General features: G+C 69.4%; 60 protein-coding genes (2 of these 60 only partly in view). 24 read left to right on the forward strand and 36 right to left on the reverse strand.

The window, feature by feature from the left end; translation table 11 throughout:
* Positions 1-103, reverse strand: the beginning of a protein-coding gene (locus MFF58_RS03935; protein WP_238285495.1) for an alpha-amylase family protein. Its footprint begins 1,565 nt before the window's first position; the window shows 103 of its 1,668 coding nt (coding positions 1-103); it begins with the start codon at positions 101-103; the stop codon falls past the left edge of the window.
* 158 nt (positions 104-261) lie between these two features.
* Between MFF58_RS03935 and MFF58_RS03940 the strand changes: the two genes are divergently transcribed.
* Positions 262-3,285: a penicillin-binding protein 1A gene (locus MFF58_RS03940; protein WP_238285497.1), complete on the forward strand. Its 3,024-nt coding sequence runs from the start codon at positions 262-264 to the stop codon at positions 3,283-3,285.
* 40 nt (positions 3,286-3,325) lie between these two features.
* Complete coding sequence (locus tag MFF58_RS03945; RefSeq protein WP_373323269.1) at positions 3,326-4,378, forward strand: hypothetical protein; 1,053 nt, start codon at positions 3,326-3,328, stop codon at positions 4,376-4,378.
* Positions 4,379-4,393: 15 nt separating this feature from the next.
* On the opposite strand, the gene MFF58_RS03950 is transcribed toward MFF58_RS03945, so the two are convergent.
* Entirely contained in the window at positions 4,394-4,609 is a 216-nt protein-coding gene (locus MFF58_RS03950; protein ID WP_238285500.1) for a hypothetical protein, read from the reverse strand.
* Positions 4,610-4,879: 270 nt separating this feature from the next.
* Here MFF58_RS03950 and MFF58_RS03955 point away from each other — a divergent pair, with 270 nt between their 5' ends.
* Positions 4,880-5,128, forward strand: coding sequence for a hypothetical protein (locus MFF58_RS03955; protein WP_238285502.1), 249 nt, complete (start codon positions 4,880-4,882; stop codon positions 5,126-5,128).
* 187 nt (positions 5,129-5,315) lie between these two features.
* Entirely contained in the window at positions 5,316-5,954 is a 639-nt protein-coding gene (locus MFF58_RS03960) for a hypothetical protein (RefSeq protein WP_238285504.1), read from the forward strand.
* Positions 5,955-5,966: 12 nt separating this feature from the next.
* Here MFF58_RS03960 and MFF58_RS03965 read toward each other — a convergent pair whose 3' ends face one another.
* Positions 5,967-6,545, reverse strand: coding sequence for a polysaccharide biosynthesis/export family protein (locus tag MFF58_RS03965; protein WP_238285705.1), 579 nt, complete (start codon positions 6,543-6,545; stop codon positions 5,967-5,969).
* Positions 6,546-6,733: 188 nt separating this feature from the next.
* Between MFF58_RS03965 and MFF58_RS03970 the strand changes: the two genes are divergently transcribed.
* On the forward strand, positions 6,734-8,956 hold the full coding sequence (locus MFF58_RS03970) for a GumC family protein (RefSeq protein ID WP_238285506.1): 2,223 nt from the start codon (positions 6,734-6,736) through the stop codon (positions 8,954-8,956).
* Positions 8,957-8,960: 4 nt separating this feature from the next.
* On the opposite strand, the gene MFF58_RS03975 is transcribed toward MFF58_RS03970, so the two are convergent.
* The gene (locus MFF58_RS03975; RefSeq protein WP_238285507.1) at positions 8,961-10,145 is read right to left on the reverse strand and encodes a GNAT family N-acetyltransferase; all 1,185 of its coding nucleotides are present in this window, start codon (positions 10,143-10,145) and stop codon (positions 8,961-8,963) included.
* A 248-nt stretch (positions 10,146-10,393) separates the two neighbouring features.
* Here MFF58_RS03975 and MFF58_RS03980 point away from each other — a divergent pair, with 248 nt between their 5' ends.
* A complete protein-coding gene (locus tag MFF58_RS03980) occupies positions 10,394-11,455 on the forward strand; it encodes a polysaccharide deacetylase family protein (RefSeq protein ID WP_238285508.1) in 1,062 nt (353 codons plus the stop codon).
* Between the two features lie 4 nt (positions 11,456-11,459).
* On the opposite strand, the gene MFF58_RS03985 is transcribed toward MFF58_RS03980, so the two are convergent.
* Entirely contained in the window at positions 11,460-11,798 is a 339-nt protein-coding gene (locus MFF58_RS03985; RefSeq protein WP_238285706.1) for a hypothetical protein, read from the reverse strand.
* A gap of 84 nt (positions 11,799-11,882) precedes the next feature.
* Positions 11,883-12,089, reverse strand: a complete 207-nt coding sequence (locus MFF58_RS03990; RefSeq protein ID WP_238285510.1) for a DUF2842 domain-containing protein — start codon at positions 12,087-12,089, stop codon at positions 11,883-11,885.
* Between the two features lie 165 nt (positions 12,090-12,254).
* Between MFF58_RS03990 and MFF58_RS03995 the strand changes: the two genes are divergently transcribed.
* The 4 genes from MFF58_RS03995 (at position 12,255) to MFF58_RS04010 (ending at position 17,182) form a co-directional block, all read left to right on the forward strand.
* Complete coding sequence (locus MFF58_RS03995; protein ID WP_238285707.1) at positions 12,255-13,355, forward strand: COX15/CtaA family protein; 1,101 nt, start codon at positions 12,255-12,257, stop codon at positions 13,353-13,355.
* A 149-nt stretch (positions 13,356-13,504) separates the two neighbouring features.
* Positions 13,505-14,188, forward strand: a complete 684-nt coding sequence (gene trhA / locus MFF58_RS04000; RefSeq protein ID WP_238285511.1) for a PAQR family membrane homeostasis protein TrhA — start codon at positions 13,505-13,507, stop codon at positions 14,186-14,188.
* A gap of 131 nt (positions 14,189-14,319) precedes the next feature.
* Positions 14,320-15,519 (forward strand): glycosyltransferase family 4 protein, encoded by a 1,200-nt coding sequence (locus MFF58_RS04005; protein WP_238285512.1) that lies wholly within the window; start codon positions 14,320-14,322, stop codon positions 15,517-15,519.
* A 142-nt stretch (positions 15,520-15,661) separates the two neighbouring features.
* Complete coding sequence (locus tag MFF58_RS04010) at positions 15,662-17,182, forward strand: undecaprenyl-phosphate glucose phosphotransferase (RefSeq protein ID WP_238285514.1); 1,521 nt, start codon at positions 15,662-15,664, stop codon at positions 17,180-17,182.
* 41 nt (positions 17,183-17,223) lie between these two features.
* Here the strand turns inward: MFF58_RS04010 and MFF58_RS04015 are convergent, their stop codons facing one another.
* The 9 genes from MFF58_RS04015 to pedA1 all read right to left on the reverse strand — a co-directional run bounded on the left by MFF58_RS04015 (position 17,224) and on the right by pedA1 (position 25,965).
* Positions 17,224-17,577: a hypothetical protein gene (locus MFF58_RS04015; RefSeq protein ID WP_238285516.1), complete on the reverse strand. Its 354-nt coding sequence runs from the start codon at positions 17,575-17,577 to the stop codon at positions 17,224-17,226.
* Positions 17,578-17,783: 206 nt separating this feature from the next.
* The gene (locus tag MFF58_RS04020) at positions 17,784-20,354 is read right to left on the reverse strand and encodes a TonB-dependent receptor (protein ID WP_238285517.1); all 2,571 of its coding nucleotides are present in this window, start codon (positions 20,352-20,354) and stop codon (positions 17,784-17,786) included.
* A gap of 259 nt (positions 20,355-20,613) precedes the next feature.
* Positions 20,614-21,243 carry a hypothetical protein gene (locus MFF58_RS04025; protein WP_238285518.1) on the reverse strand — a complete coding sequence of 210 codons (630 nt, stop codon included), beginning with the start codon at positions 21,241-21,243 and terminating at the stop codon, positions 20,614-20,616.
* Positions 21,244-21,256: 13 nt separating this feature from the next.
* A complete protein-coding gene (pedC, locus tag MFF58_RS04030) occupies positions 21,257-22,111 on the reverse strand; it encodes a lanthanide ABC transporter permease protein PedC (protein ID WP_238285519.1) in 855 nt (284 codons plus the stop codon).
* On the reverse strand, positions 22,108-22,857 hold the full coding sequence (pedB, locus tag MFF58_RS04035; protein ID WP_238285520.1) for a lanthanide ABC transporter ATP-binding protein PedB/LutE: 750 nt from the start codon (positions 22,855-22,857) through the stop codon (positions 22,108-22,110). The genes pedC and pedB overlap by 4 nt, the downstream gene beginning before the upstream one ends.
* Positions 22,854-23,096, reverse strand: a complete 243-nt coding sequence (locus tag MFF58_RS04040) for a hypothetical protein (RefSeq protein WP_238285521.1) — start codon at positions 23,094-23,096, stop codon at positions 22,854-22,856. The genes pedB and MFF58_RS04040 overlap by 4 nt, the downstream gene beginning before the upstream one ends.
* Complete coding sequence (locus MFF58_RS04045; RefSeq protein ID WP_238285522.1) at positions 23,096-23,527, reverse strand: cupredoxin domain-containing protein; 432 nt, start codon at positions 23,525-23,527, stop codon at positions 23,096-23,098. The genes MFF58_RS04040 and MFF58_RS04045 overlap by 1 nt, the downstream gene beginning before the upstream one ends.
* Before the next feature lie 73 nt (positions 23,528-23,600).
* Positions 23,601-24,584: a YVTN family beta-propeller repeat protein gene (locus MFF58_RS04050; protein ID WP_238285523.1), complete on the reverse strand. Its 984-nt coding sequence runs from the start codon at positions 24,582-24,584 to the stop codon at positions 23,601-23,603.
* A gap of 121 nt (positions 24,585-24,705) precedes the next feature.
* Positions 24,706-25,965 carry a lanthanide ABC transporter ABC transporter substrate-binding protein PedA1 gene (pedA1, locus tag MFF58_RS04055; RefSeq protein ID WP_238285524.1) on the reverse strand — a complete coding sequence of 420 codons (1,260 nt, stop codon included), beginning with the start codon at positions 25,963-25,965 and terminating at the stop codon, positions 24,706-24,708.
* 204 nt (positions 25,966-26,169) lie between these two features.
* On the opposite strand from pedA1, the gene MFF58_RS04060 reads away from it, so the two are divergent.
* From MFF58_RS04060 to MFF58_RS04090, 7 genes are read left to right on the forward strand one after another with little or no spacing between them, the layout of a single operon-like run.
* Positions 26,170-26,697 (forward strand): DUF3280 domain-containing protein, encoded by a 528-nt coding sequence (locus MFF58_RS04060; RefSeq protein WP_238285525.1) that lies wholly within the window; start codon positions 26,170-26,172, stop codon positions 26,695-26,697.
* 27 nt (positions 26,698-26,724) lie between these two features.
* On the forward strand, positions 26,725-27,426 hold the full coding sequence (locus MFF58_RS04065; protein WP_238285526.1) for a (5-formylfuran-3-yl)methyl phosphate synthase: 702 nt from the start codon (positions 26,725-26,727) through the stop codon (positions 27,424-27,426).
* On the forward strand, positions 27,423-27,998 hold the full coding sequence (locus tag MFF58_RS04070; protein WP_238285527.1) for an amino acid kinase family protein: 576 nt from the start codon (positions 27,423-27,425) through the stop codon (positions 27,996-27,998). Before MFF58_RS04065 ends, MFF58_RS04070 begins: the two co-directional genes overlap by 4 nt.
* Complete coding sequence (locus tag MFF58_RS04075; RefSeq protein WP_238285528.1) at positions 27,995-29,557, forward strand: DUF6513 domain-containing protein; 1,563 nt, start codon at positions 27,995-27,997, stop codon at positions 29,555-29,557. Before MFF58_RS04070 ends, MFF58_RS04075 begins: the two co-directional genes overlap by 4 nt.
* Before the next feature lie 4 nt (positions 29,558-29,561).
* Positions 29,562-30,152 (forward strand): DUF447 domain-containing protein, encoded by a 591-nt coding sequence (locus MFF58_RS04080; protein WP_238285529.1) that lies wholly within the window; start codon positions 29,562-29,564, stop codon positions 30,150-30,152.
* A 21-nt stretch (positions 30,153-30,173) separates the two neighbouring features.
* Positions 30,174-30,707 (forward strand): SRPBCC family protein, encoded by a 534-nt coding sequence (locus tag MFF58_RS04085; protein ID WP_238285530.1) that lies wholly within the window; start codon positions 30,174-30,176, stop codon positions 30,705-30,707.
* Complete coding sequence (locus MFF58_RS04090; RefSeq protein ID WP_238285532.1) at positions 30,704-31,660, forward strand: YncE family protein; 957 nt, start codon at positions 30,704-30,706, stop codon at positions 31,658-31,660. The genes MFF58_RS04085 and MFF58_RS04090 overlap by 4 nt, the downstream gene beginning before the upstream one ends.
* Positions 31,661-31,890: 230 nt before the next feature.
* Here MFF58_RS04090 and MFF58_RS04095 read toward each other — a convergent pair whose 3' ends face one another.
* The 8 genes from MFF58_RS04095 to MFF58_RS04130 form a co-directional block, all read right to left on the reverse strand.
* Entirely contained in the window at positions 31,891-32,091 is a 201-nt protein-coding gene (locus tag MFF58_RS04095) for a hypothetical protein (RefSeq protein WP_238285533.1), read from the reverse strand.
* A gap of 86 nt (positions 32,092-32,177) precedes the next feature.
* The gene (locus MFF58_RS04100) at positions 32,178-33,341 is read right to left on the reverse strand and encodes an alpha/beta fold hydrolase (protein WP_238285534.1); all 1,164 of its coding nucleotides are present in this window, start codon (positions 33,339-33,341) and stop codon (positions 32,178-32,180) included.
* Between the two features lie 150 nt (positions 33,342-33,491).
* The gene (locus tag MFF58_RS04105; protein WP_238285535.1) at positions 33,492-33,692 is read right to left on the reverse strand and encodes a hypothetical protein; all 201 of its coding nucleotides are present in this window, start codon (positions 33,690-33,692) and stop codon (positions 33,492-33,494) included.
* Positions 33,693-33,771: 79 nt separating this feature from the next.
* Positions 33,772-34,227, reverse strand: coding sequence for a response regulator (locus MFF58_RS04110; RefSeq protein ID WP_238285536.1), 456 nt, complete (start codon positions 34,225-34,227; stop codon positions 33,772-33,774).
* Between the two features lie 190 nt (positions 34,228-34,417).
* Complete coding sequence (locus MFF58_RS04115) at positions 34,418-35,290, reverse strand: dienelactone hydrolase family protein (protein ID WP_238285537.1); 873 nt, start codon at positions 35,288-35,290, stop codon at positions 34,418-34,420.
* A 90-nt stretch (positions 35,291-35,380) separates the two neighbouring features.
* The gene (locus MFF58_RS04120) at positions 35,381-35,785 is read right to left on the reverse strand and encodes a hypothetical protein (protein WP_238285538.1); all 405 of its coding nucleotides are present in this window, start codon (positions 35,783-35,785) and stop codon (positions 35,381-35,383) included.
* A 120-nt stretch (positions 35,786-35,905) separates the two neighbouring features.
* On the reverse strand, positions 35,906-36,397 hold the full coding sequence (locus MFF58_RS04125) for a DUF192 domain-containing protein (protein ID WP_238285540.1): 492 nt from the start codon (positions 36,395-36,397) through the stop codon (positions 35,906-35,908).
* A gap of 158 nt (positions 36,398-36,555) precedes the next feature.
* The gene (locus tag MFF58_RS04130; RefSeq protein WP_238285541.1) at positions 36,556-37,161 is read right to left on the reverse strand and encodes a cold-shock protein; all 606 of its coding nucleotides are present in this window, start codon (positions 37,159-37,161) and stop codon (positions 36,556-36,558) included.
* 349 nt (positions 37,162-37,510) lie between these two features.
* Between MFF58_RS04130 and MFF58_RS04135 the strand changes: the two genes are divergently transcribed.
* Entirely contained in the window at positions 37,511-38,524 is a 1,014-nt protein-coding gene (locus tag MFF58_RS04135) for an acetyltransferase domain-containing protein (protein WP_238285542.1), read from the forward strand.
* A 12-nt stretch (positions 38,525-38,536) separates the two neighbouring features.
* Here the strand turns inward: MFF58_RS04135 and efp are convergent, their stop codons facing one another.
* Complete coding sequence (efp, locus tag MFF58_RS04140) at positions 38,537-39,160, reverse strand: elongation factor P (protein WP_238285708.1); 624 nt, start codon at positions 39,158-39,160, stop codon at positions 38,537-38,539.
* Between the two features lie 206 nt (positions 39,161-39,366).
* On the opposite strand from efp, the gene epmA reads away from it, so the two are divergent.
* From epmA to MFF58_RS04165, 5 genes are all read left to right on the forward strand, one after another.
* Complete coding sequence (gene epmA / locus MFF58_RS04145; RefSeq protein ID WP_238285544.1) at positions 39,367-40,422, forward strand: EF-P lysine aminoacylase EpmA; 1,056 nt, start codon at positions 39,367-39,369, stop codon at positions 40,420-40,422.
* Positions 40,419-41,474: a lysine-2,3-aminomutase-like protein gene (locus MFF58_RS04150; protein WP_238285545.1), complete on the forward strand. Its 1,056-nt coding sequence runs from the start codon at positions 40,419-40,421 to the stop codon at positions 41,472-41,474. Before epmA ends, MFF58_RS04150 begins: the two co-directional genes overlap by 4 nt.
* A gap of 4 nt (positions 41,475-41,478) precedes the next feature.
* Positions 41,479-42,090, forward strand: coding sequence for a glutathione S-transferase family protein (locus tag MFF58_RS04155; protein ID WP_238285546.1), 612 nt, complete (start codon positions 41,479-41,481; stop codon positions 42,088-42,090).
* 100 nt (positions 42,091-42,190) lie between these two features.
* Entirely contained in the window at positions 42,191-42,838 is a 648-nt protein-coding gene (locus MFF58_RS04160; RefSeq protein WP_238285547.1) for an RraA family protein, read from the forward strand.
* Between the two features lie 6 nt (positions 42,839-42,844).
* Positions 42,845-43,672, forward strand: a complete 828-nt coding sequence (locus MFF58_RS04165; protein ID WP_238285548.1) for a YdcF family protein — start codon at positions 42,845-42,847, stop codon at positions 43,670-43,672.
* Here MFF58_RS04165 and MFF58_RS04170 read toward each other — a convergent pair.
* From MFF58_RS04170 to MFF58_RS04205, 8 genes are all read right to left on the reverse strand, one after another.
* The gene (locus MFF58_RS04170; protein WP_238285549.1) at positions 43,609-43,917 is read right to left on the reverse strand and encodes a DUF3253 domain-containing protein; all 309 of its coding nucleotides are present in this window, start codon (positions 43,915-43,917) and stop codon (positions 43,609-43,611) included. The genes MFF58_RS04165 and MFF58_RS04170 overlap by 64 nt on opposite strands.
* Positions 43,914-44,675: a DUF599 domain-containing protein gene (locus MFF58_RS04175; protein ID WP_238285550.1), complete on the reverse strand. Its 762-nt coding sequence runs from the start codon at positions 44,673-44,675 to the stop codon at positions 43,914-43,916. The genes MFF58_RS04170 and MFF58_RS04175 overlap by 4 nt, the downstream gene beginning before the upstream one ends.
* A gap of 93 nt (positions 44,676-44,768) precedes the next feature.
* Positions 44,769-45,053 (reverse strand): acylphosphatase, encoded by a 285-nt coding sequence (locus MFF58_RS04180; protein ID WP_238285551.1) that lies wholly within the window; start codon positions 45,051-45,053, stop codon positions 44,769-44,771.
* Between the two features lie 53 nt (positions 45,054-45,106).
* Positions 45,107-45,955, reverse strand: a complete 849-nt coding sequence (locus MFF58_RS04185; RefSeq protein ID WP_238285553.1) for a formate/nitrite transporter family protein — start codon at positions 45,953-45,955, stop codon at positions 45,107-45,109.
* Between the two features lie 157 nt (positions 45,956-46,112).
* A complete protein-coding gene (locus tag MFF58_RS04190) occupies positions 46,113-46,544 on the reverse strand; it encodes a gamma-glutamylcyclotransferase family protein (RefSeq protein WP_238285554.1) in 432 nt (143 codons plus the stop codon).
* Positions 46,545-47,009: 465 nt separating this feature from the next.
* Positions 47,010-49,013 carry an acetyl-CoA carboxylase biotin carboxylase subunit gene (locus tag MFF58_RS04195; RefSeq protein ID WP_238285556.1) on the reverse strand — a complete coding sequence of 668 codons (2,004 nt, stop codon included), beginning with the start codon at positions 49,011-49,013 and terminating at the stop codon, positions 47,010-47,012.
* Positions 49,014-49,113: 100 nt separating this feature from the next.
* Positions 49,114-49,554, reverse strand: a complete 441-nt coding sequence (locus MFF58_RS04200; RefSeq protein ID WP_238285557.1) for a hypothetical protein — start codon at positions 49,552-49,554, stop codon at positions 49,114-49,116.
* Between the two features lie 162 nt (positions 49,555-49,716).
* A complete protein-coding gene (locus MFF58_RS04205; protein ID WP_238285558.1) occupies positions 49,717-50,295 on the reverse strand; it encodes a L,D-transpeptidase in 579 nt (192 codons plus the stop codon).
* A gap of 182 nt (positions 50,296-50,477) precedes the next feature.
* On the opposite strand from MFF58_RS04205, the gene MFF58_RS04210 reads away from it, so the two are divergent.
* Positions 50,478-51,407, forward strand: a complete 930-nt coding sequence (locus MFF58_RS04210) for a histone deacetylase family protein (protein ID WP_238285559.1) — start codon at positions 50,478-50,480, stop codon at positions 51,405-51,407.
* 10 nt (positions 51,408-51,417) lie between these two features.
* On the opposite strand, the gene ribB is transcribed toward MFF58_RS04210, so the two are convergent.
* From ribB to MFF58_RS04230, 4 genes are all read right to left on the reverse strand, one after another.
* A complete protein-coding gene (gene ribB, locus MFF58_RS04215) occupies positions 51,418-52,494 on the reverse strand; it encodes a 3,4-dihydroxy-2-butanone-4-phosphate synthase (RefSeq protein ID WP_238285560.1) in 1,077 nt (358 codons plus the stop codon).
* Between the two features lie 34 nt (positions 52,495-52,528).
* Positions 52,529-53,629, reverse strand: coding sequence for a chorismate synthase (gene aroC, locus MFF58_RS04220; protein WP_238285561.1), 1,101 nt, complete (start codon positions 53,627-53,629; stop codon positions 52,529-52,531).
* A 200-nt stretch (positions 53,630-53,829) separates the two neighbouring features.
* Complete coding sequence (locus MFF58_RS04225; RefSeq protein ID WP_238285562.1) at positions 53,830-54,444, reverse strand: DUF3578 domain-containing protein; 615 nt, start codon at positions 54,442-54,444, stop codon at positions 53,830-53,832.
* Positions 54,441-54,445 carry the end of an anhydro-N-acetylmuramic acid kinase gene (locus MFF58_RS04230; protein WP_238285563.1) on the reverse strand. The gene runs 1,129 nt beyond the window's last position, so 5 of the gene's 1,134 nt are visible here — the last part of the coding sequence; its start codon lies off the right edge, out of view; its stop codon occupies positions 54,441-54,443. The genes MFF58_RS04225 and MFF58_RS04230 overlap by 4 nt, the downstream gene beginning before the upstream one ends.

The following is a 54,445-nucleotide window of genomic DNA, read 5'->3' on the forward strand; positions in this document are numbered from 1 at the left end:
CAAGTCCGGAAAAGTCGCCGATGCCGTCGCCGTTGGCGTCCATGAAGGTGCCGACCGACAAGCAGTAGATGATGGCGTTCTTGTACCACAGGTCGTTGATCATACGGGCCCCCCGGCGTCGTCGTGAAGCACGAACGTCGATGCGGCCGAAAGCGTTGCCGTGACCCGTCCTCCTTAAATCAGCCGCGTTGTCCACGCCCTGTTCAGCCGCGTGCCCGGATTCTGCCTGGCCGCCCCGTCGCGTCCCCGAACCCGGCCCGCATGAACGCCATTCTGATCAAGCTGTTCGCGACCGCCCTCACGCTGAGCCAGGTCACGACCCGGCCGGACGCGGTCCGGACCCGGTTCGACCCCGCCACGGACGGACCGGAGGTCGTGCGCCTGCTGCGCGACGGCTGCGCCCACATGCGCAAGAGCTTCGACATCGAGGACATCAACCTCGATGAGCTGATCTCGACCGCCATGGAGGATCCGTCGACCGTGGCCGGTCCCGCCGCGCCGAAGATCCTGCACGGGCTCGATATCAACGAGCTCAACACGAGCTACAAGCAATTCTGCAAGGGCGAGAACCCGGCAAATTCACCGTTCGACGCGCGAGCGGTGATCGAATTTTATGACAACGCCACCAAGGACCTTCCCAGCGCCGAGGCGCTGCGCGACAAGGCCCTCCCCGGCCTGACCCGCATCCTCGACGGAGCCGGCAAGCCCTTCGCCGAGGCGTCCGAGCCGAACGGACGCCGCATCGTCGTGCCGATCACCGCGGTCCCGACGCTGGTTCAGAAGGCCTTCATCGCCGCCGAGGACAAGCGGTTCGAGAGCCACCACGGCATCGACGAGCGCGGCGTGATCCGCGCCTTCATCGGCAACCTCGCCTCGCCGGGCCGGCCCGCGGGTGGCTCGACCATCACCCAGCAGGTGGTGAAGAACCTCTCGGTGGGCGACGACGTCACCTACGAGCGCAAGATCCGCGAGATGATCGTGGCCTCGCGGCTCGAGCGCATCCTCACGAAGCCGCAGATCCTGGGCCTCTACCTCAACGGCATCTATCTCGGCCGCGGCGCCTACGGCATCGAGATGGCGGCGCAGAGCTATTTCGGGAAGCCGGTGAGCCAGCTCACCCTGCCGGAAGCCGCCCTGCTCGCCGGAATGCCCAAGGGGCCGAATTTCTACAGTCCCGACAGGTACCCGGACCGCGCCCGGGAACGGCGCGCCTACGTGCTGGCACGCCTTAAGGACGAGGGCACCATCACGGAAGCCGAGATGAACACCGCCATCAAGGCGGATCTCGGCCTGAAGCCGATCGAGATCGCGAGGCGCGATTCCGGCTTCTACGTGGTGGACTTCCTGAACCGCGAGGCACGCACCTTCGCGGGCGTGGATTCGCTCACCGCGGGCTCGCTGACAGTGCGCTCCACGATCAATGCCGGTCTGCAGCGCGCCGTCGAAGAGGCGCTCCAGGACGGGCTGGCGAATTACGAGCGTTCGACCGGGCGGCAGACCTTCGCGGGTCCCGAACTGAACCTCGCCGACAGTGTCCGCCGCATCCAGGCGGCGACGCCCGCGCCCGAAGCCTCCGCGCAGGCCGCTCCCGGCGTGACCGGGGCGCGGGCGGACGCGATCAAGCCGGATGCCAGGAGCCTCAAGGCCGGGAAGGCCGCGGCGCCGGCGCCGGCCCACAAACCCGCTTGGCTGCTCGCGCTGGAGAGCGCACGTCCGGTGCTCTACGACGTGCGCTGGCCCCTGGCTGTGGTGCTGGAGACCGTCCGCGCGGGGATCAAGGTCGGGCTGGCGGACGGCCGTACGGCCAGCCTCGACGCCGGCGTCGCCCGCGGAAAGCTCCAGCCCTACGACCTGGTGCGGGTGAAGCTCACCGCCGGCAAGGGCGGCCCACGCGCGCAGATCCGCGTCCGGCCAACCGTCCAGGGCGCGGCCCTCGTGCTGGAAAACCAGACCGGCCGGATCCTGGCCATGACCGGTGGCTTCTCGTATCCACTCAGCCAGCTCAACCGCGTCACCCAGACGGTGCGCCAGCCGGGCTCGACCCTGAAACCCCTCACCTACCTGGCTGCGCTCAATGCCGGGCTCCAGCCGAACACCCTGGTGATGGACTCGCCCGTCACCCTCCAGCCGATCAACGGCACGGGCGAATCCTGGTCGCCGAAGAACTACGAGGGCGGCGGCTCCGGTCCCACGACCCTGCGGCGCGGACTCGAATTCTCGAAGAACCTCGTCACGGCCCGCCTGCTTCAGGGCGGTATCGCCCCAAAAGCGCCGGCGAGCCTCAAGCGGGTCTGCGACATCGCCCTGGAAGCGCAGATCTACGCCGAGTGCGAGCCCTATTATCCCTTCGTGCTCGGCGCCCAACCCGTGCGGATGCTCGACCTGGCGGGCTTCTACGCGGCGGTCGCCAACGAGGGCGCACGGCCCGCGCCCTACGCCCTGGAATCGGTGGAGCGGGACGGAAAGTCGCTCTACACGCACGCGGCCCGCGAGCCGACGCGCATCGGTTCGGCGGACCGGATCGCCTTCTACCAGCTCAAGACCATGCTGCAGGGCGTCACCCAGCACGGGACCGCGGCGGCCTTGTCGAAGGTGTCGCCCTACGTGGCCGGCAAGACCGGGACGTCGGAGAACGAGAACGACGCGTGGTTCGCAGGCCTCACCAACGAGATCAGCGTCGTGGTCTGGGTCGGATACGACAACGCCGACGGCAGCCGGAAGACGCTGGGCCGGGGCCAGACCGGCGGACACGTCTCGGTCCCGATCGCCGCGGCGATCCTGCAGGCGGCCTGGGCGAACGGGGTCCCGAAGACCGCCCTGCGAGGCCCCTCCTCTGAGGCGCGGCCGTTCATCGCCGACCTGCCCGTCGATCCGCGCAGCGGCGTGCGGGTCGCCGGTGGCGGCTTTCTCGAACATTTCCGGACCAGCGGCGACGGCCGCATGGCCGACACGCAGTACCGCCTCGTCCCGCGCGAGACGCTCTACGCCATGCGGCCCGACGCCGAGGACGGCGACCTGGCCGGAGCCGATGACGGCGCCAGCGTTGCCGGAGACTACAACGGCAACATGACCGGCGAGCGCCCGCGTCCTGACTTCCTCGATCCGTTCGGTGAGCGGCCTGCCCCGCGCAGCCGCCGTGCGCAGGGCGATCTGGATCCGGAGGTACAGGATTCCTACCGGCCCTGGCCGGGCCAGGGGGCCCGCTCGCCCTTCGGGGACGAAGGGGTACGTCGGCCCCGCCGCCGCGATCCGGACTACCTGTTCGGCGAAGATCCCGGCTTCTGATCGCCCTATCGATCACCCGTTCCGAAAGATGAGACGCCCGTTGCGACCGCAGTTTCCTGCCGCCCTCGCCCTCGCCCTGACGGCCGCCACGCCGCTCGCCGCGCAGACGCCCGCCGCCAACACGACGCCGCCCCCCGGTTCGGAGCGGATCAAGGAAGTCCCATCCATCACGGCCGTCGATCCGGCGACGATCAAGCCCGGCCAGATCCTGTTCACGGATCACCGCGACAACCCGTCCGCGCCCGAGAACAGCCTGATCCCGTACCTCGACTGGCAGAAGGTGCGGCCCGCCGAGGCCGCGGTGCTGGCGCCCTACCCCGGCTACAAGGAGCCCGACTACACGGTCACGGTGAATGGCGTGACGAAGCCCCGCCACGAGACCCTGAAGATCTACGTGGCCGAGGGCCGGTTCGTGGTGGCCCGCCCGCCGGAATCGATCGATCTGTCCGCCTATGCCAATCTCGGCTTCATCCAGAAGATGGACCCCGCGATCAAGCACCGGGCCGTCGCCATGGTCGACGTGACCCCCAACAAGGATCCGGCCGCCGCTTTCGCGAAGCGACCCGACCGCCCCTGGTGTGAGGGCGCGGGCGCCTGCATCGAGTCCCGCTACGACCTGGAGGGCAAGCTGCCCCTGGGCGTGAAGCTCGCCAACAAACTCGAGGACGGCTCGTCCAAGAAGATCGCCGAATACGTCTCCTTCCAGAGCGAATTGCGGGTGCTCGGGCCCGACCAGGGCGCGCCGCTGCAGGCGCTCACGAAGGTCGAGGCGCCGGTCGCCGGCGGACTCGAGCAGACGATCTTCTGGGTCAATCAGATTCTGCGGTTCGGCAAGTTCCTGGCCGTGTTCCAACCCCTGCCGAACGATCCGGCCAAGACGGTCGTCACGACCTACATGGTCCTGGCGATCAAGGGCGACGTTCTCGACCGCAAGGCCGAGTACGCCCGCGTTCCGGTCCTGAAGAACCTGCTGCCCGCGCAGGTCCTGATGGGCAATTCGAGCTTCAACACCGGCACTTCGATCAGCGCCGGCCTTCCCGTCTATGCCCGCAATCGGATCACCACCTTCGCGGATGCGGTCGCGAAACGCTGAGCCGACTTCGGCCGCCTACATCCCGCGGTTGCCGATCGTCGGCAGGGTCGGCTGGGTGTAGGCGCGGTTCACGTCGCGGCGGGTCTGCGTGCCGTTGGTGTTGCCGGAGGCCCGGTAGTTGTCGAGGTTGAAGGTTTCGGCGAGGCCGCTGCGCGAGCCGGGGCCGTCGCTCGTACAGGCGCACAGGCCGCCGAGCGACAGCGCGGACAGGGCGAGGAGGGTTAAGCGCATGTCGAATCCTGATGGGTGCCGAATCGGCCGGTGAATTGGTATCGACCGGCGCGACATCGAGCGAAGGGGCTATCGCGGCATGGTCAGCGCCAGGAAGGATCCGTCAAGGTCGGTGGCGGCGGGTAAACCTGTTCTGCCGTCTCCGATGCGCGGCGGCCACGGAAAATCCACCACGCCTCGGCTTTGCGCAGGATATCGGCCGGCAATCGTGTTGAGCGGAGCCGCCGCCCCCTGGCGGATCCGGGGCCTTTCGGGTGACACTCCCTGTCGATGACCAACGTGTTGCCTTTCCGACCACGCCCCGCCGTCACGCGCCTCGCCCGTTGCGAGGTCGTGACCGTGGCGGGTGACCTCCTCGCCCTGCTGGAGCAACTGGAGGATGTAAGCGCCCGCGCCGCCGCGATGGGCCGGCCCGCCCTCGAGGTGGAGCGCACGGTGCAGCACCTGCTGGACGCCGTGAGCGCCGTGGAACGCGCCCTCGACTGCATCGGCGAGGGTGAGCAGTCCGCCCCGGGCTGATCGAAGCACCGACTGCCGATCTGCGGCCGGTTTTGCACAATCTATCCGGCGACTAATTCGTCGAATACCGCACTTTCATCGCGTTGACTCGTAGTCTCACCGTAGAGTGACACTATCCCGGAACCCACGCGCTCGCGCTGCCGTTTAAGCTGGGATGCTCGCGTCGGGCGTCGTTTCGGAGGACGACATGAGGCTTCGCACGAGCGGCACGCTGGCGATCATCGCCGGTGCGCTTCTGGTCGGAACGGCCGTGCGCACAGAGGCCGCCGAGGTGGGCTTCCTCGAGATGCTGTTCGGCGCCAAGCCAGCGGCGCAACAGTCTCCGGCGGCGGCGCCTTCCGCCTCACCGGGATTGCCCAACTACGCCTACGGGCGCCGGTCGACGCCGCGGCTCGGCGCGGCCCGCCGACGCTTCCAGACCCGCTACGCGGCGCTGCCGCTCAAGATCCGGGCGAAGGAGCCGGAAGTCAGTCCCCGGCAGATCCCGATCGACATGAGAGCGGGTGCCACTGCGGCGTTGCTGAAGGACGAGACGTTGCGCCCGGGCGACATCGTCGTCCTGCATTCCGGGGCCAAGGTCTTCACCGGCGATCCCGAGAAGCGCCATGCGTTGCGCGATTTCGAGCCGGTCCAGAACTCGCGGATGGTCAGCAAGGACACCCGCAGGGTGCTGGCCGGATTGTTCACGCCGGTCGGCAGCATGCCCGCCCAGGAAGCACGCCGGATGATGGCCCGCGCCAGCAAGGCCGCGGAGCCGGTGGCTACGCCGATTCCCGCGCAGAAGACCGCGATGCGGATCATCAACCCGTGGCAGAGCGGACAGTGAACGCCGGGCCGCTCAGAAGAAGCGCTCCTTGATGACGATCGTGTCGCCCGGGCGGACCGAGTAGGTCATCGGCACGATGCCGGAGACGAGGTTGCCGCCCGTGTCTCGGGTGAGGACCGCGTAATCGCGTGCCGCCCGGGGTCCGAACCCGGCGGCGATCGCCACAGCCGTCTCCACCGTCATGCCGTTCACGAAGGGATACTGGCCCGAGGTGGTGACTTCGCCCAGGATGTAGAACGGCCGATACGCGTCGACCTCCACCGTCACGTGCGGCTCACGGACGAACCCGGAAGCGAGCTTGGCCTCCACCGACCGGGCGGCCTGACCCGTCGTCTGCCCACCGACCTGGACGGTGCCGATCAGCGGCATCGCGATCCGGCCCGCGCCGTCGACCGCGTAGATGTTCGAGAGGTTGTCCTGACCGAATACGATGACGCGGAGCTTATCGCCGGCGGCGAGCGTATAGCGCGCGGCGATCGACCCGGTGCCGGTGGCGTCGAGCTCTCCGGTTCGGAAGGTCGGGCGCAGGCACCCGCCGAGAGCCAGGGTCGAGCCGAGTGTGAAGAGAAGAGCGCGCCGGTTCATCACCATCGCCGTCATGGATGCGGTTGCCGCATCGATTAGGCCGTTAAGGTTAACAAAACTTGATGATCGCTCCGGCCGCAGGCGGTTCTGGCAGCTAGTGTCTCCTTTAACTCTTGAGCAACCTTAACATCCACTAATGGGCGGCGGGCGCCAGTAACGGCTGCCCGGTCTGACTTCGCCGCCAGAGCGTCCGCATGTCCCGTATCCGTCAACGCTCGACCCACGCCGAGCCCGCGTCGCAGCCGCAGGCCGAAGAGGGTCTCGGCCTCGCCCAGGTGCCGCGTGTTCTGCGCCGGTCGATCGGCTGGATCGTCGGGCCGACCCTGATGGTGGCGCTGGGCGCCAGCGTGTTCGTCAACGTGGTGAGCCCGCGCTACACCGGCGAGGCGAAGCTGATCCTGGAGAGCCGGGACGCGGCATTCGCCCGCACCACGCAGGAGCGCGCCGACCAGCAGGTGCCGATCGACGAGCAGGCGGTGGCGAGCCAAGTGCAGGTCGTCATGTCCCGCGATCTGGCACGCGAGGCGATCCGCCGGCTGAAGCTCGTCGGCAATTCGGAATTCGATCCCGGCGCGGGTAGCATCGGCCCGGTGCAGCGCGTGATGATGATGCTCGGCATCGGCGCCAACCCCCTCGACCGTCCGGCCGAGGATCGGGTGCTCGACGCCTATTTCGATCACCTGCTCGTCTTCCCGGCCGGCAAGTCCCGCATCCTGACCATCGAGTTCCGCTCGAAGGACGCGAAGCTCGCCGCCGAGGGTGCCAACACCATCGCGCAGCTCTACATCGCGTCGCTCGAAGCCGATAAGGTCGACACGGCGCGCTACGCGTCCACGTGGCTCGGCGGGAACATCGACGGCCTGCGCAAGCGCGTCGCCGAAGCGGAGGCCAAGGTCGAGGCGTTCCGGGCGAAGAACGGCCTCATCGGCAGCGCCGGGGCGACGGGCCGGCCCCTGAACGGGCAACAGCTCGGCGAATTGTCGAGCCAGCTCTCCGCCGCCCGGATCCTCAAGGCAGATCTCACCGGCAAGGTGAAGGCCATCAAGGACCTCATCAAGGACGGGCGCGCCTTCGAGATTCCGGACGTCGCCAACAACGAGGTGATCCGGCGCATCGTCGAGAACCGCATCGCGGTCCGGGCCCAGCTAGCCCTGGAATCGCGCACGCTGTTGCCGGCCCATCCCCGGATCAAGGAGCTGAATGCTCAGCTCGAAGATCTCGACGCGCAGATCAAGGCCTCGGCCGAGCGCGTCGTGCGGACCATGGACAACGATTCGAAGATCGCCGGGGCGCGCGTCGAGAGCCTTCAGGCCGCCGTCGACGGTCAGCAGGACGTCGTGGTGAAGGGCAATGCCAGCGAGGTGCAGCTCCGGGCGCTGGAGCGCGAGGCGAAGGTTCAGCGCGAGCAGCTCGAATCCTACCTGTCCCGCTACCGCGAGGCGGCCGCGCGCGACGGCGAAGCCGCGACACCGGCGGATGCGCGGGTCGTCTCCCGCGCGGTCACGCCGGAGGTACCCTCGTTCCCGAAGAAGCTGCCGATCGTCGGCTTCGCGACGCTGTTGACGCTCATGCTCGCGGCCGGCGCGGTGATCGCCCGCGCCCTGCTCGCCGAAGGCGCCCGGATCGGAGCCGGACGGGGCGGTGCCTTCGACCCGGCGGACGATCGCCAGCGGCGCGAGCCGATCATGGAGCGGCCGGTCTTCGCATTCCCGGAAGCGATGCCGCCGGCCCGCTGGTCCGAGCCGGTCGCGGCGGCTGCCGTGCAGCCCCATCCGGCGGTGGCAGCGGACGCCGCCGGTTCGTTCGACCTCGCCCCGTTGGTTGAGCGGATCGTCGCGGCCCCGCGCGGCGACGCCGCGCCCGCCGGCCGCCGCGTGCTGATCGTGGAGACTGAAGATTCCCTCGCCGCTCCGGCGCTGCCCGACGCCCTCACCCGCGCCCTCGGCCGCCAGGGCAGCCTCGTCGCCGTCGACCTGAACGCGCCGGCCTCGCACGAGCCGGAGGTGGGATTCACCGACCTCGTCGCCGGCGACGCCGCGTTCCTCGACGCGATCCAGCCCGACCGGGACAGCAACCTGCACCGCATCGCCGCCGGCCTGCAGGCCGCCGCCGTGCTGTTCGATGAGCCGGATGCCCTGGCCCTGACCTTCGAGGCCATGGCGGAGGCCTACGACTGGGTCGTGTGCCGCATCCATGCCGTCCCGGGCGCCGTCGACCTCCTCGACCTCGTCGCCGGCGAGATGGATTGCGTGGTCATCGCGTCGAACGCCGCGGCCGAAGACCCGGCGCTCGCCGACCTCTACGCCATCGCCAGCGATGCGGGGGCCGGCCAGATCCTCGTGGCGCAGGACCGTCCCGTGACGGCGGCGGACGTCGCGGGCGACAAAGCCGCGGAGCTGCGCCTCAACGCGGCCTAGGACATCACGGACGGCGCAGCTTCCGCAGCCGCTGGAGGGCGGCGTAGAGGCGCGGATCCCTCTTGATGCGCCGCTTGGCGCGGGTGAAGCCCCGGCGGAGCGCCCCGTAGGCGCGGCCCGGCGGGCTCACTGGCACGAGGGTCTCCACCAAGCCGATGGTCTCGTCGCAGATGCTGGCCTTGTAGCGCGCCTCGCCGACACCGAGGTCGAAGCCCTTCCGGCACCGCGCGGTCTGGTCGTGGACGAGATGCTGCAAAAGGAGGTCGCCGGGGCTGAACCGGGAAACCTCCGGATCGGCATCGAAGGCGGTCATCATCCCGCTGAAACGGCGCTCGCTCACGGCCCCGCCGAAGGTCGCGAGAACGCGCCCGCTCTCGGCGAGGCAGAGCGCGTACATCTCGACCGCGGGATCTGGACCGGCGGTCGCCGCCCCCAGGAAGGCGCGGATGGTCGGTTCGGCATAGGGATCGGCGATGCCCATGCCGGCGAAGCGGGCCGCCTTCTGGGCGTAGAACGCCCCTAGGAACCGCGCGGCCTCCTCGGCCGACTCTGCACGCCGGAAGACGAGCGCGCCCTTCGCCTCGACGAGGCGCTTCTCCTTCGAGCGCAGCTTCTTGCGGGCATCCGCGCTGAAGACCCGGCGTACCGTCGCGTCCGGGTCCGGCCCGAGCATCAGCCCGTAGCCATCGCTGGCCTCCGGCTCGCCGGTCGCCGCCAGGGGATTGGCCGCGCCGTCCCACATCCGCGGCTGATGCGGGAGGGCGTAGAGGTCGATGCCGGCCGAACGACCGGCGCGGATCAGGGCCGCCAGGATCGCACCGTGTGGGATCGCCGCCGCGTCGCGGGTGGCGAAGAGGGGCATGTGGTAGTTCGCGTGGGTGTCGCCCACAGTCCGGGCGATCCGGAGCCCGTACGTCCGCTGCACGATCAGCGGCAGCAGGAGACGCGCCCGACCGTCCTGGTCCCGCAGGATCACCACGCAGGCCCGGTCGAAGTCACCGGTCGCGCGCAGATAGGCCATCACCCAGTCGAAACGCTGGTACGGCGTCTGGAGGCTCGCCGGATCCGCCTCGATCCGGCGCCAGACCGCCTCGGCCGCCGCCATTCCGGGAAGGACCTCGGCGACCAGCGCGCCGCTCGCTCGCGCGTCGATCATGCCCGTTCCCGATATCTGCGCGCCGACCGCCATGGTCCTGGACTCCTCCGGATCGCACGCGATCCACCGTCGAGGCCGCAACTTGGAGGTCGGCGACTGAACAGCCCGTGACCTCAACCGTCTTCGGCGCGGCACCACCGCGGCAAACCCCCGGGAAAGCTCCGGGTTGGCTAACATATCCTTCCGGAATTCCTGCCGCCGTCCGGCGCCCTTCGAGTTTCTTTAACCCGCCGCGCGCAGGCTGCGCCGATCCGGGTCCGAGGCCCGATCGGTTCAGGACCATGCTGTCGTCGCGCACCAAGCATCGGGTCTTCGCGTCCGGATTCCGCGCCATCCAGGCTCTCCGCGCGGATCGCTGGCTGGCGCCGGCGGCGCGCGGTCTCGGCGTGATCCTCACCTTCCACCATGTCAGCCCGCAGCCTGCGCCGGCTTTCGCGCCGAACCGGCTGCTCGGCATCACCCCCGACTTCCTCGACCTGACGCTGCGCGAGCTCGACGCCCGCGGCTTCGAGGTGATCGGCCTCGACGCGGTGCCGGAGCGCCTCGCTCAGGGCGATTATGCGCCGCCCTTCGCGGTGCTGACCTTCGATGACGGGTACCGCGACAACGTCGAGCACGCGCGGCCGGTCCTGAGGCGCCACGGGGCCCCCTGGACCCTGTTCGTCACCAGCGCCTTCGCGGACCAGACCGGCCGCCTCTGGTGGATCGAACTCGAGCGTGCCATCGCGCGTCTCGACCGGGTGCGTATCGCCATCGGGTCGCGCAGCCTCGATCTGCCTGCGCGCAGCCCGCAGGAGAAGGCGATCGCCTTCGACGCCGTCTACCGCGACCTGCGCGGCGGCGGCGAGGCCGAGCTTCTCGGCGGTATCGCCGACCTCTGCCGTCAGGCCGGCTTCGCGCCCGGTCAGATCGCCTCCGAACTGTGCCTGTCCTGGTCGGAGCTGCGCGATCTCGCCCGCGATCCTGCCGTGACGCTCGGCGCCCACACGGTCAGCCATCCGATGCTGGCCAAGCACGACGCGGCGGTGGCAGCCCGCGAGATCGCGTCGGGCCGCGCGCGCATCGAGGCGGAACTGGGTCGTCCGGTCCGCCACCTGTCCTATCCGGTGGGCGACCCGGGCTCGGCGGGGCCGAGGGAGTTCGCGCTGGCCCGCGACATGGATTTCGCCACCGCGGTGACCACCCGGCCCGGCCACCTCTTCGCCGAGCATGTGGGCCACCTGCACGCGTTGCCGCGGGTGTCGGTGAACGGATGCCACCAGTCGCGCGCGGCGCTGGCCGGTCTGCTCTCCGGCGTGCCGTTCCTGGCGTGGAACCGGGGCCGACGCCTCAACGTCGCCTGACGCGTCAGCGCCGCCGACGGTGACGGTATCCAGTGGAGAACGACGCGTATTGCCGGCCGCGGCTCGACCGATAGCGCCGCCGCCGGCCCGTACTGACTTCGGCCGTCTCGTCGACCTGCGGGATCGGCTCCGCCATGGCGGCTGCCGGGGCTGAAGCGATGTCGGCCGACGCGTAGCCGCCCGCCACGTTCTTGGCCGCGGGTCCGAACATCGCGAGGCACTGATTGTAGGCGAGGTCGTTCTTCAGCCTCTCGCACTCGCCGATCGAGCGGGGCGTTCCCTGCGCCAGGGCCGGCAACGGGGCCAGCAGCGCGACGAAGGCGACCAGGGGCGTCAGGCGCATGAGCGAAGGATACACGGAGGCTCGATCTCGGCGGCGGGCTCGCCGGCTTGTGGCGCCGGAGTGCGGCGAAATCGAGGGTCCGCGTCAGGGGTCCGCCCGTTCCATCCAGCGGATCAGCGGCATCAGCGGGAAGATCCAGACGATCCCGAGGATCGAGTAGAGCACCGCCTGAACCACCGCGGGCGTCTCGGAGATGCGGCTGTCGGCCAGCGCCATGGCGAGCGGCCCGTAGACGCACACGAAGGCCAGGATCGTGAGGGTGCCGATCAGGGTACGGGTGCGGCGGCGCATGGAGGATCCCGGGGACGCTGAGGGCCGACCGCTATCGCCCCTCTTTCGACTTGGCAACGCGCGCATGGCCGCGGGCTGCGGCGCCGCCGACGTTGCTGGCGCGGCGCGCATCCCCTAACCCGGTCGCACCGGCCGGCTGTCCCGGCCGATGCGGAAGGGATGCGGATGGTCATCGGCGGCGCGGGCGACCGGCAATCGTGGGTGCGGACCTGGCTCTACGTGGTCGCGGCCCTGGTGGTCGCCATGGTGGCGGTCGGCGGCGCAACGCGGCTCACCGGATCCGGCTTGTCTATCACGGAGTGGCGTCCGGTCACGGGTGCCCTGCCCCCGCTCTCCGAGGCTGATTGGGCCGCCGAGTTCGCCAAGTACAAGGACACGCCCCAGTACGCCATCCTGAACCAGGGCATGGGATTGTCCGCGTTCAAGGTCCTGTACGGCTGGGAATGGGGACATCGCCTCCTCGGCCGGATCATCGGCCTCGTCTTCTTCCTGCCGCTCATCCTGTTCTGGTGGCAGGGGCAGATCTCTCGTCGTCTCGGGCTCGGGCTCCTCGGGCTCGGCCTGCTCGGCGGCCTGCAGGGCGCCATCGGCTGGATCATGGTGGCCTCCGGCCTTCAACCCGGCATGACCGCGGTGGCACCGATCAAGCTGGCCCTGCACCTCACCACCGCCAGCCTGATCCTGGCCGGCCTGGTCTGGCTGGCGGCGGGCGAGCGCGGCGGCGTCTCCGCTGCGGCTCCGGCACGCCTGCGCGTCACGGCATCGGTTCTGCCGATCCTCGTTCTCGTTCAGATCTTTCTCGGCGGTCTCGTCGCCGGATCCCATGCGGGTCTCGTCTACAACACGTGGCCGACGATGAACGGATATCTCGTGCCGCCGGCCGAGGCGCTGTTCGCGATCCGCCCATGGATCGAGAACTTCGTGGACAACCACACCCTCGTCCAGTTCGACCACCGGGTGGCCGCCTATCTGGTGATCGTCGTGGCGCTGCTGCACGCCATCGACGCGCGGCTCACCGGCTCCCGTGGGACGGCCGGACGGGCGGGCGGCGTGGCGTTTCTCGTCCTCCTGCAGGTCGTCCTGGGCATCACGACGCTCCTGCTCGGCGTGCCCCTCTGGGCCGCCCTCGCCCATCAGGTTCTCGCGATGGCTGTGCTGACGATGGCCACCGTCCATGCGCGACTGAGCCGCGGGACCGGCCGCCTAAAGCCGGTCGCCGCGGCAGTGCCCTTCGGCTTCGAGGGGCTGGCCGTACAGGGCACCTAGGCGTTTTGGCGCTGCATCAAGGTTGTGGCAGTGCAGGAATCCCGTGCCGACCACCTAGAAACTTTGGGATAACTCCGCTCAGCACTCTCCACGTGGAACGATCAAGACATCTCAAGCTTTAAGCTGCACGCGTTGCAGGAGGCTTCAAGATGTCTCTCGCGGAGGATGGTCGACCGATCTCCCTGACCTGGCATTACACGCCCCGGGAGATCATGGCGGATGGCGTGATCCACGGTCTCGGGGTCGTGCTGGGCCTCGCCGGTGCGGTCGCGCTCGTCACGACGGCGGCGACGGCACATCTCGGGCCGGGCGAGCGGGCGGCGGTGGTGGTCTACGCCACGGCGCTGGTCCTGATGCTCGGCGTATCCGCTCTGTACAACCTGTACCCGGTCAGCCCGCGCAAATGGCTGCTGCGGCGGGCCGACCACGCCCTCATCTATCTGATGATCGCGGGGACCTACACGCCGCTCGTCGCCCTGGTGGGTTCCGGAAGCCGTGCCTACGGCCTACTCGCCGTGATCTGGGCGGTGGCCTTGGTCGGGATCGCCGTGAAGCTGTTCCTTCCAGGACGCTTCGACCGCCTCTCGATCGTCCTCTACCTGATGCTCGGCTGGAGCGGCCTCTTCGCGTACGAGTCCGTCATCGCCACCCTGCAGCCGACTGCCCTCTGGCTCCTCGCCATCGGCGGGGGGCTCTACTCGATCGGCGTCCTGTTCCACGTCTGGCGGACGCTGCCGTTCCAGAACGCCATCTGGCACGGCTTCGTCCTCGCCGCCACGGCGTGCCACTACGGAACCATTTGGGCCAGCCTTAACGGATTGACGACGACATAAGACGGATTTGATCGATTCGAATTCCAGTTACCGTCTTGATCAAAAGGTCGGGCCGGTACGATTGATTTTAAGTTCCCCGCGACGGTCGCTGCGTCAAGACTTTCGGGACTGATCTTCCCGGGAGCGATACCGTGATCGCCAAGACAAACGATACCCGAAATATTCATCGTTACCGAATTCTTCACGTCTTCCGCGCGCCTGTCGGCGGATTGTTTCGCCATGTCATGGATCTAGCCCGCCTCCAGGCCGCGGCCGGGCATGCCGTCGGCATTGTCTGCGACTCCACCACCGGCGGCGAACGCGGCGAGCGGGCCCTGGCGGACCTGATGCCGTATCTGGAACTCGGCCTCATCCGGATCCCCATGCGCCGCAACCCGCATGCCTCCGACTGGTCATGCCTGCGCGCCGTCAGCAAGCGCGCCGCGACGGTGGGCGCCGAGGTCATCCACGGTCACGGGGCGAAGGGCGGCGCCTATGCGCGCCTCGCGTCGGCGGCCTCCGCGATCCGCGCCTATACCCCGCACGGTGGCAGCTACAATTATCGCCCCGGCAGTCCGATCCACCGCCTCTACATGGCCGCGGAGGCCGTGCTCGCCCGCCGCACCGACGCCTTCCTGTTCGAGAGCGAGTACGTCGCCGGACGCCACCAATCGTTCGTGGGTGGACCCGAGCGCGTGACGCGCATCGTGCACAACGGCATCGCCGAGGCGGAGTTCGCGCCGGTCGAGCGCGTCGAGGATCCCTTCGATCTCTTGTATGTCGGCGAACTGCGCGAAGCGAAGGGCCTCCCCTACCTGCTCGAAGCCCTGGTGCGCCTGCGCGCCGAAGGTCGGACGCTGCGCCTGCTGATGGTGGGTTCGGGACCGGACGCGGAGATCCTGCGGCAGACCGTCGAGCGGATGGGACTGGCGGATGCGGTGGCCTTCGAGCCTCCACAGGCGATCCGGTCGGTGCTTGCCCGCGGGCGGATCCTGGTGGTCCCCTCGCTGGCGGAGTCGCTGCCCTACGTGGTGCTGGAAGCCGCGGCCGCGGCGCAGCCCCTCGTGGCGACGCGGGTTGGCGGCATACCAGAGATCTTCGGTCCGGCCGCCGGCGATCTCGTACCCGCCCGGGAGCCGGAAGCCTTGGCGGAAGGCATCCGGCGTGTCCTGGACGATGCGCCTGACGTACTCTCGGCCCGGGTCCACGCCCTCAGCGCGTCGATCCGACAGCGCTTCTCGCTGGAGCGAATGGGCAGCGAGGTTATCGCCGGTTACGCCTCGGCCTTCCAGGCCCGACAGCTCCCCCGCACCGTCGAAGCGCCCGGGATCGCAGGGCCGCGCACCGCCTGAGCGGGTCCACGGAAACGTGAAGTCTGGGAAGCGCGGCGGCGACCGTTATGGCCGCAGCCGTCCCGCTTTTAATTCTTCCGACAACGCCCTGTGCCACTCTGCGGACGAGAGAGCCGCCGGTTGACGCGGAAGAGGCCGATCGATGAGCGCGTTCGACATCCGCGATCTCCTGGAAGCGGCCGGGCCGTCCGAGGCCCGGCTGAGCGCCGTGCGCCCCGAGGCGGTGCCGCTTGCCGAAACGACGGTGTCCGGTCCGACAGCGATCTCGCCGGTGGTGGTGGCCGGGCTGGTGCGGGCGCTCGAAAGCGCCCTGATCTTCAGCCTCGGCTCCCTGCTGCACCTGATGATGCTGCGCGGCCGTGTACCCTTCGGACTGACCTACGCCGGCGCGATCGGGCTCATCACCGTGATCACGGTCGCGCTGATCCAGGCGGCCGGCGGCTACCGGATCGGCGCCTTCCGCGCCTATTTTAAGACCGCCCTCCGGCTGATCGCCGCGTGGTCGATGACCTTCCTGATGGTCGCCACCGGCTTGGTTCTCGCCAAGGTGGCCGATCATTACTCGCGCCTGTGGCTCGCCGCGTTCTTCGCGGCCGGGCTCGCCGCCTTGATGATCGGGCGCTTCGTGCTGTTCGCGGTCATCGACAGGCAGACTCGGGCGGGCCGCTTCGACCGCCGTACGGCCATCGTGGGGGGCGGGAAGCCCGCCGAGGACCTGATCGCTGCCCTGGAGACCCAGAGCGACAGCGGCATCCGCATCGTTGGCGTCTTCGACGACCGGAACACCGACCGGTCATCGGACGTGATCGGCGGCCACCCCAAGCTCGGCAACGTCGACGACCTCGTCGCCTATGCCCGGCACGCCCGCCTGGACCTGATCGTCTTCACCATCCCGATCACCGCCGAGGCGCGCATCCTCCAGATGCTGGCCAAGCTCTGGGTGCTGCCGATCGACATCCGCCTGTCGGCCCATGCCGCCAAGCTGCGCCTGCGCCCGCGCAGCTACTCGTATCTCGGTTCGGTCCCCGTGCTCGACGTGTTCGACAAGCCGATCGCCGACTGGGACGTGGTGGTAAAGGCGCTGTTTGATCGCTGCGTCGGGCTGATGATGCTGGTTGCCCTGTCGCCGCTCATGCTGGCCATCGCCCTGGCGGTGCGGCTCACCTCGCGGGGCCCCGTTCTGTTCCGGCAGAAACGCCACGGCTTCAACAACGAGTTGATCGAGGTCTACAAGTTCCGCTCGATGTACGTGGACCAGTGCGATGCCGGGGCCGCCAGAATGGTGACCCGGGGCGATCCGCGGGTCACGCCGGTGGGCCGCTTCATCCGCAAGACCTCGCTGGACGAGCTCCCGCAGCTGTTCAACGTCCTCAAGGGCAACCTGTCGCTGGTCGGCCCGCGGCCGCACGCCCTTCAGGCGAAGGCCGCCAACACCCTCTACGATCAGGTCGTCGACGGTTACTTCGCCCGCCACAAGGTCAAGCCCGGCATCACCGGCTGGGCGCAGGTCAATGGTTGGCGCGGCGAGACCGACACGTCCGAGAAGCTGCAGCGGCGCGTGGAGCACGACCTGTACTATATTGAAAACTGGTCTGTGCTGCTCGACCTTCAGATCCTGTTGACCACGCCGTTCGCGCTGATGAAGACCGAGAACGCGTATTGATCGTCGGCGGCCGGCAGAGCGCCGGCCGCGCGGTCAAGGAACTACGGCAGCGCGCCGGCCTTCTCCTTGGCCTTCATGATGGTGTCGCGGCAGCCCTGGGCGTCACCGGACTTGTCCTGCTGCCGCGCCTGGGCCACCAGCTTCTTGGCTTCCTCCACACCCGAGGCCGTCGGCTTCACGTCGGCGTCCGACTTGGTCAGCGCCGGCGGCTTGTCGAGCGCCTTCGGCGAGTTCGACGAGGTCGGGCCGCCCGGGGGCGTGGTGCCGGTCACGGACGCGGCGCCGGCACTGTCGAGCCGCCGCTGCAGCGTGTCCACCTCGTCGGAGCACGGGGTCGCCAGGGCCGGCGTGGCTGCGGCAAGGGCCAGGGCTGCAACGGCAATTCGGAACATCATCGAGGCGTTTCTCCAGGGTGTCGGGTGGCGCGAGCCGGATCACGACAAGCGGGACCGCGCGGCTCTGCACAGAGCGACTACCGGAAAGACGCCGGGCGCCCGTCGCCGTTCCCGAGACAGGAGGCCGCACCGGCGCCGAAACGCCGCGGGCGCCCCGCCGCGGCCCGAAGGCCGCGGGAGGCGCCCGCATCGCGACCCCGTCGGGATCAGTACTTCCGGATGATCGGCTCCGGCGACATCGGCACCGGATCGGCCCCGAAGGCGTAGCGGACACCGGCATAGACCGAGAAGGGCTGCGCCAGGGTCGTGGTCCGCGGATCGCTGATCCGCAGGTTGCCGGCGACCGGGCCGGGCTCCGCGAAGGTGCCGAACGTCGCGTACCGGTTGTTGGTCAGGTTGGTGATGAGGCCGAAGATCTCGAGATTCTTCGTCACCTGATACTTCGTCTGCAGATTCAGCGTGTAGTAGGCCGGCAGCTTGCGGTTCAGGTTCGACTCGTCGCCGCGGAAGTAGGAGGACGAGAAGGCTTGCAGGTAGAGGCCGAACTGCCAGGCCGGCGTCACGGAGTAGTCGAAGCCGGCCTTGAACTGGTGGGTCGGCACCAGCGGCACGATGTTGCCCTTGCGCAATTCGATCGCGCCGTCATCCGCCAATGGGTTGTTCGGCGACGACAGGGTGCCGTTGAACTGGAAGGTCGCATCCACGAGGGCGTAGTTCGCGTAGACCCGCAGGTAATCGGCCGTGTACTCCCCACCGACCTCGATGCCCTGCCTCTGCGTCGCCGGCACGTTGACGAAGTACGCGCGGGCCGTGTTGCCGGGGGTGGCCAGCGACAGGATGTCGTTGCTCAGGTCGGTGCGGAAGGCGCCGATCTTGTAGGTGATGATCCCGCCGTCATAGGTATCGGGCAGCTGGCCGCGGAAGCCGACCTCGTAGGTCCGCCCGGTCACCTGTTTCAGCGGCGGATCGGCCACCAGGGAGTTCGGCAGGAGGCACGGCCGGTCCGGGTTGGCACAGGCCAGTTCCAGAGGGGTCGGGGCGCGGTTCGACTCCGAGTAGCTGCCGTAGAGGTTCAGCGCGTCGAAGAAGCGGTAGGTCAGGCCCGCCACCGGGTTGATCTTGTTGAAGTAGTGCGTCCCGGTCACGTCCGGCGAGAAGCCGGTGAGATCCTCGCTCTGGATGCGCGCGAAGTTGAGGCGCGCACCCGCCGTCAGCGACAGCCGATCCGTCACGTCCAGCGTGTCGAGGGTGTAGAGACCCATGTAGAGGTTCGAGCCGTTGACCGAGCTCGGGGCGATGCCGAGGGCTCCCGCGGTCCGAAGCTGCGGCGTGCCGAGGCCCGGGATGTTGCCGTAGTAGAGGTTGTTCGGATTGGTGGTGATCGACAAGTCGGGATTGATGACCCCCAGGGTGCTGGACGACTTGAACGAGTAATTCGCCGCGTCGATGCTGCCGCCGACGACGAAGCTGTTGGGCAGGCCGAACACGCGGTCGCGGTTCGAGGCCTGGAGCGAGCCACCGAAGCCGGTCGCCTGGGTCTGGGTCGTGTCCAGCGTGCCGTACGGGATGTTCGCCCGGAACGGGACGCGCTGGTTCTGCTGGCCCAGGATCAGGAACTGGTTGCGGAATGCGAGCTGCGACTGGCCGGCAGCCGGGCTGAACCCGTCATCCTCGAAGCAGAGGTTGCCGCGGAAGCTGGACCGGGTGCTGCAATTCTCGAAGTTGCCGTCGTTGCCGTCGATGTAGGTCTGGCTGAAGCGGCGGAAATACGCGTTGCCGGCGAGATCCCACGTCGGCGAGACGTCGACGCGGCCGGTGAGCTGCAGGGTGCCGACCTCGGTGGCGGTGGTCTGCGGGTAGGTGAAGATCGCCCGCGGGTCGCGGTGGGTGAAGTCCACCGGCGCCGCCGCGGCGGCGCCGAAGAAGCTGCGGGCCGCGAGGCCGATCAGGTGGAACTCCGAATCCTGCGAGCGGTAGCCGATATCGCCGTAGAGGCGGCCGATCGTGCTCGGGCTCTCGTAGCGCCACCCGCGGTCGTTGAGCCCGTCCCCCGTAAAGTACACGCTCCAATTGTCGACGACCTTGCCGTATTGCAGGTAGCCGGCGGTCCGGGCGTCCGAGCCGCCCCAGGCGGCGATCTCGGTGCCCTGCCAGGTGAAACCGTTCTTCATCTGGATGTTGACCGCGCCGCCCAGCGCATTGAGGCCGAAGACCGGGTTGCCGGTGACCACGTCGATCCGCTGGATCGCCTGCTGCGGGATCAGGTCGAAATTGACGACGTCGCCGAAGGCCTCGTTGATGCGCACGCCGTTCTGGTAGACGGCCAGCCCCTGCGGCACGCCCTGCACCGGCGAGGCCGTGAAGCCGCGATAGGTGACGTCGACGCGGTTGCTGTTGCCTTGCGAGTCCGAGATGTTGAGGCCGGGGGTGCGGCGGGCCAGCGTGGTGACGAGATTGTTGTTGGCCTGATCGATCGCGAGGTCGCTCGCGGTGACCGATTCAACCGTGCTGGGGATCTTGTAGAGGGGCTGCTCGCTGCCGCGCAGGCGGGTCAGGCCGGTGGGCGGCACGGATCCCAGGGGCGGGACCGGGCCGGGACCGTTGAACGTCTGCGCCTGGCTCGAGGTACCGCCGCCCGAACCGACCGGCGACGTGGAGACGACGCTGATCTCGCCGAGCGTCACCGATTGTTGAGCCTGCACGGCGCCGGACAGGACCGTTCCGGCGAGGACCGATGCGGACGCGACCAAGCTGCTCCGCAACGCGCGAAGTGACATTCCCAACCCCCGTGACCCGATACCCATGCTCGGTAATGCCGAGCTTGTGATCACTCATGGCCGGTGATGGGAAAGCACACAATCGGCCGTGAACCACGACCGCACTGTTTCCGCCGCATTTACCGCATCGAACGGTCGATCACGGTGCGACGTGATCAAACCGCAACAGTTTCGCTAGCACTTTCAGTCACTTAGGGACGGATCGGCAATCGCCTTGGGAGAATGTGGCAATCGCAGCGACCGCCGCAGCGCTGGACGGTCAGAGCTTGGACTGAATCATCCGGGCGAGTTCGCCGAGGCGCTGCTCCAGCAGCTGCGGCACCTCGCAGACGTAGGTGAGCGACTGGCTGCGCTCTTGGAAGATGCGCCGGTCCCAGGCGAACTTCGTCTCGAGCTCGGATTGGTCCTTGGGCAGTTCGGTGGCGTCCGAGGCGCTCGGAGCATCCTTGACCTGGCTGATCTTGTCGGCCTCGTCGCGGATCCGCTCCGCCATCCGGCGTTGACCCTGCGCGTAGCGGCCGATGCCGCTCATCACCTTGTCGCGCTCGCCGTTAAGCACCTCGAAGACGCCCGCGTAGACGCGGGTCAGCGCCTTGTCCTTGGCGTCCTTGTCGGTCCCGAGCTTGCTCACGAACGCGTCGAGGAGCGGTCCGACCTCCGACAGATCTGTGCGCCGGGAGGCGATCTTCTGCGCCAGCACCGCGGCGTCGTTGTCGCTGCCCCAGTCGCCGGCCGCTGCGATGTCGGGTCCGGTCCAGAACTGGCCAGGGCTCAGAGAGGCGACCTTGCGCTGGACACAGGGCCAGTCCGGATCCTGCCGGGGCTGCGCCAGGGCCGGCGGGACCAGGGAAACGAGGCCGAGGAGGCCGAAGAGGGCGGAACGATTCATCGGACGGACTCCATCAGGTGTTCTCGCCGGGCGGCCCGCCCCGCCGGGCCATGATGCCGCGGCCGGGGTCGTAGGCGATCACCGCCATGCCGAAGAAGGCGAGTGCGACACCGACCACCACCGCGCAGGCGACCGGCTCGAACTGGACGTAGAGGGCGTAGCGGACGAGCTGCACCGCGTGGCTGAACGGGTTCAACTCGCAGATCCAGTACAGGGTCTCGGAGGATTCCCGGATCCGCCACAGCGGGTAGAGCGCCGAGGACGCGAAGAACATCGGGAAGATCACGAAGTTCATCACGCTCGCGAAATTCTCGAGCTGGCGCACGAGCGAGGACAGGAACAGGCCGATCGCCCCGAGCATCAGCCCCGTGGCCAGGAAAGCCGGGAGTGCCGTCAGGTAGCCGAGGGGCGGGATGTCGGTCTCCCAGAAATACGCGACCGCGAGGAACGCGTAGGCCTGGACGATGGAGACCGCGACGCCCGCGATCAGCTTGGCGAGCAGCAGCAGCCAGCGCGGATAGGGCGAGGTCAGCAGCACCTTCATCGAGCCGACCTCGCGGTCGTAGACCATCGAGAGGGACGATTGCATGCCGTTGAACAGCTGGATCATCACGGCGAGGCCGGGGACGACGTAGGCCTCGTAGAGGACGTAGGTCTGGTAGGGCGGCTCGATCGACACGCCCAACGTGTTGCGGAACCCCGCCGCGAAGATGAACAGCCAGACCAGCGGGCGGACCAGCGCCGAGAAGAACCGCTCCTTCTGATTGAAGAAGCGCAGCAGTTCCCGGCGAACGATGCCGCCGAGGCAGATGAGGTAGCCGACGGCGTCCAGACGGCCGATGCGCTGAGCGGTCACGTCGGCTTTCATGCCGCGGCCCGCCCCGGCTCGGCCACGATGCGGCGGAACGCGTCGGCCAAGGCCTCGCCCGGGGCGCCGATGGCGCCGGCTCGGCCGCGGGCCACGATGCGCCCCCGGTGGAGCACGACGGCATCGTCCTCGGGGTCGATCTCCTCGAAGATATGGGTCGCCCAGAGCACCGAGAGGCCTTCCTCGCGCACCAGGGCGCGGACGATCGCGACGATGTCGGCCCGCGACTCGAGGTCGAGGCCCACGGTCGGCTCGTCGAGGAGCAGAAGGTCGGGCCGGTGGATCAGCGAGCGGGCGATCTCGATGCGGCGCGACTGGCCGCCCGAGAGCGTGCGGACCTTGTCGTGGCGCCGGTCCGCCAGACCGACCCGGTCGAGCAGCACGCCGACGCGGGCCTTGCCTGCAGCGCGGGCGATCCCGTGCAGGCTCGCGTGGTAGAGAAGGTTCTGCTCGACGGTGAGATCGGTATCGAGGGTCCGGGCCTGGAACACCACGCCGAGGCGAGCGAGGGCGCGGGAGGGCTCCCGGTCGAGCGCGTGGCCGAAGATCGCCACGCGTCCCGTCTGATTGTTGTAGAGCCGCGTGATCACCGAGAACAGCGTGGTCTTGCCGGCGCCGTTGGGCCCGAGGAGCGCGGCGAAGCGCCCGCGCGCGACCGCGAGCGAGACGTCGTCCAGCGCAGCCCGCGCCCCGAACCGGTGGCCGACCCGCTCCACCTGGAGGGCCGGCGTCCCCGCGGGGCTCATCGTCCCAGCACCTTCCGGGCGTCGGCGACCGCGTCGAGGCACTCGTCGAACTCGCCCTCCTTCTGCTCCCGCTCGGCGACGCGCAGGGCCTTCCTGAGCTTGGGCACAGCCGTTTCGGGCGGGTTCAGCGCGAGGGCGTCGCGGATCATCGTGATGCCCTCGGCGCAGGAGGACGCATCGTCGGCGGCGAGCGCGGGGCCCGCGAGGACGAGGCAGGAAGCCATCAGGAATGCACGCATCACTTCACCGTCAGAGTGCCGGTCATGCCCTTCGACTCCAGGCCCCGCGCCTCCCAGGTGTAGGTGCCGGGCTTGATGGCGACGAACTCGATGGCGATCTCGCCGGGATCGTCGAACTCGAGATGGTCGGGCGGGCCGCCGCCGTGAATCTCCTTGTGCTCGATCACGATCTGATTGAACCAGATATATCGGAAGAACTCCGAAGCATAGAACTTGTATTCTTGACGGCCCTTCGCGACGATCCGCAGGCGGTAGGCCTTCCCGGACTCCAGGGTGATGTCCTTGTTCTCGACCGCGAAGTCATTGCCCTGATCATCGCCCAGGACGAGGTCCGGCAGGTTCTCGCGCTTCTTGGTCAGGTCCAGGGCCAGCGCCGGCCCGGCCGCGAGCAGCCCCGCGCAGGCGAGGGCCGCCATCCGAAAGATCCGCATCCTGTCGTTCCCCAAATCTCGGCGCCGCGTGTTCCGCGACCCGCGTTCACTGCGGCGGGCAGGCCGCGTCGGATCAGTTCGGTGAGATCGCCACGCCCCAGGGCAACAGGCCGACCGGGATGCTCTTGACCACCTTCTCGGCGGTCACGTCGATCACCGACACGTCGTTCGACGTGCCGTTCGTGGTGAACAGCATCTTCTGGTCCGGCGTGAAGGCCAGCTGCCAGACGCGCTGGCCCACCGGCAGGTACTTCTCGAGCTCGTAGGATTTGGCGTCGATCACGGCGACGCGGTTGGCCGGACCGAGGGCCACGAACGCCTTGCTGCCGTCCTTCGTGATCCGGATGCCGACCGGCTGGATCGCCTCGTCGTTCACGCTCGGAATCTTGAAGGTGATCTTCTTGATCACCCGATGCTGCGCCACGTCGATCACGCTGACCGTGCCGCCGACCTCGGCCGACACCCACAGGAACTTGCCGTCCGCGGTGAACTCCGCGAAGCGCGGCCTGGCATCCACCAGCACGTTGTCGATGACCTGGAAGGTCTTCGTATCGATGAAGTGGGCCATGTTGGTCGTCTCGGAGGTGTTGACGAGGATCTTCCCGTCCGGCGAAAGGCCCATCCCCTCCGGCTCGACACCCACCGGCACCTCGGCCAGCACCTTGTTCTTCTCGATGTCGATGATGGTGACTTGGCTGTCGTCCTCGTTGGCCACGTAGAGCGGGTTGCCCGAGGCATCGAGGATGAACTGCTCCGGGTCGGGGCCCGACCGCAGGGAGCGCACGACCTTTCCGGAGCTGGTGTCGAGCACGTCGATGCGGTCGTCGTCGCTGGCGCAGACGAACAGCTCCTTGCCGTCCTTCGACACGGTCACGCCGCGCGGCCGCCGACCCACCTTCCAGGTGCCGGTGACCGCCATCGTGGCGGTGTCGATGACGCTGACCGAATTGCCCTTCTCGTTGGTGATGTAGGCGGTGTAGGCGGCGGCCGGCCCGGAAAGGGCGAACCACGCACCGAGGGCGAACACACTCAGACCTGCCTCGACGCGGCCGCTCATGCCATTCCCTTCCCTTGCGCCTTCCCGACGTCCTGACGGGACGTTCTCGTCGGCCAATAGTAGTGCGATTTCCGCGCGTTGCGAGGGTGCCGCGCGTCCATCAACGCCGCAGGCACCCCGTTCACTTGAACTTGCAGGTGGTCTCCGGAAGATCCACCCCCAGCGTATCGAGGGGCGTGCGCTGGTGCAGAAACCCCTGCTCGGGCGCCACGGAGACCAGCGCCTTAGGCTGAACCACGATGATCGCCTGCCGCAGCTGATGGTCCCAGGGCCGGTAGCTCAGCGGCACGCCCTTGTAGGCCGGCAGCGTGAAATCCGGCTCCACCAGGTAGGGCGCGATCACCGCCGGATCGTTGGTCTTCTTGGCGGTCACGGCCTCGCCGACCGTCCGTACCGCGGCCCAGACCTGATAATCCAGGGGGCGCATCAGCCGTGAGGCGAGCCGCCGGAACCGGTTCTGCGCCTGCGCGGCACCCCAGGTCTCGAGAACCGGGGACCACGTCGTCGGCGTCAGCGCCTGCGTGCCGCCGACCGGCCGGGGATCCACCGTGCGGTAGGAGACGTAGTCGCCCCAGTCGCCCTCCTCGTCGGCCACGATCGCCAGGTCGTAATCGAGGCCCCGGGTGAAGACCATCGCCTCCGCCCGGGTGGGCGTGTCGCCGCGCGCCTTGGCGAGCGGGCCGAAGGTCCAGGGCTTCTCCGCGGTGATCTTCAGCGCGAACTTCCGCGCCGAGTTGCGCACCGCGTCGGCATAGGCCTTGTCGGCATCGGTCGGGCCGACGATCAGGAAGATCTTCCGCCAGCGCATCACCGTGAGGTACTGCGCCAGGGCGTCGGTGAGCATCGCCCGGGACGGCAGGACGTGGAACACGTTGGCGCGGCAATCCGCGCCGCGCAGCCGGTCGTCCGAGGCGCCCGCGTTGAGCACGACCACACCCGAATCCTTCACCGCATCCGACACCGCCAGGACCGCGTCGGCCGGCAGCGCCAGGATGAGGTAGCGGACCCCCTTCGCGACGAGGTTCTTGGCGGCCGCCACCGGATCCGACTTGTCGTCGGTGAGCGCTACGTCGTCGAGCGCGTAGGTCTGCTTGGTGAAGCGGCCGGTGGTGTTGTTGTCGGCGATGCCCATCCTGGCGCCGGCGAGCCCTTCATCCTCGGGCGCCGCCTCGGCGTCGTAGGAGGACGGGGCGGGCTGCGGCCGGTAGATCAGGCCGATATGCGTGTCGAGCGGCTGCGTCGGTGGTGGCGGCGCGGGCTGCGGCGCCTGCTGCTGCGCGTGTCCGACGGCCGGTGCCAGTGCGAGCAGGACGAGCGCCGTCCGGATCAGCCGCCGACGGCCGGGCCGCGGGACAAGGGTCTCGAATGCAGGATCGTGCATAGGCGCGGCCTCTATCAGCTTCCGCTCCGGCCGCTCAACCGCGACTGGTCGTCCCGACGTTCACGATCCCGTCGTGGCCCGTCGCGACCCGTCGTGGGTCATGGAAGCCGCGAAGTACATTGCCAAATTGTCCCTTCGCCCGACCTATGCGGGGACCGAGGTCGCCCGAGGCGGCGGCCGGATCGTCGAGAGAAAGGCCCATCCATGCGCCACCTGACCCTGCAAGCGGCCATTGCGTGCGGTCTCGTCGCCCTGGGGGCAGGTCTGCCCGGTGCCGCCCTCGGTGCCGAGAAGGCCGCCGTGTTCACGGTGGAGCTGTTCGAGCCCGGCGCCTCGTACGGAGCCCGAGCCCGGCCGGCTGACACCAAGAAGCTCGCCCTCGTGACCGACGAACTGCGCAAGGCGCTCCACGAGAAGGCTGGGCTGGAGATCGTCGACACGGCGCCGAAGGCCGATATCGTGGCGAAGGAGGGACCGCTCTACAAGTGCAACGGCTGCGCGTCGGATATCGGCAAGAGCCTGGGTGCGGACCTCGTCGTGACCGGCTATGTGGAGAAGGGATCGGGTCAGATCTTCAATCTGAATGTCACCATCGCCGAGGCCGAGACCGGCAAGACGGTGCGGGGTGGCCAGGTGACGATCCGGGCCGACACCGAGGACACCTGGGCCCACGCCATGCGGTGGGTGGTGAAGAACCGCCTGCTCGCCGAGCCGCTCCCCGGGAAATCCTGAGGCGTTCCGTCACATTTTGAGTCGTCCGTGCCCGCGTCCACCATCGAAGACAGTGCCCTCCCCCGTCTCCTCGTCAGCGTCCGCGACCCCGCCGAGGCCGAGGCGGCGCGGCTCGCCGGTGCCGACCTGATCGACGCCAAGGACCCCGGGCGGGGTGCCCTGGGCGCCCTCGACCCGGTCGTCGTGCGCGAGATCTTGGTCCGCGTGGCCGGCGCCGCACAGACCAGCGCGGTGGCCGATCCCGTCGCCACGGGCGTGGCCGCGATGGCGGCGACCGGCGTCGACTGGGTGAAGACCGGGCTCGACGCGGACGGTCGGCGGACCATCGCGGCCCGCGCCGAGCTTGCCGCCGCGGCGCCCGGCCGGCTCATCGCCGTGCTCTTCGCGGAGGACGGGCCGGCAGCCGCGCTGGTGCCGGAGTTGGCGCGGGCCGGGTTCGCCGGCGCCATGATCGATACCGCGGGCAAGGGCGGCGCCCGCCTGCCCGATCTGGCCGGGCCCGAGGATCTGGCGGCCTTCACGGCCGCCTGCCGCCGGCACGGGCTCATGAGCGGCCTCGCGGGCTCGCTGCGCGTCATCGACATCCCGAACCTCCTGGGACACGGTTCGGATTACCTCGGGTTCCGCGGCGGCCTCTGCCGCGACTTCGACCGGCGCAACGGCATCGATCCGCTGCGGATCGCTGAGGCGCTGCGGGTCCTGCGGCCGAGCCGGCGGGACGCCGCGTGACTGCGGTCTTCAAGATCGGCGGCAGCCTGGAGGCGGATCCACACCGCCGCCGCGCCGTGCTGCAAGCCCTGGCCGACGGCACGCATGGACGCTGCATCGTCGTCCCGGGCGGCGGCACCTTCGCGGGCGCCGTGCGGGCGGCTCAGGCCCGCGAGGGCTTCAGCGACGCCGAGGCCCATCGCCGGGCCCTGGATGCCATGAGCGACGCGGCCGGAATCTTCCGAGGGATCGAGCCGCGGCTCGTGCAGAGCTTCGAGCCCTGGGCGGAATCCACCACCGTCACGGCGCGGATCTGGAACCCGCGCAGACTGCGGGGCGGGCACCCGGACATCCCCGAGACCTGGGACGTGACCTCCGACAGCCTCGCCCTCTGGCTCGCCGGTCGGATCGATGCGGATCGCTGCGTGCTGGTGAAGTCGGCGGACGCCGCCGGCGGGCAGGATGCCGCCACGCTGGCGCAGCACGGTCTCGTGGACGCCGCCTTTCCGGCCTTCGCGGCCCGCTACGGCGGCCGGATCGAGATCTGGGGACCGAGCCGCACCGTGGCGGTCGCCATGAGGGATGCCGCATGAGCGCGCCCGAGCACCTCGTCTTCATCACCGGTCGCCTCGCCCGGGCCCGCCTGGAGAAGGTCGCGGCCGGCCTGCCCGAGACGTTCCGGTGGAGCATCGCGGATGCCGGCGTGAAGGTCGCGGCGTTGATGACTGAGGAGATCATTCGCCGCCGCGTCACGCTGCCCGAGGCGGCCACCCGGGTGATCCTACCGGGTCGTTGCCGGGCCAACCCTCAGCACCTCGCCGAACATTTCGGTGTTCCCGTGGAGCGCGGCCCCGATGAGGTGGTCGACCTGCCCGCCTGGCTCGGCCTGACCGCCCGGAAGGTCGACCTCTCCCGCCACGACCTGCGGATCTTCTCCGAGATCGTCGATGCGTCGAAGATGAGCGTCGCCGAGATCCTGGCGAAGGGGCTCGACCTCGCGCGGCGGGGCGCTGACGTCATCGATCTCGGCGGCCTGCCCGACACGCCCTTCCCGCACCTCGAGGACGCGGTGCGGGCTCTGAAGAACGCGGGGCTCAAGGTCAGCGTCGACTCGTTCTCCCGCGAGGAACTCGCCCGCGGCGCGGCGGCCGGAGCCGATTTCCTGCTGAGCCTGAACGAGGAAACCCTCGACCTCGCCTTCGAGACCGAGGCGGTGCCGGTGCTCGTGCCGACGCGTCCGGACGACCTGCCCTCCCTCGACCGTGCCATCGCTCGGATGCAGGAGGCCGGGCGACCGTTCCTGGCGGATCCGATTCTCGAGCCGATCCACCACGGCTTCGTCGACTCTGTCGCACGCTACCGCGACACCCGCGCCCGCTGGCCCGGGATCGAGATGATGATGGGCACCGGCAACCTGACCGAGTTGACCGAGGCGGATTCGCTCGGCGTGACCGCGCTCCTCGTCGGCATGTGCTCCGAACTCGCCATCCGCAACGTGCTGATCGTCCAGGTCTCAAACCACACCCGCCGAACCGTCGAGGAGCACGACGCCGCGAGACGGGTGATGTATGCCGCGAAGGCCGATTCCTCGCTCCCGAAGGGCTACGGCCGGGCCCTGCTGGCGCTCCACGACAAGCGTCCCTTCGTCCAGACCTCCGAGGAGCTTACCCAGGCCGCCTCCGAGGTGCGCGATCCGAACTACCGGATCGCGGTCGCGGAGGACGGGATCCACGTCTACAACCGCGACATCCACAAGGTCGGGACCGACGCGATGGCCTTCTTCCCGGACCTGGACGTCGCGAGCGACGGCGCCCACGCCTTCTACCTCGGTGCGGAACTCGCCAAGGCCGAGACCGCGTGGCGGCTCGGCAAGCGCTACGTGCAGGACGAACCCCTCGACTGGGGCTGCGCTGCCGATGCCGATCTCGAGGACGCCACCGCTTTCAAGAAGGCGGGTCACACCCGCCATTCCGGGCCCGACGCCCCGCCGCCGGGCACCCGCGACGCGCGCCTGTCCGGGCCGGAGGCCGATGCGGGTCCGCCCCGCACCGTGTCGGAGGCTGAGGCGCGCGCCGAATCCGCCCCCGAGCGACCGCAGGACCCGCCGGCGAAGCTGGTCTGTGGCCGCCTCGTGCCGGCCGACAGGGCGTGATCCGATGCCGCTGATCCTGGAGACCGTCGTCACGACCGTGTCACCTGCGGGTGAATTGCACCTCGTCCCCTTCGGCCTGATCGGCGAGGCGGACGGCTATGTGCTGGCGCCGTTTCGACCGTCACCGACGATCGTCAACCTGGAGGCGATTCCCAGCTTCGCGGCCTCCAGTCCGCGCGACATCAGGGTGATCGCCGGCGCCGTGACCGGCCGGCGCGAGTGGCCGACGCGGGCCTGTGACGTCATCCCGGGCCGCCGCCTCGCCGACAGCTTCGGCCATGCCGAGTTCGAGGTCGCCGGTGTCGAGCACCACGAGACGCGGCCGCGCTTCCTCGGACGCCTGGTCCACAGCGCGGCGCACGCACCCTTCATCGGTTATAACCGCGCCCAGGCCGCCGTTCTGGAGGCCGCCATTCTTTCAACGCGGCTTCACATGCTGGAGCCCGACAAGGTGTTGACGGAGATGGCCTATCTCGCCATCGCCATCGGCAAGACCGCGGGTCCACGCGAGCGCGAGGCCTGGGGCTGGATCGAGGACAAGGTCGCGGCGGCTCTCGGCTCCGAGGCGCGCGTTCTCGGTCGCGACGACCGCTGAAGGCGGGAGGAGAAGGACAAGATGAAGAAAATTACCCTGGCCTTGGCGGCCACGGCGGCGCTAGTTGCCGCCACCGCGCAGGCCCATGGCCCGACCCGGCGCAAGATCACCGAGTCGATCGAGATCAACGCGCCGGCCGACAAGGTCTGGGCGGTCGTCGGCGACGTGAAGAACGCCGATTGGGTTCAGAACGTCGCCAAGACCGAGCTGACCGGAGATCCGGCGAGCAAGTTCAAGCGCACCCTGACGCTGAAGAACGGCGATCAGATCGCCGAGACGAGCAACAAGTACAAGCCCGAAGACAAGACCTGGTCCTACTATATCGACAAGGTCGACGTGAAGGATCTGCCTGCCAACGACTATTCGGCGACGATCACGGTCGAGCCGGCCGGCGACGCGAAGTCGAAGGTCGAGTGGAAGGCCGCCTTTTACCGCGGGTACATGAACAACGATCCGCCGCCGAACCTGAACGACGAAGCGTCCGAGAAGGGCGTCGGCGACTGGATCAAGGCGAGCCTCGCGAACCTCAAGGCGAAGGTCGAGAAGGGTTCATGAAGCTGCGGCTGGGCCAGGCGGCACGCGCCGCCGGCCTCGTCCTCATCGCGTCGGCCGCGCATGCCGAGCCGGCGCGGGAAGCGGTCGTCACGGCCCAACTCGGCGGCGCGGTCGAGATCGTCGACCTCGCCGCCGGCACGGTCGTGCGGCGCATCCCGGTCGACGGGGCGCCCGCCGGGATCGCGCTCTCTTCGGATCGCAAGCGCGCCTACGTCACCCGGCCCGAAGGTCACGGTCTGGCGGTGATCGACCTCGACGCCGGTCGTGTCTTGTCGGAGGTGCCCCTGCCCGGGGGACCGCTCGGCATCGCGGCCGATCCGCGGGGCGGCCGGGTCTACGTGGCCGATTGGTACGGTCATCGCCTGTTCGTGCTGTCCGAGTGCGACGGCACCCTGACGCCGGACGGCGAGATCGTGGTCGGCGCATCGCCGTCCGGAATCGCCGTCAGTCCGGACGGGGCGACGCTCTACGTGGCGAACCGCGAGGCCGACACCGTCTCGGTCGTCGATGCTGAGGCGCGCCGGGAGACCAAGGTCATCCCGGTCGGGCAGCATCCATTCGGCATCACCCTCGATGCGCCCGCCGGACGCGCCTACACGGCCAACGTGACGAGCGACGACGTCTCGGTGATCGACCTCGCCGCCGGCCGTGAGATCGGCCGGATCCCGACCGGCCGGCGCCCCTACGTCATCGCCCTCTCCGGCGGGCGGGGTTTCGTCACCGACCAGTATGCCGGCAGCATCACGGCCTTCGATCTGGCGACCCTCAAGCCGATCGACGACATCGATGTGGGCGATCATCCCGAAGGCATCGCGGCCGACGGCGCTGGCCGGATCTACGTGGCCAACTGGGGCGACAACACGCTCAGTGTCCTCGACGCGCAGACGCTCAAGGTCCTCAAGACCATTCCGACAGGAAATGGACCCCGCTCGTTCGGAACCTTCCTGCGCTAGGGGACAACCGGGACCCCGCCCCCGACGGAGGCGCCCGGATCGGCGAGCGTCGCAGGACGAATTCCGGCACTTCTGCGCGTCCCGAAGGCCCCGCGAGGGTTGCTCTCCGCGTCCTTCACCGCAGGAGGTGGCCGGATGACGGAACCTCGACGAACGAGCGAAGGTCGCGCGGTGTCCGAACAGGACCGCCGGGGAATTTCGCGAGCCCGGGCCGAGGGGTCCGCGGATCCTCAGAAAGTCCGACGATGCGGGGCCCGGTGGTACGCCACGCGGGCGACCACCAGGGCGCCGCCGATCTGCAGGAACCCCGTCTCTCCGAGGTCCGGAAGGGCGAGTTGCGCCTGGATCAGCACCCGGGTGAGTGCGTTCAGCGCCATCAGCGTCAGGCAGAAGGCCGCTGCGGCGAGCAGGCTGGCGACGAACTCGGGCATGATCAGACCCCGTTTCGAACGGGATCAGCTTAGCAAGCCTCGCGCCAACGCCAAGGCGCCGACGCCGTCGCCAAGGGCGCCGCGCGTCAGCGCTTGCGGGGTGCGGGCGCCGGGCTCCCGGCCTGCACCGCCGGCGTCGGACGGGGCGTTTCCACCGCGAGCCGCTTGACAGGCCAGCCGTCGCTCCAACGTTCCATGTCGGCGAGCCGCGCATTGTTCTTGAGCGCGGTGGCGTCCGAGCCGCCGAACGCCGCCGCGGCGGCGAGGTCGAAGGTCTTCCAGAAGCCCAGGTAATCCAGGGCGTCCACCCGGGCGACATTGATCTGGGAGACCAGCGTCTGCTGCTCGCCCGTCAGCGCCATGTCGGCCGACCAGCGGAAGGGCGGCGGCTTGGTGGCTTCCTTCGCGTCCTTGGGCTCCGGACCCGGCTTGATCGCCCCGCCGTCGTAGGCGGTATCGAGCCCCGCCGGCGCCGCCAGCGTCGCGGTGAGCGCGGGGAAGCCGTGATCGTCCGAGAGCGCGCGCACGAACAGCTTGCGCTCCAGTGGCACGGCCGCGGCTTCGCGCAGCAGGCGCTTGGCGGCGAGATCGGCTGCCCGCGTATCCTTGTCGCCGACCATGGTGACGATGAGGGTCGACGGATCGATCGACGCCAGGTCGCCGAGGGTGATGCCCCGCGACTTGGGGCCGCTCGCGATGCCGCCGGGCGTCACCGCGAAGATCAACTTGGGGATCGGCAGGCCACGGGTCTTGGAATCGGCGGCCAGGTCCATGGCGAGCGGCGCCCCGGCGAGGTGGCCGATCATCGCGACGCGCGCGAGATCGGGCTTGGCCGCAGCGTCCGACGCGAGATCGCCGAAGGCGGCCTTCAGAAGATTCTCGGCGATACCGGGCGCATCTGCCGGACGAGTCCGGTTCACCTCCTGAAACCGCGGCATTAGAACGAGCCAGCCCTGGCGGACCAAGTGATCGATCCAGCCGCCGTAGCTCTGCGGGTTCACCACGCCCCAGCCGTGCAGGAGGATCGCCACCGGCCGGCCGGCCTGCGGTGCGTCGCCGGCGGCGTAGAACGCGAAGGTGGTGGCCGTGCCGCGCCCCAGCAGGCGCTTCGTCACGGTCGCCTTGCGATCACCGACGCCGCCCGGCCCCTCGGCCGGTTGCGGTGGCGGTGTGGCGGCCTGCGCGGCGAGGCCGGACAGGGCCAGGATCGCGGCCGCAGCGAGCGATCCGCGAAGATCAGGGAGACGCATGAAGGGCTCGATTGAGAGACGCGATGCGTCGGCAGATCCAGAGAGCGCTGAATAGCAGATTCTCCGGTCTTGGCGACTCACCGCCGACCTCATCGTGGCGACCTCGTTCTGCCGCGTCAGAGGATGTTCCACATCGGCCGGATGTCAGGCCTAGGCTGCGCGCCCCTGCCCCGGCTCGATGCTGTCGAGACGCTGCGCCAACGTGGTCAATTCCACCGGCAGGTCGTCGTGGGCGTCGCCGTAGAAGCCGCGAAGCTCCTCCCGCACGGTATCGAGGACGGCGATCGCGTCCGTATCCCACGAGCCGGGGCGACGGAGGCTATCGGCGTGATTGGCGGCGACGATCTTCATGGTTGCGTACGGGATCGATTGTATTGGGTTGGACCGGACGCAGCATGCGCCGGGAGTGGCGTACAACACCGCCGTCGCCTCAGGTTTCCAAACCCGGCGTGATAATTTTTCCGCCCGGTCCGATGACGGACGGACCAGGCGCGGCCGAGGGCCGGCCCGCGGCCTGCTCCACCCAGGCGAGGATGTCCTCGGCGCGCCAGGGTTTTGGGATGAAGGTGGCCGACACGCGCAGGTCGCTCGGCTGATCGCCCGCATCGCCGGAGGTCAGCAGGACGCGCACCCGGGGCCACGTCACCCCGATGATCCGCGCCAGCTCGAATCCGCCGATCGGGCCGGGGGTGCGCACGTCCGAGAAGACGACGCTGACCTCGTCGCCCCGATCGTTCAGGATGGCGAGCGCCCGGTCGGCGGTCTCCGCCTCGATCACCGTGAAACCGGTATCCTCCAGCAACGTGGCCGCGAGGAAGCGCTCGTCGGGCTGGTCCTCCACGACGAGAATGACGGGCTTCTGGCCAGGCTGTACCGGTTCGCTCATGGGCCAGGACACTCTACTGGGGCTGAACGGCGATCGCCGCGATCGGTTCAACGGACCGATCGCAACGAAGTGCCGGACCCGCGCAGGCACAGATCCTCCTTGGATCCTTGCATAATCGACAAGTTGTGGCCGTGTCCTGAGTAACACAGACCGCGATGATCGTCCCCTTCCGAGCCGAAGATCGACGATGTCAGCCGACGCCGTGCGCCTTGAGAAAGGCGAGCGCCCGGCTCCAGCCGTCCTCGGCGGGCTCGCGACGATAACTCGGGCGGTAATCGGCGTGGAAGCCGTGCGGCGCGTCGGGATAGACCACCAGCTCGACGCTCTTGCCTGCCGCCTTCGCCTTGTCGCGGGCCTCCTCGACGGCTGCGACCGGGATGCCGGTATCGGCGCCTCCGTAGAGGCCGAGGAGCGGCGCGTTGATCTCGGCGGCCACGTCACCCGCGGTCCGCGGCTGGATGTCCGTGCGCTCGCCGCCGACGGGTCCGTACCAGGCGACCGCCGCCTTGAGGTCGCGGCGATGCGCGGCGTAGAGCCACACGTCGCGTCCGCCGCGGCACCAGCCCATCACGCCGAGGCGGTTCAGATCACCCTTGGAGGCCGAGGCCGCCCAGGCCGCGGTGGCGTCGAGATCGCCGATCCACTGCGCGTCCGGCGTCTTCGAGATAACGTCCCGGATGATCACCTTGGCATCCGTCATCGTGGAGAGATCACCCTGCCGGGCATACAGTTCCGGGGCAACCGCGCAGTAGCCGGCCTTGGCGAGACGCCGGCAGACGTCCTTGATGTAGTCGTGGACGCCGAAGATCTCCTCGATCACCAGGACGACCGGGAAGGGACCCGCCCCTTCGGGAACGGCGCGATAAGCGGGCATCGGTCCGTCCGCCGCCGGGATTTTCACCTCGCCGGCCTCGATTCCCGCGGTGTCGGTATGGATCACCTGAGCCTCGACGCGGGTCGTGGCCAGCGTGAGGCCACTCATCAGGCTCGTCATCACGAAGCCGCGCCGTGACAGCGGCGGTGTGATCAACCCGTCGAGTCCCGCTTGATCCTGCTCTGCCATAAGGACGCTCCCAAACCCCGATATGGAGGGCTATCCGGGGATGCAGGTCGCGGTCAATTCATCGGCCCGGCGGCAAAGGCGCCGAGGTCGTCACGCCCCTGCGGCGGCGAGCGCGCGGGCCGGCCGTCGGTGCGCCGTCCGGACGGTCTCGGGCGCGTCGCGCGGCTGCAGCACGTCGGCCAGGCTCACGAAGACATCCGCGGCCGGCGACATCACGGCCCGGATGCCGTAGCCGAGCGCGAAGGAGCGGAGCAGGTCGGCGTCGCGTCCGATCCCGAACCGGTCGAGGGCGGCGAGGAACGCTTCGCGGAACAGGCTCGGCCGGCACCAGCGCTTCTCGGCCATCTGCAGCGGCCAGTCCCACAGGCCCTCCGCCCGCCGCGCCGCAACGACCTCCCGGGCGATGAAATAACCGGTGGCGCGGTGCTCGATCCCGTCCGCCTGCACCGACCAATCGTCATTGCCGAACAGCTCGGCCCCGGCCACGTCGCTCATCGGATCCTCCGCGCTGGAGCACCGTCCCGGCCTCCCGGAACATTGCCGGAACACTGGCGCGGATCTCTGCGGCGGTCAAGGCGATTGTTCCCGATGCGTTCACTGATCGCGCGGCGCCTGTCAGCGCGCCTTGAACAAGGGATGCTCGATCCGGTCGCCGGCTTTGATCCCGAGCTTCGCCGCTGTCCCGGCGTTGAGCTCGAGGACGGCGACGACCGGACTGCCGGACGGGATGATGGCGGTCGAGAGCGGCTCCGTATCGGCGGCGATGCGGCTGATAGTGCCATCGGGCCGGATGAAGACCATATCGAGCGGGAGATAGGTGTTCTTCATCCACATCGTGACGGGTTCATCCCGCTCGAAATCGAAGAGCATCCCGTGATCGGGCGCCATGCTCCGGCGGAACATCAGGCCGCGGGACCGCCCGGCATCGTCGCGCATCACCTCCACGTCGAAGCGACGGGGACCGGACTGCGTGACGATCGTCAAGGGCTCCGACTTGGCGGTCGCGGCCCGCGCCGCCTGGGCATGGACGGCGGGGAAGGGCGCGGACGCGGCGAGGCTCAGGCAGGCCAGCGCGGCGGCCGAGACGGCACGGGACAGGACTCTCACGGGCTCGGGCCTCTCATGGGATGACGCGCAAACTGCTCGGCCGGGTGCGCCGACATAGACCAGGACGCCCGCAGAGGGAATCCGATCCGGTCGAGGCGGAGCCTCGTCAGGTCGGGCCTTGTCGGGCGTCGACGCGGCGGCCTCGTGAGCCTGCCGCGTCAGTGGGAGGCCGGCAGCGCCCCGTCGATCAGCCGCACCTCGGCGGCCATGACGCCCTTGGACCCGTCCCCGTACCGCACCAGCACCGCATCGCCGGGCTTCAATTCGGCGATGCCGTACCGGCGCAGCGTCTCCATGTGGACGAAGATGTCGGGAGTGCCGTCGCCGCGGGTCAGGAATCCGAAGCCGCGCAGGCGATTGAACCATTTCACCACGGCTGTCTCCAGCCCGCTCGTCGGCGTCACGGAGACGTGGGTGCGCGGCATCGGCATCTCGGAGGGATGCAGCGCCGTCGCCTGATCGAGCGAGACCACCCGGAACGCCTGCCAACCCCGCGGCCGCTCCACGGCCTCCACGACGATGCGCGCGCCCTCGCTGGCCGCCTGGAAGCCGTCCCGCCGCAGGCAGGTGACGTGGAGCAGGATGTCCGGCGCCCCGTCGTCCGGCACGATGAAGCCGAAGCCCTTGGAGATGTCGAACCACTTGATGCGGCCTGCCACCTCGACGAGGTCGAGCGCCTCCTCCTCGTGCGGGTTGGTCTCGTCGGTCCGAAGACCCACGATCCGCTCGGGATTCTCAGCCCCGCTTCCGCGTTCGTCAGACATGGCCGAGCAACCTACACCGAATCACGCCGCGCGCTCTCAAGGCAAGATTAACGAAGTCCTGATTCCCGGGAAGCCCATTTGACCGGCAGAAAAGGCCGCACGAGATGCAATCTTGGCCCTGGGAGGCGGCGCAGCAACAGTCGATCGGTCGCAGCAGGGGCGCCGAACGGGGCTCCGGTTCGATCACCACAGGGCCGATTTCGTGACCGAAGGCGGCCGACCGGAAGGGGGATCCAACCCTGACCGCGTGTCACGTTTTCGAGAGCGGATCGGCACCCCGCGCGGTCAGGTCCCCCGTCGCCGGCGACGGGATGGCATCTGCACCGCCGACATGGTTTGGGATCGGCTCATGCGCGCAGACATCGCCCTCGACCGTCCCGCCACCGCACCCGGCGCCGCCCTCACGCGCCGCCGTCTCCCGATCGTCGATGCGACCCGCGCCGCCGCGCTCGCCGCGATGGCGACCTACCACACGCTCTGGGACCTCGGTCATCTGCGTCTGACCGGGGAGAATTATGCGGGCACGCCGGCCGGACGGCTCGCCGCCGAACTGATCGCCGGCACCTTCCTGGTGCTCGTCGGCGTCGGGCTGGTGCTGATGAACGGCCGGGGAATCCGCCTCAGGCCGACGCTTCTGCGGCTGGGGCGGATCAGCGCCGCGGCCCTGGCGGTGACAATCGGAACCTGGGTCGCCTTCCCGGACGCCTTCGTGTTCTTCGGCGTCCTGCACTGCATCGCGGTCGCGAGCGTGGTCGGCCTGCCGTTCCTGTTCCTACCGGCGCCCGTCACGGCGCTCGCGGCGGCGGCGGTGATCGCCGCGCCGCAATTCGTGCGGGCGCCGATCCTCGACGCTCCGGCACTGCTCTTCCTGGGACTGGGGACAGTCACGCCGCGGACCAACGACTACGTGCCGCTCTTCCCGTGGTTCGGCCTCGTGCTGTCCGGCATCGTGCTCGGGCGGATCGGCCTACCGCGGCTGGCGGATTCCCGACTCGGCGCCTGGCAACCGGCGTCGCCCTTCGCCCGATCGGCGGTCTTCGCGGGACGTCACAGCCTCGCCATCTACCTCATTCACCAGCCGGTGCTGCTGGCGCTGCTGACCGGCCTCGTCACGCTGACCGGCCCCAACCCGCGGGCCGGCGTCCGGGCCTTCCGGGCCGATTACGCGACGATCTGCACCCGTACCGGCGGCGAGCTGCCCCTCTGCCGGATCGCCGCCCGCTGCACCTCGGAGGCGTTGATGCGCGAGGACCTGTTTCGGGAGGACGGACGGCCGTTCAGCGGATCCGAGCGCCTGCGCGCGCAGGCCCTCTCCCAGGGCTGCTACGCGGCCATCGAGCGGGCCGCGCAGGGGACGCGCTGACGGATCCTCGGATCAGTCCTTCGCGCGCTCGACATAGGCACCGTCGGCCGTCATGACGACGACGCGGGTTCCGGCCGCGATGTGCGGCGGCACGGTGGTGCGGACGCCGTTCGACAGTGTGGCGGGCTTGTAGGAGGACGACGCCGTCTGGCCCTTCAGGACCGGCTCCGTCTCGGCGACTTCCAGCGTCACGCGCTGCGGCAACTCGATGGTCAGCGGCACGCCGTTATGGGCCGAGAGCATCACGGCCATGCCCTCCTGAAGGTACGGGGCGGCGTCGCCGACCACGTCCTTGGGAACGGCGATCTGCTCGTAATTCTCGGGGTTCATGAAGTGGAACCCCTCGCTGTCGCTGTACAGGAAGGTGTGCTCGCGATCCTCCACGAAGGCGCGCTCGACCTGCTCGGTGGTGCGGTAACGCTCCGACACCTTCACGCCGTCCGTGATGCGGCGCATGTCGAGCTGGGTCACCGGGGTGCCCTTGCCGGGATGGATGTTCTCGGCAAACAGGATCACGTAAAGCCTGCCATCCTTCTCGACGACGTTGCCCTTACGGAGCGTTGAAGCGATCACCTTCACGGAATGACGTCCTGCATTGACAAGGGGGGCGGCACGCGCCAAGCGCGGGCGCTGCATCTCGGTCCCCGCCACTATCGCATCTGCGGCCCGGTTGCCAGCGCGCGGGTGTGAAGCCTCCGGGGCGGGCTGCGCGTCGCGACGAGGGCGGTAGCGCCCCGCCAGGGTCAGGGCCAAGGATCGGACGTGCCTGGGAACGAGCAATCCGACCGAAGCCGATCGCGTCCCGACCGACGAGGATCGCCGCCGGGAACCCGGGGCCGGTCATGAGCCAGCCGGCCGATTCCTGGTGGTCGCCGGACCGCCACGTCGATCGCCGCCCGGCGCTGCTCCTGCGCAACCGCATCCTGGCCGCGTTCCGCGCATGGTTCGACGCCGGCGGGTTCGTCGAGGTCGACGCCGCCTGCCTGCAGGTCTCGCCGGGCAACGAGGCCCACCTGTCGGCCTTCGCCACCGAGGCCCTGGGCGCCAGCGGGGCGCGCACGCCGCTCTACCTGCACACCTCGCCGGAATTCGCCTGCAAGAAGCTGCTGGCCGCGGGGGAGCCGCGCTTGTTCAGCGTCGCCCGCGTGTTCCGCAACCGCGAGCGAGGGCCGCTGCATCACCCCGAATTCACCATGCTGGAATGGTACCGGGCCGACGCCGCCTACGTGGCGCTCATGGAGGATTGCGCCGCCCTCCTGAGCCTCACCGCCGAGACCGCCGGTATCTGCCGGCTCACCTTCCGGGGTCGGGAGGCGGACCCGCGCGCGGAGCCGGAGCGGCTGACGCTGGCCGAGGCCTTCGAGCGCTTCGCCGGCATCGATCTGCTGGCAACCGTGGCGCCGAGCGGAGAGACGGATCGCGACGCCCTCGCCGACGCCGTCATCGGCGCAGGTCTGCGGGTGGCCGCCGACGACACCTGGGCGGATCTGTTCTCCCGCGTCCTGGTGGCGCGGATCGAGCCGCATCTCGGGATGGGGCGCCCGACCATCCTGTATGGATATCCGGTGTGCGAGGCGGCCCTGGCCCGCCCGGCGGCGCACGACCCCCGCGTGGCCGAACGCTTCGAGCTCTACGCCTGCGGTGTGGAACTCGCCAACGGATTCGGCGAGCTGACTGACCCGGCGGAACAGCGCCGCCGCTTCGAGGCCGAGATGGCGGAGAAGCTCCGGGTCTACGGCGAGCGTTACCCGATCGACGAGGACTTCCTCGCCGCGCTCGGGCACATGCCCGAGGCCGCCGGGATCGCCCTGGGCTTCGACCGGCTCGCGATGCTCGCCTGCGGGGCGAGCCGCATCGACGACGTGATCTGGACCCCGGTCGTGGAGACCCTGCCGTGAACCGTGTCCTGCGCAGCGCCGCCGATCTCGCCGCCGCCGGGCTGGTCTCCGACCTCGACGCCGAGGCCCTGCGCGCCGTGATCGCGCGCTACGCCGTATCGGTCACGCCCGACATGGCCGAGTTGATCGACCCCGATGACCCGGACGACCCGATCGGCCGACAGTTCGTTCCCGTCGCCCGGGAAAGCGTCACCGAGCCCGAGGAGCGCGCGGATCCGATCGGCGACGCCGCCCACGCGCCGGTGACCGGGATCGTCCACCGCTACCCGGACCGCGTGCTGCTCAAGCCCCTGCACGTCTGCCCGGTCTATTGCCGCTTCTGCTTCCGCCGGGAGATGGTCGGACCGAACGGTCTCGGGACCTTGACCGACGCCGAACTCGACGCCGCCCTGGCCTACATCGCGGCGGATCCGCGGATCTGGGAGGTGGTGCTCACGGGCGGAGATCCCCTTGCCCTCTCGAGCCGCCGGCTCGGCGTGATCGCGGAGCGCCTCGCCGGCATCGCGCACGTGCGGGTCATGCGCCTCCACAGCCGCGTGCCCGTGGTCCAGCCGGCCCTCATCACCGACGCTCTGGTGCAGGCGCTGCGGCAGTTCCGGGGCGCGGTCTTCGTGGCGCTGCACGCCAATCATCCGCGGGAGTTCACCCCGGAGGCCCGCACCGCCTGCGCGCGGCTGGTCGACGCGGGGATCCCCATGGTCAGCCAATCGGTGCTGCTGCGCGGCGTCAACGACGAGGCCGCGACCCTGGAGGCGCTCATGCGCGCCTTCGTGGAGAACAGGATCAAGCCCTACTACCTGCACCAGGGCGACCTCGCCCCCGGGACCGGTCACCTGCGCACGAGCGTCGCCGAGGGCCAGGCGCTGATGCGGTCGCTGCGCGGGCGTCTCTCGGGGCTGGCGCAGCCGACCTACGTGCTCGACATCCCCGGCGGTCATGGCAAGGTCCCGGTCGGTCCCGGCTACCTGCGCGAGGCCGCGGACGGCCTGCAGGTGACAGATCCGAACGGGCGCGAGCACGCCTACCCGCCGAAACGTGACGGAGAACTCTGAGACGATGCGCAGGCTCTGGGGACGGCTCACCTCGGTCAACGTGCAGAAGGCGGTCTGGGGCCTGGACGAGGCCGGCCTCGCCTACGAGCGGATCGAGGCCGGCGGTGCGCACGGCGTGGTCAACGACCCCGCCTACCGCGCCCTGAATCCGAACGGTCTGGTCCCGACCCTGGAGGAGGACGGCTTCGTCCTCTGGGAGTCGAACGCCATCCTGCGCTACCTGGCGGCGACCGTCCCCGCCCTGGCGCTGCCGGAGGCTCCCCGCGCGCGGGCCCACGCGGAGCAGTGGATCGACTGGCAGTCGACCAGCTTCACGCCGGCCATGCGCGACGCGTTCTGGCAACTCTTCCGGTCCGCCGATCCCGACCACGCCCTCGTCGCCGAGTCCCTGAAGAGGAGCGAGGGGATGGCGGCGATCCTGGAGCGGCACCTCGCCGACCGGGCCTACGTGGCCGGCGATCGCTTCGGCATCGCCGACATCGCCCTGGGCTGCGCGGCACATCGCTGGCTCAATCTGCCGGCCGAGCGGGCCGAGCGCCCGGCGCTGCGCCGCTGGTACGACAGCATCGCCGCGCGTCCGGGCGCCGCGCGGGCGCTGGGCGAACCGGTCGGCTGAGCACGCCTCGGGCTTGCCGGCGCGCCCGCCCGATACACCTTGGCAGATATACCTTGGCAAGGCGCGCCGCCCGCAGCGGGCCGCCGTGACGGAGTTCCCCATGGCGATCGACCCGACCTTGCGCGACGCGCTCTCCGCCGTGACGCCGGCCAGTCTCGCCCGCGCCCTCACCCGCGCGGGCGTGAAAGCCTTCAGCCCGCGCGGGCTGGCCGGCCGCGGCGAGCGCGCGATCGGCGAGGCCTACACGCTGCGGATGATCCCGGCCCGCGGCGATGCGGTGGGCGACCTCGCGGCGGCGGTCGACGCCATTCCCGAGGGCGCGATCGTGGTGATCGATACAGCCGCCTCCGGTCTCGCCCTGCCGTTCGGTGCGATCCTCGCGGCGCGGCTCGGCCAGTGCGGCGCCGCGGGCCTCGTCACGGACGCCGCCCTGCCGGAGGTGGTCGGGCTGCCGGTCTGGAGTGCGCCGGAAGCGGCGGCGGGGACGCTGGCCCTCGTGTCCGTGCAGGAGCCGGTCGCGTGCGGAGGCGCCGCGATCCATCCCGGGGATATCGTGGTCTGCACCGAGAGCGGCATCGTCGCCCTCCCGGTCGCGCTCGCCGAGCGCGTCGCCCTGGAGGCCGTCGAGCAGCAGCGGCTCGATCTCTGGATCCAGCGCGAGGCCGAGCGGGGCGAGAGCCTCGCGAGCCTGCTGCCGCCCGATGCCGCGGCACTCGCCCGGTTCGAGGCCGAGACGAAGCCGGCCTGATCGCCCGTGTTCTTTCCCGCCTCCAAGGTGATCTACTTCCTGATCACCCCGTCGAACCTCTTCATCTTCACCGTCCTCGCCGGGCTTCTACTGTCGGCGACGACGCGGCTGCGGCGCACCGGAACCGGTCTGGCGACGCTCGGGGCCCTCGGCCTCGCGCTCGGCGGTCTGGCGCCGCTCTCCGAAGCGCTCCTGCTGCCGCTGGAGCAGCGCTTCGCACCCTTTCCCGCGGACGCCCCGGCCCCGGCCGGCATCATCGTGCTCGGTGGCGCCGTCGAGGCGGGCCTATCCGAGGCCCGTGATCAGGTCGTCGTGAACGATGCCGGCGAACGGCCGATCTACCTCGCCGAGCTCGCCCGGCGCTTCCCCGGCGCGCGCCTCGTCTTCTCGGGCGGCAGCGGCTTCATCGGCGGCGGCGTCGCCGAGGCCGATGTCATCAGCCGGCAGGCCGACGTCATCGGCGTTCCCCGCACGCGGCTGATCCTGGAGAACCGCTCGCGCAACACGTACGAGAACGCCGCCTTCACGGCGGCGCTGGTCCAGCCGAAGCCGGGGGAACGCTGGCTCCTCGTGACATCGGCGTGGCACATGCCCCGGGCGATCGGCTGTTTCCGGCAGGCCGGGTTCACAGTCGACGCCTTCCCGGTGGATTACCGGACGCGGGGCTGGTCGGACCTGACCCGCGTCAACGGCTTCGCCTCGGACGGTTTGCTCCAGCTCGACCTCGCCGTGAAGGAGTGGGTCGGCCTGGCCGCCTACCGCTGGTCCGGCTACACGCCCGACTGGCTTCCCGGCCCGGAGCCAGCGCCCGCCCCCGGGAGCGCCAGCCGGTAGATGCCGCGGAAATCGTCCGGATCGACCCGCTTCCCCTTGCGCAGGATCGCGATCCGGCCGGCATGGGCGAGGCGTACGGCGACGCGGCGCACGGGCTGCATCAGCGGCCCCCAGCCGTCCGGATGCGGACCCCCGAGGGCCCGCGCTACCTCCGAGGGGCAGACGGTCTTGTCGGCGCCGCGCTCCGCCACGAGGCTGAGCATCGTCGTCTCGATCGCCGCATCGTCCGGCTTGGCGTCGGTCATAACCTGATATCCTTCGCGGAGATCGGCAGCGGCCCCTCGTGGGGTCCCTCCCCCGCCTCCAGCAGAGCCTTGCGGATTTCGGAGGCGAATTGCCGCCGCCACATGATGACGACGACCGCCGTCGTCGAGACGATGAGCACGTAGGGGCTCACGAACCAGCCCAGATAGGCGAGCGCGAAGAAGAAGGCCCGCTGGCCGCGGGCGAAATGCCGTCCGGCGGTCACGTTCATGGCCGCGAGCCGCCGCACCGCCCGCATCATCTCGTCCTCGCTGGCGCCCGAGCCCTTCGACGGGATGGCCCCGAGGAGGATCGCCGCGTAATTGAACAGGCGGTACGCCCAGGCGAACTTGAAGAAGGCGTAGACGAAAACCACCGCGAGGCCGGCGACCTTCAGTTCCCAGGTCAGGCGGTTCGCCACCGTGCCGAAGGGCAGCGTCGCGAAGAGGTTCAGCACGTCGTCGCCGGAGCGCGACAGGGTCAGCACCGAACCGAGGGCGATGAGGGAGGTCGAGGCGAAGAAGGCGGTGCCGTTCTGCAGGGACGCGTTGATCTGCGTGTCGACCACGCGGTTGTCGCGCCCGATGATCTGCCGGGCCCAGTTGGAGCGGTGACCGTTCATGATCTGGCTGAGCGAGACCATGCGCCCGCGCAGGCGCCCCACCGAGAGCCCGTACGCCATCCAGGCCAGGATGAAGTAGAGGAGCGCGCCGAGATCCAGGGGCGAGAAGGCGGTGCTGCCGACGGTCAGGTCGTTCATGATCTCCGGACGGCGGATTCGCGAGGGGTCGCGGTGCCATAGCAGCCCGAAGCCCCGTTCAGAACCCGCCCGGACTGGCCAGCACCGCGGAGGTCAGTCGCGCAGGATCTCGAAGCCCTCCGGCGCGGCGAGGTCGTCGCGCTCACGGACATCCATGTCGGAGACGCGCGCCCCGGGCGGTCCGAACCGGCAGGCGGTCTCCATCGCCGCCACGGCGTCGGCCGGTCCGCTGAACAGCGCCTCGACCGATCCATCGTCGCGGTTGCGCACGAAACCGCGCAATCCCCGCGCGCGGGCTTCGGAGCGGGTCCAGACCCGGTAGGAGACGCCCTGGACGCGGCCCCGGACGATGATGGAAACGGTGCGCGTCGCGCTCATCAGGTCCGTCTCCACCGGGCACGGCCCGCGCGACTGCGCGGGCCTCCGTTGTCCTACTCGGCCGCCATCGGGTGACGGAGGCTCGCGCCAACCGCGGCGCTGCGCGGTGCGCCGGTACGAACGTGGGTGGAGTAGAGCATCAGGCCGGTGAAGGCGAGACCGCCGACGATGTTGCCGACCAGCGTCGGGATCTCGTTCCAGATCAGGTAATCCATCACGGTCAGGTGGCCGCCCATCAGGATCGCCGACGGGAACAGGAACATGTTCACCACCGAGTGCTCGAAGGTCATGAAGAAGAACACCGTGATCGGCATCCACATGGCGATCACCTTGCCGGGCACCGAGGTCGACAGCATGGCGCCGATCACGCCCGTGGAGACCATCCAGTTGCACAGCATCGCCCGGACGAAGAGCGTCAGCATGCCCGAGGCGCCGTACTTCTCGTAGCCGAGGGTGCGGGCCTCGCCGATCCCGGCGATCAGCTTGCCGACGGCGTTGGGCTCGGTGGCGAAGCCGAAGGTGAACACGATCGACATCATCACCGCCGTCGTGAGGGCGCCGGCGAAATTGCCGACGAAGACCAGCACCCAGTTGCGGGCGACGCCGGCCACGGTGACGCCGGGCCGCTTGTCGATCAGCGCCAGAGGCGTCAGCACGCAGACGCCGGTGAACAGGTCGTAGCCCAGCAGGTACAGCATCGAGAAGCCGACCGGGAACAGCAGCGCCGCGACCAGCGGCTGTCCGGTGGTCTGGTTGATGGTCACCGCGAAGGCGGCGGCCAGCGCCAGGATCGCGCCGGCCATGTAGGCCCGGATGAAGGTGTCCTTGGTGGCCATGAAGACCTTCGCCTCACCGGCGTCGACGGCTTTTTTCACGAAATCGGCAGGCGCCAGATACGACATGCGACATGCTCCCTCACAGGCGCCGGCCGATCGGCGTTGACCGACGGGCGCGCTGCGCAATCACGGATGGCTGGCCGGGCACGGTGCTGCCGCTCGCCCTCCAGCTCGATCCGGGGAAAGCACGTCGCGTACCAAGTGCCGGCCCATTGCCGAACCGTCAGGCCGTAAGTCCCCGCGTCCAACTGCTGAGCTCGCGGATGTAGGTCGGGGGCAATTGCGCCGCGCGCGCCGCGGCGACGACCGCCTCGAGGTATCCGGGCCGCGGACGGCCGGGGGCGGTGGAGCATCCGAGGTAGATGAGGGCGCGCCGGATACCGGCCTCGGTCCTGACCGGCAGCGTAGCCTTCGTGTAGAGGCCGCCCGCCACGCCCTCGTAGCGGTCGAGGGCCGGTATGTCATCGAGCGCGAGGTCCCAGACGACGCCCCAGACGGCGCGGCGGGGATCGCGAACCACCGAGGCGTAGCCCTCGCGCATGACGATGAAGCGATGTCCCGTCAGGAGGCCTTCCCCGATCAGGCGCGAAACCGGGCAGCGCCGGGCCATCGCGGCGGCATCCATGTTGGCGCCGTAGGCGAAGTAAAGGGGCATGCGGTGGTGCCGTTTAGTTCCTCGACGCGGTCCGCGCCGCGCCGCGGACCGATGTCCCCGTCATACCGCGGCGGGCCGCACGACGCCGTCCGAAGCCGCAGATCTTCATGGAGTCGGTCCCAGCCCCCGATCCCCGGTGCTGCGAAGCAACCTCGGAGGCCGTCTTCCGTGATGACGGCATCTCCAGCAGGGATGCCACGGGGTGAGCCGCCGTCGGAAATCTGGCCCAGGGACTCAGATTGGACCGATAGGGCTCCGTCCTACGACGTCGCGGCGAAAACCTGCCCCGACAGCTCCTCCGGCGCATTCGGATCGCCGGAGCTCAGCGCCGTCATCGGCATGACGAAGCCGATGACGACCTCGGCCACCGCGACATCGTTCAGCGCCGTCGCCGACAGCTTTGTCTGCCCGTCAGGATGGCGCCGGGACTGGTGCTCACGGCAGCGGCGGCATCGCGCGTTGCACTCAGGCGAACTCGAGGATCACCGCGTCGACCGCGAGGCTGTCGCCCTCCTTGGCGTGGATCTTCTCCACCTTCGCGTCGCGCTCAGCCCGGAGGACGTTCTCCATCTTCATGGCCTCGACGATGGCGATCGGCTCGCCGTTCTTCACCTCCTGGCCTTCGGCGACCAGGATCTGCTTCACGAGGCCGGGCATCGGGCAGAGCACCTGCTTGCCCGAGCCCGCCTGCTCCTTGACCGGCATCAGCGCGGCGAGTTCCGCCTCGCGGCGGGTGTAGACCCGGGCCTCGGCGGCCGCGCCGGCATGCTGCAGGAACACGCCGTTGAGCAGGCTACGGACCTGGATCGCCACACGCTCCGACCCGATCGTCCCGATCCAGACCGGCTCGCCGGGGCGCCACACGCTGGCCACCGTCAGGGCCGTCCCGTCCTCGCGGGTGACCAAGAGATCCTCGCCCTCAGTCTCAACGGTGACGGGGAAGGTTTGACCGGCCAGGATCACGACCCGGTCGCGCTCGAACGCGAAGAGGCCCGGAGCCCGCATCTGGCCGGAGATGCCGCGCTTGCGCTGGTTGAGCTTGTGGTCGATGGCCGCGGCGGCCGCCATCATGCGGATCGCCACGGGACCCGCCGGCTCCGGGGCGGTGAACCCGTCCGGGAACTCCTCGGCGATGAAGCCGGTGGAGAGGCACCCCTCCTGCCAGCGGGGATGCGCCATCAGAGCGGATAGGAACGGGATGTTGTGGCGGATTCCGTCGATGGCGAAGGCGTCCAGCGCCTCGGCCTGAGCGGAAATCGCCTCGCCGCGGGTCGGCGCCCAGGTGACGAGCTTGGCGATCATCGGGTCGTAGTGGATGGCGATCTCGCCGCCCTCCTCGACGCCGGTATCGTTGCGGACGATCGCCTTGCCCTGCTGGCCCTCCTCCGGCGGCCGGTAGGTGGTCAGTCGGCCGATGGACGGAAGGAAGTTGCGGGTCGGGTCCTCGGCGTAGACGCGGCTCTCCACCGCCCAGCCGTTGAGCTTCACGTCGTCCTGGGTGATCGGCAGCTTCTCGCCGGCCGCGACCCGGATCATCAGCTCGACGAGGTCGAGGCCGGTGATCATCTCGGTGACCGGATGCTCGACCTGCAGCCGGGTGTTCATCTCGAGGAAGTAGAACGACTTGTCCTGTCCGGCGACGAACTCGACCGTTCCGGCCGAATCGTAGTTCACGGCCTTGGCAAGCGCGACCGCCTGCTCGCCCATCTTGCGCCGGGTCTTCTTGTCGAGAAGCGGCGACGGGGCCTCCTCGATCACCTTCTGGTTACGTCTCTGGATCGAGCACTCGCGCTCCCCGAGGTAGACGACGTTGCCGTGCTTGTCGCCGATCAGCTGGATCTCGATGTGGCGCGGGTCGGTGATGAACTTCTCGATGAAGACCCGGTCGTCGCCGAACGAGGAGGCCGCCTCCGACTTGGCGCGGGCGAAGCCCTCCGCCACCTCCTCGCCCGAGAAAGCGATGCGCATACCCTTGCCGCCGCCGCCCGCCGACGCCTTGATCATGACCGGGTAGCCGATCTCGTCGGCGATCGTCCTGGCGTGCTCGGGCGATTCGATCACGCCGAGGAAGCCCGGCACGGTGGACACCTCCGCGGCGGCCGCCGCCTTCTTGGATTCGATCTTGTCGCCCATGGCCGCGATGGCGCCGGGATTCGGGCCGATGAACACGATGCCGGCGGCTTCGAGGGCCTTCGGGAAGGCCTCACGCTCGGAGAGGAAGCCGTAGCCGGGATGCACGGCCTGGGCGCCGGTCTTCTTGCAGGCCTCGACGATCTTCTCGATGACGAGATACGATTCGGAGGCTGAAGCCGGCCCGATGTGAACCGCCTCGTCGGCCATGGCGACGTGGACCGCGTCGCGGTCGGCGTCCGAGTAGACCGCCACGGTCCTGATGCCCATCCTTCGGGCGGTCTTGATGACCCGGCAGGCAATCTCGCCCCGGTTGGCAATCAGGATCTTGTCGAACATCGCTGGCGCACTGCTTTCGAGATCGCCGGATTGCACACCGGCTTGACTGTCCCGATAGATCAGATGCGCGGCGGACGGAAGCTGCGCCTTGGTCGAAGCCTCAGGCCGCGAGGGCGAAGGTCATGCGGGCGGGCTGGACCGCGTCGCGGATCCGGCGGTTGGCTTCCAGCGCGAAGACCATCAGCGATTCGGCGCTGCCCTGCGCTTCGCGGACCACTTCCATGGCGATCCGGGCGCCGACCGCGCTCGGGCCCTCACGTCCGCTCAGCGAGGCGGCGAGCCAAACGGCGACGTCGCGATCGATGTAGCCCGTCGGCCGGGTGCCCCACACGGCGAAGTCGACGACCGAGGCCACCAAGAAGTCCGCGAAGGCGTCGGAGCCGATCACCGCCCGCTCGAGGGCGATCAGGAGGTCGGCATCCTCGCGGCTCATGAAGCCCTCCGGCAGGACCTCGCGCTTCAGGACCAGCAGGTCCTCGTCGCTGATCGCGCCCGCCGAAACCGCATGGTTGCAGAACTGTTGAACGGAGATCATGGTCATGGTTGCCTGCTCCTCCGACCTTTGCTGCGGCCGGTGCTTGTCCCTGTGTGTCTTCAACTTACGGGACGGCTTCCCTGCCAGAGGTTAATGGCCAGATCTGAACGGAAGTTCAGGTAAACACGCCGCGATCAAGCAGGCTTATTGGGACGTTGATCAGTTGCGTTACCGGACGATGACCGTGGCCCCGACCGGGACCCGGTTGTAGAGGTCGACCACGTCGATGTTGCGCATCCGGATGCAGCCCGACGACACCGCCTGCCCGATCTTCTCCGGCTCGTTGGTGCCGTGGATCCGATAGAGCGTGTCCTTGCCGTGATCGGAGAGGTACAGGGCGCGGGCGCCGAGCGGATTCATCGGTCCGCCCTCCATGGCATGGACATGCGGCCAGCGCTTGATCATCTCGGCCGGCGGGTTCCAGGCCGGCCATTCCGCCTTGCGGTCGATCCGGGCGGTGCCGGACCAGCCGTAGGCCTCGTCACCCACCGACACGCCGTAGCGCATCGCCTTGCCGTCCGGCAGGACAAGGTAGAGCTGTCGCTCCTGGGTCTCGACCACGATCGTCCCCGGCGGCTGATGCGTCGGGTCGCTGACCTGATACCGGGCGAAATGCGGATCGAACTCCGCCTCGGGAACGAGCGCCATGAACGCTGCGTCGCGGGACGACAGGGTCGGATCGGGCACGCCTTTGAAGGTGCAGCCGGTCAGGCCCATGATGCAGGCGAGCGCCGCTAAGATGCGCATGATCCCCTCCCCCGCGGCCGTTTCCGATCTCGAACGGTCCGCCACCGCAGGTCTATTCAACGGAAGATTTGCGCAACCATAGGATCAGCGGGCACGCGGCCGTAGTCCGCGCGTTGCGCCCGTGGCACATTGCGGGCTCCTGTTGCGGGCGCGCGACAGGATCGCATCCGGGAGCGACCGTCTTGACCACCCTGTACGTGAGCCATCCCGCCAGCTTCGACCACGAAGTCCCCGAAGGCCATCCGGAGCGGCCGGCCCGGATGCGCGCCGTCGAGCGCGCCCTCGAGGACGAGCGCTTCGCCGGCCTGGTTCGGGCGTCCGCCCCGCGGGCCGCGCTCGAGACCGCCGCGCTCGCGCATCCACGATCCTACGTCGACGCCGTCGTCGCAGCCGTGCCGGAGACCGGCATGGTGTCAATCGACTCCGACACCATCCTGTCGCCCGGCAGCCTGGAGGCGACCCTCCGGGCGATCGGCGGCGCCACCCACGCCCTGGATGCCGTCATCGGGGGTGAGTGCCGCAACGCCTTCGTGGCCATGCGTCCACCCGGCCACCACGCCGAACGCACGCGGTCGATGGGGTTCTGCCTGTTCAACCACGCCGCCATCGCCGCCCGCTACGCCCGGGAGAAGCACGGCGCCGAGCGCGTCGCCCTGGTCGATTGGGACGTCCACCACGGGAACGGCAGCCAGGACATCTTCTGGGACGATGCCGCGGTGCTGTACTGCTCCACGCATCAGATGCCGCTGTATCCGGGCACCGGATCCGCCTCCGAGCGGGGTGAGAAGGATACGATCGTCAACGTGCCGCTCCGGCCGAACGATGACGGTGCGGTGTTCCGTGAAGCGTTCGAGGCCGGCATCCTCACGCGCCTGGAGCGCTTCAGGCCCGACGTCATCGTCATCTCGGCGGGCTTCGATGCCCACCGGCTCGACCCGCTGGCGAACCTGCGCCTGGAGGCGGAGGATTTCGGTTGGGCCACGCGGCGGCTCATGGATGTGGCCGATCGGTGCGCGAACGGGCGGATCGTGTCCGTCCTCGAGGGCGGGTACAGTCTCGAAGGCCTGGCGAAGTCCGCCGCCGCGCACGTGGACGCGCTGATGGGCCGGTGACGGCGTCCCCTCACCCGTCGAGGGGTTCGTCGCCGAGGTGCTCGATGCCGAAGCCGGAGAGGCCCACATAGGCCCGCGAGGTCGTCGCGAGGTTGCGGAATGAGACCACGCCGAGATCGCGCAGGATCTGGGCACCGAGACCGACTTCGCGCCACTGCCGGGCGCGTATCGCTTCCGTGCCCTCATCCGTGACGTTCTTCACCGGAACGCCGGCCGCGCCGTCGCGCAGGTAGACCAGCACGCCGCGCCCGGTCGACGCGAAACGCTTCAGGACCGCGTCGATCTGCTTGCCGCCGCCGATCACGTCGGCGGCGACATTGGAACGGTGGAGCCGCACCAGCACGTCCCGGCCGTCGCCGATCTCGCCCATGACGAAGGCGAATTGCTGGATCGACTCGAAGGGTGTGGAAAACGCGTAGGCGGTCACGTCCCCATGATTGGAGCGCACCGGGAAATGCCCGACCCGCTCCACCAGCCGATCGCGCGCCTGACGGTAGGCGATGAGATCGGCCACCGACACCTGCTTCAACCCATGCTGGCCGGCGAAGGCCTCGATCTGCGGACCCTTCATCACGGTGCCGTCGTCGTTGGCGAGTTCGCAGATGACCCCCACCGGCGGCAGCTCCGCCAATCGGCAGAGATCGACCGCCGCTTCTGTGTGCCCCGAGCGCATGAGGACGCCGCCGTCCCGGGCGATCAGCGGAAAGACGTGTCCGGGCCGCACGAAGTCGCCCGCACCCATGTTGCCGTTGGCCAGCGCCCGCACCGTGTTGCAGCGCTGCTCGGCCGAGATACCGGTGGTCAGGCCGTGCTTGACGTCGACCGTGACGGTGAACGCCGTGCCGAGCGGCGCGTCGTTCGATGCGACCATCGGGGCGAGATGCAGCCGCCGCGCCTCGTCCTGCGTGATCGGCGCGCAGACGATGCCGCAGGTGTTGCGGATGATGAACGCCATCTTTTCCGGCGTGCAGAGCGAGGCGGCGACGACGAGGTCGCCCTCGTTCTCGCGGTCGTCGTCGTCGGTGACGACCACGATCTCGCCGCGGGCGAAGGCCGCGATGGCCTCGGTGACAGTGCAGTGGGGCACGGGCATTCTCGGGTCGTTGGGGCGAGGACCAGGGTCAGGGCTGCTGCCCGACCTGCCCTCGATGGCGCAGATAGTGATCGGCCAGCACGCAGGCCATCATGGCTTCCGCCACCGGCACGGCGCGGATGCCGACGCAGGGGTCGTGACGCCCCTTGGTGACGAGATCCACCTCGTCACCGTCGCGGGTGACCGAGCGGCGGGACGTCAGGATTGAGGAGGTCGGCTTCACGGCGAAGCGCACCACCACGGGCTCGCCGCTGGAGATGCCGCCCAAAATCCCACCCGCGTGGTTGGCGAGGAAGCGCGGGCGGTCGCCGTTGCCGGCGCGCATCTCGTCCGCATTGTCCTCGCCGCGCAGGGCCGCGGCTGCGAAGCCGTCGCCGATCTCGACGCCCTTCACGGCGTTGATCGACATCATCGCGGCGGCGAGGTCGGCGTCGAGCTTGCCGTAGACCGGCGCGCCAAGGCCCGGCGGAACGCCCTCCGCCACGACCTCGATGATGGCGCCCACCGACGAGCCGTCCTTTCGGATCCCGTCGAGGTAGGTCTCGTAGAAGGAAGCCGTCTCGGCGTCGGGGCAGAAGAACGGGTTGTTTCCGACCTCGTCCCAGTCCCAGCGCGACCGGTCGATGGCATGCGGTCCCATCTGCACCAGTGCGGCCCGGATGCTGATCCCCGGGATGACCTTCCGGGCCACGGCCCCGGCCGCGACCCGCGCGGCAGTCTCGCGCGCGGATGAGCGACCGCCACCGCGATAGTCGCGGATGCCGTACTTGGCATCATAGGTATAGTCGGCGTGACCGGGCCGGTAGCTGTCGCGGATCTCGGAGTAGTCCTTCGAGCGTTGATCAGTGTTCTCGATCATCAGGGCGATCGGCGTGCCGGTGGTGAACTGCCGGCCGTCCGTCCGGTCATCGGAGAACACGCCGGACAGGATCTTCACCTGATCGGGCTCGCGGCGCTGCGTCGTGAAGCGCGACTGACCGGGCTTCCGGCGGTCGAGCTCGGCCTGGATCTCCTCGGCCTCCAGGGGCAGGCCGGGCGGGCACCCGTCGACGACGCAGCCGAGCGCGACTCCGTGGCTCTCGCCGAAGGTGGTGACGCGGAACAGATGGCCGAAGGTGTTGTGCGACATGGCGCGGCTGCCTTAGCGCGGGAGCGCCGGGGGCACAAACCCGGTCCGTGCAGAGCGCCCCGGCGGACGCGATCGATCCCGCGCGCGCCGTCGCTCGGCGGACACGCTGACGCAACGGCGAGCGGTGGAACAGCGATGAAGATGGCGGTGCCGGACTGCTTCGCAGCCCTCGTCGAGGACGCCCAAGGAGCGCAGCGCTCTCACGCGCCGCCCCGCGAACGGGGCGGATCGAGACCACCCCGCGCCTTCAGCGCCCGGTACGCCGCGACCGCGGTGGCGAGATCCCGGTGCAGCCTCCGCTCGTCGCCCAGGGCGCGGAGGTCATAGGTCTGGCCGAGGATATGGGCCGCCTCGTAGCCCTCCGGCAATTCGCCGACGCTGCCGAGGGTGATCGTCGCGTTCGGCAGCGCCGCGGCAAAGTCGGCCAAGCGTGCCCGCAGCGCCGCACCGCTGGCGCGCAGATGGGCGCAGGCCGCCGGGCCATGCTCACGGATCGCCGCCACGGTCCCCTGCGCCAGCGACAGATGAACCGCCTCGCGATGCGCCGGAAAGAGGTAGACGAGGTAGTAGCCCCGCGTCGCGCTGGTGGTGATCGCGGGATCGAAGACCGCGATCCAGGGGATCGCGGCCCATTTGCTGCCGCGGCCGGGGCTGCCCTTGACCAGGAACGGCCCGTCGATCGGCACCAGGGCGGTGCGCAGTTCCCCCGGGGCGCCCCTCCGGATGATCGAAGCCAGTGGATGACCGGCCGGTGGGTCGAGCCGGGCGAGCGGGTACTCCTCGACGATCCGCCGAAGTGCGTAGCCCAGGCTCACG

It is taken from the genome of Methylobacterium longum (assembly GCF_022179385.1).
In the GTDB taxonomy this organism is placed as follows: Bacteria; Pseudomonadota; Alphaproteobacteria; order Rhizobiales; family Beijerinckiaceae; genus Methylobacterium; species Methylobacterium longum.

What these genes read in the sequence shown, in the direction of transcription:
- MFF58_RS03940 (WP_238285497.1), top strand. Translation starts at nt 262, where the DNA reads ATGAACGCCATTCTGATCAAGCTGTTCGCGACCGCCCTCACGCTGAGC.
- MFF58_RS03950 (WP_238285500.1), bottom strand. Translation starts at nt 4,609, where the DNA reads ATGCGCTTAACCCTCCTCGCCCTGTCCGCGCTGTCGCTCGGCGGCCTG.
- MFF58_RS03955 (WP_238285502.1), top strand. Translation starts at nt 4,880, where the DNA reads ATGACCAACGTGTTGCCTTTCCGACCACGCCCCGCCGTCACGCGCCTC.
- MFF58_RS03960 (WP_238285504.1), top strand. Translation starts at nt 5,316, where the DNA reads ATGAGGCTTCGCACGAGCGGCACGCTGGCGATCATCGCCGGTGCGCTT.
- MFF58_RS03965 (WP_238285705.1), bottom strand. Translation starts at nt 6,545, where the DNA reads ATGGTGATGAACCGGCGCGCTCTTCTCTTCACACTCGGCTCGACCCTG.
- MFF58_RS03970 (WP_238285506.1), top strand. Translation starts at nt 6,734, where the DNA reads ATGTCCCGTATCCGTCAACGCTCGACCCACGCCGAGCCCGCGTCGCAG.
- MFF58_RS03975 (WP_238285507.1), bottom strand. Translation starts at nt 10,145, where the DNA reads ATGGCGGTCGGCGCGCAGATATCGGGAACGGGCATGATCGACGCGCGA.
- MFF58_RS03980 (WP_238285508.1), top strand. Translation starts at nt 10,394, where the DNA reads ATGCTGTCGTCGCGCACCAAGCATCGGGTCTTCGCGTCCGGATTCCGC.
- MFF58_RS03985 (WP_238285706.1), bottom strand. Translation starts at nt 11,798, where the DNA reads ATGCGCCTGACGCCCCTGGTCGCCTTCGTCGCGCTGCTGGCCCCGTTG.
- MFF58_RS03990 (WP_238285510.1), bottom strand. Translation starts at nt 12,089, where the DNA reads ATGCGCCGCCGCACCCGTACCCTGATCGGCACCCTCACGATCCTGGCC.
- MFF58_RS03995 (WP_238285707.1), top strand. Translation starts at nt 12,255, where the DNA reads ATGGTCATCGGCGGCGCGGGCGACCGGCAATCGTGGGTGCGGACCTGG.
- trhA (WP_238285511.1), top strand. Translation starts at nt 13,505, where the DNA reads ATGTCTCTCGCGGAGGATGGTCGACCGATCTCCCTGACCTGGCATTAC.
- MFF58_RS04010 (WP_238285514.1), top strand. Translation starts at nt 15,662, where the DNA reads ATGAGCGCGTTCGACATCCGCGATCTCCTGGAAGCGGCCGGGCCGTCC.
- MFF58_RS04015 (WP_238285516.1), bottom strand. Translation starts at nt 17,577, where the DNA reads ATGATGTTCCGAATTGCCGTTGCAGCCCTGGCCCTTGCCGCAGCCACG.
- MFF58_RS04020 (WP_238285517.1), bottom strand. Translation starts at nt 20,354, where the DNA reads ATGTCACTTCGCGCGTTGCGGAGCAGCTTGGTCGCGTCCGCATCGGTC.
- MFF58_RS04025 (WP_238285518.1), bottom strand. Translation starts at nt 21,243, where the DNA reads ATGAATCGTTCCGCCCTCTTCGGCCTCCTCGGCCTCGTTTCCCTGGTC.
- pedC (WP_238285519.1), bottom strand. Translation starts at nt 22,111, where the DNA reads ATGAAAGCCGACGTGACCGCTCAGCGCATCGGCCGTCTGGACGCCGTC.
- pedB (WP_238285520.1), bottom strand. Translation starts at nt 22,857, where the DNA reads ATGAGCCCCGCGGGGACGCCGGCCCTCCAGGTGGAGCGGGTCGGCCAC.
- MFF58_RS04040 (WP_238285521.1), bottom strand. Translation starts at nt 23,096, where the DNA reads ATGCGTGCATTCCTGATGGCTTCCTGCCTCGTCCTCGCGGGCCCCGCG.
- MFF58_RS04045 (WP_238285522.1), bottom strand. Translation starts at nt 23,527, where the DNA reads ATGCGGATCTTTCGGATGGCGGCCCTCGCCTGCGCGGGGCTGCTCGCG.
- MFF58_RS04050 (WP_238285523.1), bottom strand. Translation starts at nt 24,584, where the DNA reads ATGAGCGGCCGCGTCGAGGCAGGTCTGAGTGTGTTCGCCCTCGGTGCG.
- pedA1 (WP_238285524.1), bottom strand. Translation starts at nt 25,965, where the DNA reads ATGCACGATCCTGCATTCGAGACCCTTGTCCCGCGGCCCGGCCGTCGG.
- MFF58_RS04060 (WP_238285525.1), top strand. Translation starts at nt 26,170, where the DNA reads ATGCGCCACCTGACCCTGCAAGCGGCCATTGCGTGCGGTCTCGTCGCC.
- MFF58_RS04075 (WP_238285528.1), top strand. Translation starts at nt 27,995, where the DNA reads ATGAGCGCGCCCGAGCACCTCGTCTTCATCACCGGTCGCCTCGCCCGG.
- MFF58_RS04080 (WP_238285529.1), top strand. Translation starts at nt 29,562, where the DNA reads ATGCCGCTGATCCTGGAGACCGTCGTCACGACCGTGTCACCTGCGGGT.
- MFF58_RS04085 (WP_238285530.1), top strand. Translation starts at nt 30,174, where the DNA reads ATGAAGAAAATTACCCTGGCCTTGGCGGCCACGGCGGCGCTAGTTGCC.
- MFF58_RS04090 (WP_238285532.1), top strand. Translation starts at nt 30,704, where the DNA reads ATGAAGCTGCGGCTGGGCCAGGCGGCACGCGCCGCCGGCCTCGTCCTC.
- MFF58_RS04095 (WP_238285533.1), bottom strand. Translation starts at nt 32,091, where the DNA reads ATGCCCGAGTTCGTCGCCAGCCTGCTCGCCGCAGCGGCCTTCTGCCTG.
- MFF58_RS04100 (WP_238285534.1), bottom strand. Translation starts at nt 33,341, where the DNA reads ATGCGTCTCCCTGATCTTCGCGGATCGCTCGCTGCGGCCGCGATCCTG.
- MFF58_RS04105 (WP_238285535.1), bottom strand. Translation starts at nt 33,692, where the DNA reads ATGAAGATCGTCGCCGCCAATCACGCCGATAGCCTCCGTCGCCCCGGC.
- MFF58_RS04110 (WP_238285536.1), bottom strand. Translation starts at nt 34,227, where the DNA reads ATGAGCGAACCGGTACAGCCTGGCCAGAAGCCCGTCATTCTCGTCGTG.
- MFF58_RS04115 (WP_238285537.1), bottom strand. Translation starts at nt 35,290, where the DNA reads ATGGCAGAGCAGGATCAAGCGGGACTCGACGGGTTGATCACACCGCCG.
- MFF58_RS04120 (WP_238285538.1), bottom strand. Translation starts at nt 35,785, where the DNA reads ATGAGCGACGTGGCCGGGGCCGAGCTGTTCGGCAATGACGATTGGTCG.
- MFF58_RS04130 (WP_238285541.1), bottom strand. Translation starts at nt 37,161, where the DNA reads ATGTCTGACGAACGCGGAAGCGGGGCTGAGAATCCCGAGCGGATCGTG.
- MFF58_RS04135 (WP_238285542.1), top strand. Translation starts at nt 37,511, where the DNA reads ATGCGCGCAGACATCGCCCTCGACCGTCCCGCCACCGCACCCGGCGCC.
- efp (WP_238285708.1), bottom strand. Translation starts at nt 39,160, where the DNA reads ATGCAGCGCCCGCGCTTGGCGCGTGCCGCCCCCCTTGTCAATGCAGGA.
- epmA (WP_238285544.1), top strand. Translation starts at nt 39,367, where the DNA reads ATGAGCCAGCCGGCCGATTCCTGGTGGTCGCCGGACCGCCACGTCGAT.
- MFF58_RS04155 (WP_238285546.1), top strand. Translation starts at nt 41,479, where the DNA reads ATGCGCAGGCTCTGGGGACGGCTCACCTCGGTCAACGTGCAGAAGGCG.
- MFF58_RS04160 (WP_238285547.1), top strand. Translation starts at nt 42,191, where the DNA reads ATGGCGATCGACCCGACCTTGCGCGACGCGCTCTCCGCCGTGACGCCG.
- MFF58_RS04170 (WP_238285549.1), bottom strand. Translation starts at nt 43,917, where the DNA reads ATGACCGACGCCAAGCCGGACGATGCGGCGATCGAGACGACGATGCTC.
- MFF58_RS04175 (WP_238285550.1), bottom strand. Translation starts at nt 44,675, where the DNA reads ATGAACGACCTGACCGTCGGCAGCACCGCCTTCTCGCCCCTGGATCTC.
- MFF58_RS04180 (WP_238285551.1), bottom strand. Translation starts at nt 45,053, where the DNA reads ATGAGCGCGACGCGCACCGTTTCCATCATCGTCCGGGGCCGCGTCCAG.
- MFF58_RS04185 (WP_238285553.1), bottom strand. Translation starts at nt 45,955, where the DNA reads ATGTCGTATCTGGCGCCTGCCGATTTCGTGAAAAAAGCCGTCGACGCC.
- MFF58_RS04190 (WP_238285554.1), bottom strand. Translation starts at nt 46,544, where the DNA reads ATGCCCCTTTACTTCGCCTACGGCGCCAACATGGATGCCGCCGCGATG.
- MFF58_RS04195 (WP_238285556.1), bottom strand. Translation starts at nt 49,013, where the DNA reads ATGTTCGACAAGATCCTGATTGCCAACCGGGGCGAGATTGCCTGCCGG.
- MFF58_RS04200 (WP_238285557.1), bottom strand. Translation starts at nt 49,554, where the DNA reads ATGACCATGATCTCCGTTCAACAGTTCTGCAACCATGCGGTTTCGGCG.
- MFF58_RS04205 (WP_238285558.1), bottom strand. Translation starts at nt 50,295, where the DNA reads ATGCGCATCTTAGCGGCGCTCGCCTGCATCATGGGCCTGACCGGCTGC.
- aroC (WP_238285561.1), bottom strand. Translation starts at nt 53,629, where the DNA reads ATGTCGCACAACACCTTCGGCCATCTGTTCCGCGTCACCACCTTCGGC.